The following is a 51,055-nucleotide window of genomic DNA, read 5'->3' as shown; positions in this document are numbered from 1 at the left end:
CATGCGGATGACTCCCCGACACATCGTGGAAACCTGGATCGAGCGCTTCAACGCAGGCGATGCTGCTGGCCTGGCGGAGCTGTATCACCCCGACGCGATCAATCACCAGGTCACCCAGGACCCGATCAAGGGCCGCGATGCGATCCGTGCCACCTTCGAGCGTGAATTCAGCACTGCTGAAATGGTCTGCATTCCCGAAGTCATCCATGAGGCCGGCAATGTCGCTGCGCTGGAATGGCGCGACCCTCTTGGCCTGCGTGGATGCGGCTTCTTCACGGTTGACGGAGGATTGATCACGTTCCAGCGCGGCTACTGGGACAAACTCTCGTTCCTGAAGATGCACGGTCTTCCGATCGAGTGAGCCGCAAGGCCGGGCGGCATCCGTGCCGCCTTGGTCGTGGCCTGATGGGCTACAGCCTGGCCAGCGCCTGCACCGTGGCCTGCGTCAGCGGCTGGGGCAGAGCATCCACGGCAAACCAGCCCAGCCCGGTCTGCACGCCCGGCTCCTGGATGGAAGCCTCGGCACCCGCAAGTGCCCGTGCCTCGTAGATGGGCGCGACCCAGTGCTGCACAAGCGCCGGCTCGAAATGATCGGCCACGCACAGCAGGCGCAGCAGCTGCACTTCCAAGGCGGTCTCCTCGCGGACTTCGCGGACCACGGCAGCCTCCACCGTTTCCATCCAGTCGACTTTGCCGCCGGGCAGGCCCCAATGCCCGCGCTCCGGATCGCGTCCGCGCTGGATCAGCAGGATGCGGCCGTCGGCATCACGGACGACGGCGCCGCATCCAACGCGGGGAATCTGTAGTTCAGTCATGGCGGTGAATGAAGAAGGGACGGTTTTCATTCTTGCATGCACGCCGCACCGGGCGAACTCGCGCTAGGCTGGGCACCTGTGCATCAACAACCTCGCGGGTGTGTCGCATGGTCATCCGGCAACTTGGTGCTGACGACGCCGACAGTCTCTGGCAGGCGCGGTTGCAGGCGCTTCGCGAGTCGCCCGCTGCGTTCCTGTCCACGCTGGCCGAGGCGCAGAATGAGACAGCAGACGTGATGCGCGCCCAGCTTGCTGATCCCGGCACGCGCTATTTCGGCGCTTTCATCGACGGCAAGCTTGCGGGCTTCCTGCGCTACGTACGCCCGATGCGGATGGCGCGACGGCATACGGCGGAAGTGCACAGTGTCCACGTGGGCACCGGCCACCGTGGCCAGGGTATCGCCCGCCAGCTTCTTCTTGCTGCGTTTGCATCTGCGCGCGCCGAGGGCATTGAATCGCTCACCCTCACGGTGCTGGAGGACAATGCTGCTGCGCGCGGGCTGTATGAATCGCTGGGTTTCAGCGTACTCGGCAGGGAGCCGCGCGCAGTCAAGCGCGAGGGCATCTACACGGATATCGTCTCGTACTGGATCACATTGCACTGACAGTGAAACGTTACTGCGAGCCCGGTCATGTTTCCGTGGCACGATGGGCCTGGACACACATTCATTCGACGAAGATAGGGCAATGCGCGTTCAGGTATGCCGCTGGCAAAGCGTAGCGCCGCAACACCGTCAGCAGGCGGTGGATCTGCTCCGCCAGGCTTTCCCGGACATGCAGGGCGAGGGCTACGCCATCCCGGGGCCGGTCGCTCTGGTCCTGGCGATGGGAGGTGATCACGTTGTCGCACATCTCGCGCTGTACGAACGCAACGTACTGCTGGACGGCGAGCCGGAACGCATGGGCTTGATTGGCGGCGTGGTGGTGCGTGCCGACGTTCGCCGGCAGGGCGTTGCCTCGCGGTTGATTGAAGCGGCCCATGCAGAGCTGCGCCGGCACCGTATCGATTTCGCCGTGCTGTTCGCCCTGGATCATCGGCACTATGCCTCTGTGGGCTATGTGCCGATGCAGAACGAGACCTGCTTCATTGAAGACGGCCACGTACGCAGGTTCGTCTACCGCGGCGGCATGGTGGCCACGCTGGGAGCGCGCCGCTGGGCCACGGTCTTGCTCGATCTGCAGGGCGAAACGGTCTGAACGGCGCCAGCGTGCAGTCACCACCAAACCACCGTATCGTGGCGGTTGTCCAATGAACCAGGGAGCGGTGCAGGATGAAGGGGAAGGTAGTGATGGCGATGCTGCTGCTGGGGTGTTTCCCGCTGGCATCGGCCCAGGTCTACAAGTGCAAGGGCGCTTCCGGTGAAACGGTATACAGCCAGAATCCCTGTGCTGCCGGCGCTGAACCCATGAAGCTGCGTTCCAGCCGTTCCTCCACGGAAACGGCGGGGGAGGCATCGAACCGCGCGGCGGTGTACCAGAACACCGAACTGGCCGACGCCGGTATCGCCGAGCGCAACTGCGTGCAGGGCGAGCGCTCGCGCATCTACGGTCCGCTGGAGTCGCGCAGCCAGCAGATCGGTCGGCAGATCGCCGAGTTGAACCGGCAGATGGCCGCGTCGAGCAACAATCTGGCCGGCGCAACCCGTGACTCGGGCATCCGCACGCAGATTGCCAGCCTGCAGCAATCGTTGAGTGCCGAGCGGATGGCGGCGGATACACAGATGGCGAGTGCGCGCGAACAGTGCGCCTCGACCCGGCGTGAACGCGAGCGCTCGGTGCGCGACAAGTTCAGCAACGTACCCGCGGGTACGCCATGAGTCGTTCCCGCTAGGCGGGAAGGCGCATGGGTGTCTCCGCACGGAAGTTGCGCCCAACCGGCGCGCTCACGCCCAGGTAGTGCCGGAACAGGTAGATCAGCGGTTTCCAGCGCGCCACATCGATGTGCTGGGTGCCGCCCACAGTGATGTCTTCGTGCGCATGCACGCAGCGGATGCGGCCTTCGACGATCACGAAGCCCTGGCCATCATCCTCGCCGGGTGGATGCATCGCCATGACGGTGGCCTCCACCTGCAGCGGGCACTCGGCAATGGCCATCGGAGCAACATGCGTCGACACGGCGGCAGTGAATCCGCCCAGTGCGAACTTGTCGCGCACGTGCACGTAGCCCATCGCCTGCTTGGCGGTCGGCACCGGGTTACAGCCGGTTGCCCGCGCGATCGCCTCGACCTGTGCGGCCTGCGCGGATGAGGGGAAGTTCAGCACGCACTCGCTGCGCAGCTGCAGGTTGCGATAGCCCTGGCCCTGCGTACCGAGACCCAGCACTACCCGGTTGCCCAGCGCCCAGAACGAAGAAAGCGGGCTGATGTTGCTGCTGCCGTCGTCATTCAACGTGGTCATCAGCAGCACGGGCGTGCCTGGGTACAGGACCGAAGGGGTGATGCGGCGGCGATGGATCGAAGCGGTCTTCACGGCAGGTCTCGCGGTTGCGGGCGAGCACTGTGCCGCGCAGTCGGCTGCTGACGCTTCGGCCTGCATCGAACTGTTGGCAGATGACGGCATGCCACAATGGGGCATGGTCCACACCTCCGGTTCCCTTGTCAGTGTCGGTGCCCTGGTCGGGGACCAGGCGCGTGCCGCCATGCTGCTGCAGTTGATGGATGGACGGGCCTACACCGCGATGGAGCTGGCGCGCGTGGCCGGGGTAACGCCGCAGACGGCGAGCACGCACCTGCGCAGGCTGGTCGAGGGCGACCTGCTGGTGGCGGTGGCGCAGGGGCGTCATCGCTACCACCGGCTGGCATCGAGCGAGGTGGCAGAGATGCTCGAAGGCATCCTGCGCGTGGCCGACCGTACCCCTTCGTGTACCGCTGCGGCCACGCGCAGCATGCCTGCACTGCGCGAGGCGCGTTCCTGCTATCGGCACCTGGCCGGCGTGCACGCGGTCGCCATCACCGATCGCCTGCTGCAGGCGGGGCATGTACTGCCATGCGAAGGGCATTGGCAGATCAGCGCTGGAGGCGCCGCATTCCTTGCCGGACTGGGCCTGCCGTTGCGCGAGCTCCTGCAGCAGCCGGTGGCGGCCAACCCGGCGCGCTACTGCCGTGGCTGCCTGGACTGCACCGAACGGCGGCCACACCTGGCAGGGCTGGTCGGTGAGGCGATGCTGGATAGTTTCGTGAACAACGATTGGCTGCGGCGCGTCGAGGGCCGGCGCGAACTACGGCTGACGCCACCCGGGCGCGAGGCGTTGTGGCGGCTCTTCAACCTGGCGACCTGAGCGGCGCGGCCAGTCTCAGTCACCCGCGACATGGCAAGGCGTTATGGTCGAGTTCCACGTCTCAGGGAGCTGCAATGGCGAGCAAGGACATCACGGGTCGCTTCGGGCACGGAGCGAATCGGAAATGAGCAAAATCATGGCAGATGTGCGTTGGCTGACCTTTCGGTTGAAGAACGGGCAATCCATCGGGCCGGAGCGGCTGAAGGACGGATGGGTGATAGCCTCGGAAACCGCCCGCTGCGAGGTCCGCCGCGAACATATCGAGGGATCGGGCCTGGTGTATGCCCTGTATGCGCCGGCCAACCTGGCCTCACCGCGGCGCGCGGAAATGCGCATGCGCGAATTCCTGATGAGCTCGGGCTACACCTTCACGATGGGCACGCTGGGCGGCTGATCCCCGCCTGCCGCGGCCACGGGCGCACGGCCAAGACCTGGCCGAGCGCGCCGATCTGACCGCGCGCATCGAACGGCACTGTGCTGGTCGGCCGACACCCGGGTGGCCAAACGGCACCGACATGTCGAAGCCCAGCCACTCGCCTTCGGGCATGCCGAACAGGTGCGCGGTCAGATCGAGGGGAGGCGGCACATGCTGCGCGGGTCCCTGCACCGTAAGCGTTACCAGCGTGGCGGACGCGTTTCGCTACGCGATGGACTCAGCGTTGCACTGTCTTCAAGGCATCGACAACCTGTGCTTCAGAGAAGCCACAATGTCCTTCGCCCACCGATGGCAGTACCCGTGGCGCTGGCCGCGCACCTGCGTGTGCGGCCAACTGCGGATACACCGTCTGCATGTGCGGCACGATGGTCGGGTCGTTGTGGTTGAACTGGATCACCAGCGGGCGCTGCAGTGCGCCGGTCAGCGCCAGCGTCGCGCGCACCCTGGCCTGCGCGGCAGGTACAGCATCGATGCGCCGCACCCCGGCGTTGAATGCGGCGTCATCGCCGAAGCCGCTGTAGACCATGCCCCTGTTGCCGACCGGCATGCCACCGCTGCGTGTGGCCAGCTCGTGCAGGACCAGGGCGTGCAGGCTGATCGTGCCGGCCACTTCATCGGGGGAAACCTGCAGCCGCTGCGCCAGCAACGCGGCATGCGCCGGGTCGCGTTGCAGCGCGGTGACGATGCCCTGGTAAAGCTCGCTCTGGGGCAGCATGGCTGCTTCGCGCGACGCCAACCCGGTGACCGGCAGCCCCTCAGCTTTGGGGAAGAAATAATCGAACGCGACCAGTGTGGTCAGCAGGTCGGCCGCGATCTGTTCGCCACTGAGATTGGCGCCGCACAGCGACACACCACCGGCATAGTGCTGCGGGAAACGCTCGAGGCTGCCAATGGTTACGGCACCACCCATCGAGAAGCCCAGCATCCAGGTGTGTCGCACGCGCTTGAGTTCACCCAGGGCATGCTGTCGCAGGTGTTCCATGTCGGTGATCGCCTCGGCCACCGCCCAGCCTTGGCTGGAATACGCGCTCTGCGCGACGGCGTAGCCCGCGCCCAGCAGTGCTGCGGTGCTGTCACCGGCGGCCATCGGCGTGGTGCGTGGCACGCCCACGGGCTCATAGCCATGGGCCAGCATCACCAGGTCGCCGTTCCAGTCTGCCGGTACATCCAGCCGCCAGGGGGCGCCCTGCAGCTCGCCGCTGAGCGTGCGTGGTGCCGTGGTTGGTGCTGCCAGCGATGCCGTCGAAGCATGCAGCAGGCCAAGGGCGAGGGCACATCGAAGCAAGGGGCGCATCGTGGTCATTCCATGCGGGAATGGCGCAGAGCATAGATGCCAGCGGAATGTTGCGCGCGCTGCACTGCCGCAGGGGATTGCGGGCCGAACAGGCGGCGCTCTACGCTGGCGACATGGTCCCGCACGTCACCGCGTTGATTATCCGCATTCCCCACGGGAAGGCGGGGTAGCGCGCGGTCGTCACGGCCCTGCAACCCGCCCGGGAAGGCGGATTGCATGCAGCGCTCTCCCGGGAACTGGAATCCACCGAGGAGATCGCAGATGCAACACCCTTCATCCGCCGATGGCGGCGCAACCCTGCACCTGCTGTGCGGCAAGATCGGCGCAGGAAAATCGACGTTGTCGCAACAGCTGGCGGCCAAGCCTCGCCACGTATTGATCAGCGAAGATGCCTGGTTGGCCACGCTGCACCCGGGCGAAATCCACTCCGTCGCCGATTATCTGCAGCGCGCAGCCACGCTGCGCAGCGTGCTGACCGATCATCTGCGTACGCTGCTGCGGGCCGGCGTCTCGGTGGTGCTCGATTTCCCCTTCAACACGCCCGCCACCCGCGGGTGGGCACGTGAGGTGTTCTCGCCAGTGGGCGCCGCGCATCAACTGCACTTCCTCGATATCGCCGACGAGGTCTGCAAGGCGCGGCTGCGTGCACGCAATGCATGCGGCGAGCATCCCTTCCAGGCCAGCGATGAGGAATTCAAGCAGATCACCCGCCACTTCGTTGCACCGGCCGCAGAAGAGGGTTTCATGGTGATGCGCTACACCGAGGCAGGCCCGGCATAGCGCGGTCGGCTCAGTCGCCGAATGCCGGCTTGCCTTCGGTGGCGGTGCGCACGAGCGTCCTGCGGAAGGTCTCGACCAGGGGGCGCAGGTTGATGCGGTGCCAGGCCGCCCACAGCGGTGTGCGGTAGCTGAACCACGGCAGCTCGCGCAGCACCACGCCGTCCGGCGCCTGGTGATCCAGGCTCTGCTGGACGGTGGTCAGGCCCAGGCCGGCGGCAACCAGGCCAAGCGCGGCCAGTGGCTCGGTCGCTTCCATGGCGATGGTCGGGGTGAACCCGGCTTTCGCACACGCGGCGATGAAGGTGTCGTGGCGCAGTGCGTTTTCCCTGTGCATCACGCCGATCCACTGCTGGCTGGCCAGATCCGCGGGCGTGATGAGTTCTGCGCTGGCCAGTGCGTGCGCTGCCGGCACGGCCAGCAGCATTGGGTCGTTCAGCACCTGCGTGGCCTCCAGGTCCGGATCGTCGAACGCCGGTGGTTCGCAGACCAGGGCGATGTCCAGGCTGCGTTGTCGCAGGCCTTCCAGCTGCACGTCCGACTGCTGGTTGTAGAGCGCGATATGCACCGCCGGGCGATCGCCGCGCAGTTCGCGCAGGGCGGTGGGCAATACGCCGGAGTGCATCGCGTACTCCAGATAGCCGATGCACAGGCCGCCTTCGTCGCCGCGGCCGAGCCGGCGTGCCAGCGATTCCAGCCGGTTGGCATGGGTCAGCAGGGCCCGCGCCTCGGCCAGGAAGGTACGGCCATCGGCGGTCAGCCGGATGCGCTGCTGCGAGCGTTCGAACAGCTGCAGTTCCAGCCGTTCCTCCAGCTGGGCGATCTGCCGGCTGAGCGGGGATTGGGAGATGTGAAGGCGCTCGGCAGCGCGGCCGACGTGTTCATCTTCGGCGACGGCCACGAAGTAGCGCAGTTGGCGGAGGTCGAGCATAAGACCTTGTAGGACTCAAGATAATTAAATTATGTCTTGGACAGTCTTATCGGGCAAGCCTAGCCTGTGCCTCAACTTTAACAACCTCCCCAAGGGGGAATCCATGAGCATCAACACGCTGCTGGCTGGCAAGACCCTCGGCTTCGGTACCGCGCCGCTGGGCAACATGTTCCGTGACATCCCGGAAGCCGAGGCCCAGGCCACGGTGGACGCGGCCTGGGAACAGGGCACCCGCTACTTCGATACCGCCCCGTTCTATGGCGCAGGCCTGGCCGAGATCCGCCTTGGCGACGCGCTGGCCAAGCGCAACCGCGATGACTTCGTGCTCAGCACCAAGGTCGGCCGCCTGATCCTGGACGAAGTGGAAGACACCAGCGCCCGCGACCTTGGCGAGAAGGGCGGCCTGTTCGTCGCCGGCCGCCCCAACAAGCTGGTCAACGACTACTCGGCCGATGCCACCCTGCGTTCGATCGACGACAGCCTCAAGCGCCTGAAGACCGATCGCCTGGATATCGTCTGGGTGCACGACATCGCACAGGACTTCTATGGCGATGAGTGGCTGTCGTACTTCGAGACCGCACGCCGCGGTGCCTTCAAGGTGCTGACCCGCCTGCGCGAGGAGGGCGTGATCAAGGCCTGGGGCCTGGGCGTCAACCGTGTCGAGCCGATCGAGCTGACCCTGGACCTGGACGAAGCCCGTCCGGATGGCTTCCTGCTGGCAGGCCGCTACTCGCTGCTCGACCACGAGCGTGCGCTGCAGCGGGTGATGCCCAAGGCGGCCGAGCGCAACACCGGCATCGTGGTCGGCGGTCCGTACAGCTCCGGCGTGCTGGCCGGTGGCAGCCACTTCGAGTACCAGAAGGCGTCGCCGGAGATCCTGGCCAAGGTCGAGCGCATCAAGGCCATCGCGGCCGAGTACGGCATCAGCATCAAGGCGGCCGCGTTGCAGTTCTCGCTGGCCAACCCGGCAGTGGCTGCGGTGATCCCGGGCGCCAGCCGTCCCGAGCGCATCGCCGAAGACTACGCCGCACTGAAGGAAATCATCCCGGCCGGGTTCTGGCAGGCGCTGCGCGCCCAGGGCCTGGTCGCGGCCAACGCCCCGCTGCCGATTGACAACATCTGAGTCCCGAAGGAGACATTCCCATGGCAACTGCTTCTGTATCCATCACCGTGCCGACCCCGGCCGACCAGGTCTGGAACCTCATCGGCGGCTTCGATTCATTGCCCGACTGGCTTCCGTACATTCCCCAGAGCACGCTCAGCGAAGGCGGTCGCGTGCGCCATCTGGCCAATCCCGATGGCGATGCCATCGTCGAGCGCCTGGAAGCCTTCGACCAGGCCGATCGCAGCTACACCTACTCGATCCTGCAGGCCCCGTTCCCGGTCAGCGGCTATCGATCCACCCTGCGTGTGGTCGAGCAGGGCGACGGTTCGCGGATCGACTGGTCCGGTGAGTTCACTCCGGTGGGCGTCAGCAACGAAGAAGCGTCCGCGCTGTTCGAGGGCATCTATCGCGATGGCCTGAAGGCCCTGGAAACCACGCTGGCCGGGTGAATGCCCGTGTGGCGTTGACCGCATGCAGGCGCCCCGGCCGGTCCGGGGCGTCTGCGTGTCAGGGTGCGGGCGTCGGTGCACCGCAGGCGACGCGATGCATGGGAAAGTCCATTGCCTGCTTCGGATTGTCCTGCGCGATCTCGATGCGCGCATGTGCGCGCTGGTCGTCGAGGCGCCGGTAGTGGATACGTTGTGGGAAGTCGTTGGCAGGATTCTCGAAGACCGCCTCGTTGGCATCGACCCGGGTGGCGTTGAAGTCCGTGGCGTTCTGGCCAGAGGGCAGGGCAGTCAGCACCAGGCGCCCATCATCGTGCTGGCGCAGTTGCATGAACTCGAAGCCGACGGTTCGCCCGTCGCGCAGGCTGCGGCTGCTGCCGAACAGGGTGTTTCCAGCCAGGCTGGTCCATTGCTCGCCGGCACCGGGTGGCTGCCCATCAAGCTGCCAGCAACCGGCCAGCCAGGCCAGGTGTTCGATCTTCGAGGGTGAGGCGGATAGCGCGTGCGGGGCCGCGAGCAGCAGCGGCAACAGGGCCAGGGCGATGCGGAGTGACATCGGTGCCTCCATGCGCGGGAATGTGCGGCCTGTATAGCGCCCGCCAGATCATGCGGCCAGTGCCGTCCTTTCCAGTGCCGATTCCGATACGATCTGTCACATTGAGCTTGTCTCGCTTGACCCGGAGTCCCGTCATGGTCGACCGTCTCGCCATTCTGCTTGAACGCTTCGCGGTCACCGCCTCGGTGTTCCATGCCGGTGCGCTGTGCGGCATCAACACGCTGGAGGGTGAGGATGAAGCCGGGCAGCTGCACCTGGTGCGACGTGGCCCGCTGCAGGTCAGTCATGCCCAGCAGACCGTACAGGTGGATGTGCCCAGCCTGCTGCTGTATCCGCGGCCGATGCCGCACCGCTTCAGTACCGACCCACAGCAGGGCGCCGACATGGCCTGCGCGAACCTGCATTTCGAAGGCGGCCGGCTCAATCCGATCAGCGCCGCGTTGCCGGATTTCATCTGCCTGCCGCTGGCTGGGCTGTATGGCGGCAACGCAGCGCTGGAGTTGTTGTTCGAAGAAGCGTTCGAGCAGCGTTGCGGGCGCGCGGCGATGGTCAACCGCCTGTTCGAGGTGGTGATGATCCAGGTGCTGCGCCAGCTGATGGAAGGTGGCGAAATGCGCGGCGGTCTGTTCGCTGGGCTTGGCCACCCGCGATTGCGGCTGGCGCTGGTGGCGATGCACGAAGCCCCGGCGCAGGGGTGGACGCTGGAGGATCTGGCCGAGGTGGCCGGCATGTCACGCAGCGTGTTCGCCGCCAGCTTCCGCGAAGCGATGGGGACCACCCCGGGCCAGTACCTGCAAGGCTGGCGGGTCGGGTTGGCACAGCAGGCGCTGCGCCAGGGCCGGCCGCTGAAGCGGATTGCCGACGAGGTGGGCTATGGCAGCGAGGCGGCACTCTCGCGCGCGTTCAAGGCGCACACGGGGCAGTCACCACGCGAATGGCGCGGACAGGCGCGTGCTGGCGCGGCCTGAGCCTCAGCCCAGCACCAGCCGGGCCAGCTTCATGCCACCGAACAGGCCGGCCAGGCCCAGCGCCACCGAGCCACCGGCATACAGCGCGGCCAGTCCGTGCTGCCCGCGCTGCAGCAGCAGGCCGATCTCCAGCGCATAGGTAGAGAACGTGGTGTAGCCACCAAGGATGCCGGTGGCGAGCAACAGGCGAAGCTGCGGCGAGGCACCATTGCGCATCGCGAAGACCTCGACCACCACGCCCATCAGCAGGGCGCCACTGATGTTGATCAGGAAGGTCGACCACGGCCAGGGGCTGCCGACGGCCACTCGGGCGCCGATCAGGTTGCAGGCGTGGCGCAGGCAGGCACCGATGCCGCCGCCGACGAAGACCAGGAAATAGTTGTTCAATGCTTGCATGGCGTGCCTCGAATGCGGGTTCGCAGGGTCAATGGCGAACGCCGAGGGCAGGCAAGACCTGCCGTCGACGAACACCGGGTTCGTCCTGGCAGGAGCCATCAGCCTTCTCAGGCGGTTATCGGGGGAGCCCCATCCCCATCGCGGTCCATGCTACCAGCGGCGGTGCATTCACGTCATCGAGGTGGTCAGCACGCGGGCCACCTTGCTGCGGCTGAAGCCATCCATCAGCAGTTCGAATGCGAGCAGGTCCAGCGCCGCGTGGCGGCGGTGGTCGATCTCCAGGCCATTCTCGGCCACCAGGTGACTGACCAGCTCATAGGCGTCCTGCCAGACGTCAAGGTGGGCCTGACTGGGAATGTAGGCGTTACCCGGCTCCCCGACGCCGCGCCCGTTCACTCCATACAGCAGCTCGCGTGCGTCCAGCTTGGCCGCATCGGCGATGCGGAACAGCTGCTCGGCTTTCACATGGGACGCACTGACATGGTCGTTGAGCCAGTTGCTGATGGTTGCCGTGGTGGATTTGGCGGCGCGGGCCAGATCGGCCGGGCGGGGGTGCCCGGCTTTCTTCATGGCGGCGGCGAGTCGTTGGCCGAGAGTATTCATCTATGCAAGCCAGCTTAACGCGTGGAATGCGAAGAATCCTTGCCGCAAGAATAAGTCTGGTTAACAAAAGGGCAGACCATGACCGAATTCTGGAACAAGCGGCAGGTGCGTGCGCGGCTGGGGTTCCAGACCGATGCGGAGCTGGCGCGCTTCTTCGGCATCAGCCGTTCCGCGGTATCGCAATGGCCGAAAGACTTCCCGATCCCCGCTCTGCGGCAGTACATCCTGCATCAGCGCTACCCGAACCTGTTCCCCGCAACGGGCGCCGCCGAAGTTGAATCCGCCTGAATTACGCCGCCTTTTGTCGCATTTAGCGTGCTAAGCGCATTCTGTTAAGTACACTTAGCAAAATAGGAAAAACTGATCGTTCTGGCAGTACCTATTGTCGAGGCCTACCGGCTGTCGGACAGATGGCTGGGGCGCGTTGTCGGCTTCACCCCATCCGGGAGGGGCGGGGTCCCGTATGTGGTTTCGTGAACGATTAATAATTTCAATCGTGAAAGTCGCTGCATGTAATTGACCTGTCGTGAAATCTGTGACTAATTTGGATCAACCGGGCGTGAAGCCTGGGAGTCTTTCAGTAGCACGCAAGTGAGTCGGTAGACCGTCAACGATGCAGAACAAGTCCAACGGAGGTCGTATGGAATACGGCATGCATGGCTTGGCTGAACGGGTACGCCGCGAACTGGAAGCCAGCTATCACAAACACGGATGCGGTCCGGCGTTCTGGGATACCTACCAGCAGGTGCTGGACCGGCTCGTCCCGCAGGGGACCGAGCGTACCGAGTTCACCAACGAAATGGCGCTGATCATCGAGCAGCTGGGCATTGTCCGACGCGCGCAGCTGGTACCACCGCACGCCGACGGGCCGCGTTGATTCAGAGCAGGCGCCAGGCGCCGCAGGCAAGCAGCGCCAGCAGCGCCAGCAGCAAAGACAGCAGGGCCAGGGTCCGGGGTCGCCACCAGCGCTTCGGTTGCCCGGCCATCGCCTGCGGACTGCAGTAGCGCACCAGCCCCGGACCGAACCCGGCCCGGTGCTGTTGCCGTGCGCAGGCTTCCAGACAGGCGCCGCAGGCCAGGCAGTCTGCCTGCGGCCCTTGGCGGATGTCCAACTGCATCGGGCAGGCGCTGATGCAGGCCGCGCAATCGGTGCAGTCGCCAAGACGGTCGGCGCTGAAGGTCGGCATTGGTCCGGCCAGCAGCGGATGCGCGGCGCGGAACACGTAGTCCTGTGCAGTAGTCGGGTCGAGCAGGCCGCGGCCACGGCCCAGCACGCCGCCCAGGCCAGATGGGCGAGGTCCGCGTGGCTCGCCGCGGCGGGCGTCGTACAGCATGCGCGGCGTATGTGGATCGGTCAGCAGCGGCTGCATGCGTGCGAACGGGCACAGCGAACGGCAGACCTGCTCGCGCAGGAAGCCGGCGTTTGCCCAGGTGGCGGCGGCATAGAACAGCACCCAGAACGTTTCCCAGCCGCTCCAGCCGGCACGCGGCGCTGCGATCACCAGCTCGGCGATCGGGCTGAACAGGCCCACGAAGGTGATGCCAGTCCACAGCGAGAGCAGCCCCCAGGCCAGCTGTGTGGCCGCGCGCGCAACGCGTGCCGGAAGCGTGCGGGCCATGCCGTCGGCGATCCAGTCGAAGGCACGGCGCCACAGTGTCTGCGGGCAGGCGTGGCCGCACCAGATGCGCCCGGCGAGGTGGGTGAGCAGTGCCAGCCCCACCGCGAGCACCGCCAGCAGGCCGACCAGCACCCCGATGTCTCCCGGCCACAGCGTCCAGCCGAACAGATCGAAGCGGCGGGCGTTGATATCCAGCAGCAAGGCCTGGCGGCCATCCCAGCGCAGCCATGGCAATGCGTAGAACAGCACCAGCAAGGCGGCGCTGAGCGTGCCGCGCCAGTGCCGTGGTCTCGGTGTGCAGGTCGTACTCATCCCAGCGGCAACTCGTCGTCGTCACCGCTGGGCATCGGTCGCTGCAGGTACCAGGTGATCGCGCTGGACAGCGCCGTCACCGTCCAGAACATGAAGAAGCCGGCCGTGTAGCCCATTTCACGGCTGATCTGCGTGCCCGGGAAACTGATGGCCTGCAACCGCAGCGGGTCGACGAAGGCGAAGAACACCACGCTGGCCAGGCCGGCAGCGATGAAGCTGGGCCAGAGGATCGCGCCCCATTGCTGGATCAACTGCTGGCGACGGTTGGGAGAGGGTCTGTTCATGCTGTCCCGGATCGAAAAGTGGGCGGCGCGTATACTCGCCTGGGTTGGCGCGGCATCCGCAGGGCATGCTTCCTGCAAGCGTGCCAGCCTAGGTGCAGCGGACTGCGCCGACATTGATCTGGATCAACGGTGGTGCCGGCCGGCTGCGGCACACTGCCGGCACGCTTTGGGTACCCCGATGAACGCAACGCCGCCTGTCCTTCCTGTCGCCTCGCCCGAGCTGTGCACCGAGCAGGAAGTGACCCGCCTGGTGCACGACTTCTACGCCCGCGTGCGCGGGGAGGAGCGATTGGGGCCGGTGTTCGAGGCCCACGTCCACGACTGGCCGGAGCATCTGGCCCAGCTGGTCGACTTCTGGTCGGCGATGCTGCGCGGCACCCGGCGCTTCAAGGGTTCGCCGATGTCCAAGCACATGGCCATCGAGCTGGACAAGGATCTGTTCGACCGCTGGCTGGTGCTGTTCCGGATCACCACCGCCGAATGCGACAACCCGCCGATGCAGGAGCTGGCCAACGACGTGGCTGCGCGCATCGGTGACACCTTCTGGAAGCGCTACCAGATGCTGCGATGGCCGCAGGTCGGCCTGCCGGTGCTGGGGATGCCCGCCAAGGATTGATCTGGGTCAAGGCGGCGCAGGCCGCCCGGCGCGATGCTGGCGCCATGGACACGTTCTCTCCCGCCGCTGGTGGCCTGGCCTGGACCTTCGACCCCGACCTTCTGCGCCGGCACGACCGGCCGGGCCCGCGCTACACCTCGTACCCGACCGCGCCGCATTTCCATGATGGGTTCGACGCGCCGGCGCTGCGCCAGGCGATCGCCGACAGCAACCAGCTGGCCCGCGCGCTGTCGCTGTACGTGCATGTGCCGTTCTGTTCCAGCCCGTGCTTCTACTGCGGCTGCAACCGGGTGATCACCCGCGATCGCGGCCGTGGCCACAGCTATGTGTCGCGCGTGCTGGCCGAGGCCGATCTGCTGGCACCACAGTTCGAGGACGGTCGCGAGGTCATCCAGCTGCATCTGGGCGGTGGTACGCCGAACTTCCTCGATGCCGAGGCGATGACCACACTGGTGGAAGGGTTGCGCCGGCGCTTCGATTTCAGCGATTCACCGCAGCGCGATTTCTCGATCGAACTCGATCCACGCTTCATCGACACCCGTGACGTCGCCATGCTGGCGCGCCTGGGCTTCAACCGGGCCAGCCTGGGCGTGCAGGATTTCGACCCGCAGGTGCAGGAATCGATCAACCGCATACAGGGCGTGCAGCAGACACTGGACATCCTGCGCGCCTGCCGCGACAGCGGCATGCGTTCGGTCAACGTCGACCTGATCTACGGCCTGCCCGGGCAGAGCCTGGAAGGATTCGGCCGCACCCTCGAACGGGTGCTGGCGCTGCGCCCGGACCGCCTGGCGGTGTATGGCTACGCGCACCTGCCGCATCTGTTCCGGGCACAGAAGCAGATCGACGAAAGCCGGTTGCCGTCGCCGGAAGACAAGCTGGCGCTGCTGGGCCTGGCGGTGGAGAAGCTCTCCGCGGCTGGCTACCAGTACATCGGCATGGATCATTTCGCATTGCCGGAAGAGGATCTGTCACGCGCGCAGCGTGCCGGCCAGCTGCATCGCAACTTCATGGGTTACACCACCCACGCCGATACCGATCTGCTCGGCCTGGGTGTAAGTGCGATCAGCCATATCGGCGCCACCTACAGCCAGAATCCACGTGACCTGGCGTCCTGGGAGGACGCGGTGGACCAGGGGCAGTTGCCGGTCTGGCGCGGTGTCGCGCTGAGTGCCGACGACCAGCTGCGCGCGGAGCTGATCCAGCAGCTGATGTGCCAGGGCGAGGTGGATGGTGCGGTGCTGGGGCAGCGCCACGGCGTGGATTTCCAGCAGTACTTCGCCGAGGACCTGCGTTCGGTACAGCGGCTGCAGGAAGATGGCCTGGCCGAATACCGCGATGGCGTGGTGCGTGCGAGCGAGCCCGGGCGACCGTTGCTGCGGTTGCTGGCAATGTGCTTCGACCCGTATCTGCGTGCCGCACATGAGCAGCCACGTTACTCGCGGGCGATCTGAAAGCGGGATGTGCTGCGTGCGTGTGGTGCCCGGAGCCGGAATCGAACCGGCATGGGGTTGCCCCCGGCGGATTTTAAGTCCGATGCGTCTACCAGTTTCGCCATCCGGGCCTGCAGCGCGGCGCCGATTGTAGCCTACCCGTGTCGCTGCAGCCGGATTGCGCGGGAGCGACGTGCTTAACTGTTATCCCTGTTCATGTCATAGTCCCAGCCACCGTTCCCAGGGGGGGAGCCACCCGATGTCGCTGCACGCGATTGCCTATGCCAGTGAGGCCCGCGCCGATCTGCGGACAACCGATCTTGATCGCCTGCTGGCCGACGCCACGGCATTCAATCGTGTAGCCGGTGTCACCGGTGTCCTGATGTTCGACGGCAGCCGCTTCCTGCAGTATCTGGAAGGCCCCGAAGATGGCATCGATTCGGTGTTCCAGCGCATCTTCAATGCACGCAGCCACGCGCAGATGAGGCTGTTGTGCCGCGCGCCGGTGGTGCAGCGTGCGTTCCCGCGCTGGTCGATGGGGACGCGGCGGATCGATGCGGACCTGCTGACCCAGATCGTTGACGCGGCGTGGCCGGGTTTCCTGCTTGGCAGCGGTGGTTTCGAGCGCCTGCTGCAGGCCTGGACCGGTGCCGACGGCGAGCTGGAACCCGCCGCGGTCGCGCTGGGTTCCTGAGCCCGCCTTGGCGGCGGGGTATCGGGGCCGGTAGGCTGTAGCCTTTCTGGTGCGGGTTTCCCGGAGTGGTACAGCGAATGAGTGGGTTGGCCCAAGCCATGGCGGCACGCATCCGGTTTCACCCGGCGCACGGGATATGCCGATGAGCGTGCCCGTTGCGGCGGCGGTGACGCCGCGTTTCGCCGTGATCGGCCTGGGTTACGTCGGCCTGCCATTGGCGGTGGCGTTTGGCCGGCACTGGCCGACACTGGGCTTTGACATCGATGCCGGCCGCATCGCGGAGCTGCGCGGTGGCCGCGATCACACGCTGGAGATGGAGGCCGACGAGCTGGCCGAAGCCACGCATCTGCAGTACGGCAGCGATCCTTCGCTGCTCGATGCCTGCAACGTCTATATCGTCACCGTGCCGACCCCGATCGATGCATACGAGCAGCCCGACCTGGAGCCCCTGCGTTCGGCGACACGGCTGATTGCCAGTCATCTTCGCGCCGGCGATCTGGTGATCTACGAGTCCACGGTGTACCCCGGCACCACCGAGGAAGTGTGCGTGCCGCTGCTGGAACAGGGTTCGGGCCTGGGCTTCAACGAAGACTTCTATTGCGGCTACAGCCCGGAACGGGTCAGTCCCGGTGACCGCCAGCGGCGCCTGGCCGACATCCGCAAGATCACGTCTGGTTCGACCCCGGAAGTCGCTGCGGTGATCGATGGTCTCTACCAGCGCATCATCGACGCCGGTACGTTCCCGGCGCCGTCGATGCGCGTGGCCGAAGCAGCCAAGGTGGTCGAGAACATCCAGCGCGACGTCAACATCGCGCTGGTCAACGAGCTGGCGCTGATCTTCGACCGGCTCGGCATTGATACCCAGGACGTACTGGACGCCGCCGGCAGCAAGTGGAATTTCCTGCCGTTCCGGCCAGGCCTGGTTGGCGGTCACTGCATCGGCGTCGATCCGTACTATCTGCTGCACAAGTCCGAAAGCGTGGGCTACCACCCGGACCTGATCCACACCGCGCGGCAGGTCAACAACCGCGTCGGCGAGCACGTGGCGGCGCGCGTGCTGGCGATGCTGGCCGAGCGTGGCCGTGCACCGGCGGAGGCACGCATCCTGGTGCTGGGCGTGACCTTCAAGGAGGATTGCCCCGACCTGCGCAACAGCCGCGCGCTGGAACTGGCCCAGCGCCTGCGCGATGCGGGTGCGCAGGTGGAGGTGAGCGACCCGTGGGTCGGCCCGGCGGCATTGACCGGCGAGGGCCTGGATTGGCTGGCCGAACCCGGGGCAGGGCGCTATGACGCGGTGGTGCTGGCGGTGGCCCACGCCCGTTTCAAGGCAATGGATGAAGACGCAATCCGGGCGCTGCTGGCGCCAGGCGGCCTGGTCTACGACGTCAAATCGGCCTGGCCGCGCAACGTGGTTGACGATCGTTTGTAAGCCTTGGCAGCGAGCGGCGCGGTAGACTCGGGAACAGTTGCAACCGAGGAAAGCCATGCACCGGTACATCGTCTACCTGCTCGCCATCCTGATGTTCCCGATATGCCTGTGGCTGGCCACGATCTGGCCGGCCTGGTACTGGGGCGTCGGCCTGACTGCCGCGATGGTGGCATTGGGGACCTGGGACCTGCTGCAGAAACGCAGCACGCTGCGCCGCAACTATCCGGTGATGGCGCACTTCCGCTACGGGCTGGAATCGATCGGCCCGGAGATCCGCCAGTACTTCGTGCAGAGTGACCTGGAGGATGTGCCGTTCTCGCGCCAGCAACGTGCACTGATCTACCAGCGCGCCAAGAACGAGATGGACACGGTGCCGTTCGGTACCCTGCGCAGCACCTATGCGGTGGACTACGAGTGGATCAACCATTCGCTGGCGCCAACCGCCATCGCCAAGCATGACTTCCGCGTGTTGATCGGCCCGAACTGTGCCAAGCCCTATTCGGCCAGCGTGTTCAACATCTCGGCGATGAGCTTCGGTTCACTGTCGGCCAATGCCATCCGCGCACTGAACGAAGGCGCGCGGCGTGGTGGTTTCTACCACGACACCGGCGAAGGCTCGATCTCGCCCTATCACCGTGAGATGGGCGGCGATCTGGTCTGGGAGATCGGCTCGGGCTACTTCGGTTGCCGCGACGAGAAGGGTGGTTTCAGCGAGGAACGCTTCGTTGCCAATGCCACCCATGAACAGGTCAGGATGATCGAGATCAAGCTGTCGCAGGGTGCCAAGCCGGGTCATGGCGGCGTGCTGCCAGCGCCGAAGGTGACTGCCGAGATCTCGGTGACCCGGGGCGTGCCGATGGGCGTGGACTGCGTGTCGCCGTCGCGTCACTCGGCGTTCTCGACACCGGTCGAGCTGCTGCAGTTCGTCGCCCGCCTGCGCGAGCTGTCCGGGGGCAAGCCGGTCGGTTTCAAGCTGGCGATCGGCCACCCGTGGGAGTGGTTCGGCATTGCCAAGGCGATGCAGGAAACCGGGTTGCTGCCGGATTTCATCGTGGTGGATGGTGCCGAAGGGGGCACCGGCGCGGCGCCGGCCGAGTTCGTCGATCATGTCGGCGTGCCGATGCACGAAGCGCTGCTGCTGGTGCACAACACCCTGGTCGGCCTCGATCTGCGCGAGCGCATCCGCATCGGTGCAGCCGGCAAGATCACCAGTGCGTTCGACATCGCGCGCACCATCGCGCTGGGTGCCGACTGGTGCAATGCCGGCCGCGGCTTCATGTTCGCGCTGGGCTGCATCCAGTCGTTGAGCTGCCATACCGACAAGTGCCCCACCGGCATCGCGACCCAGGACCCGGCGCGCTGGAAGCATCTGGATGCACCGGACAAGGCCACCCGTGTGTACAGCTACCACGAGCACACGCTGCATGCCTTGAAGGAACTGCTGTGTGCCGCGGGCCTGAACGACCCGGCGGAACTGGGTCCGGAGCATATCCTGCGTCGGGTTTCGCCTGTTGAGATCCGTTCGCTGGCCTCGCTGTACCGCTACCTGGAACCGGGCGAGCTGCTGCACAAGGTGCCGGACCACGCCGTGTTCCATGCGTTCTGGGCCGATGCGCGCAGCGATTCCTTCCAGCCGCCGCCGAAGATCCAGGCGCTGCGGGCCAGCAAGTCGCGATAACGTGTTGCTGTAGAACCGAGCCCATGCTCGGCTGCTTCTCTCATCGCGATGTTGGAACGAAGAACCGTCGAGCATGGCTCGACGCTGCAAGGAGATGCCATGCGGTTCCGGATCGGCACCACGGATGACGTGGCCACGCTGTGGGCGTTGCGCACGCGTTGCGTGCGCGAGACCTGCAGCAGCCATTATCCGCCCGAAGTGATTGCGCCCTGGTCGGCCTCGCCGCCGCCGTCGCAGTACGCGCGGTTGCTGGGGCAGGGCGGCTGCGTGGTGGCCGAGGATGGGCGGGGTGGCCTTCTTGGCTTCGGTGTGTTCGATGCCGATGCCAATGAAGTCGACGCGTTGTTCGTTGATCCTGATCGTGGCGGCCAGGGAATTGGCCAGGCGCTGATGCAGCGCCTGCTGGCAATGGCCGATCGTGAGCGCGAGGTGGTGCTGTCGGCCTCGCTCAACGCGGTGCCGTTCTACCAACGGCAGGGATTCATCAGCGTGCGCGAAGAGGTCTACCCGCATCCCAGCGGCGTGGCGCTGGCTTCGGTGAGCATGCGCAGGCCATGGTGAGCGCCCGGGGACTGTAAGGCAGTCGAGGATGGCTCGACTCTACAATGCAGGCGTCACCGCCCGGCCAGCCACCTGATCACGCCCTCGGCGGCGCGCAGGCCACTGGCGTAGCACGCGGTCAACAGGTAGCCACCTGTTGGCGCCTCCCAGTCCAGCATCTCGCCGGCGCAGAACACGCCGGGCACGGCCCGCAGCATCAGGCCATCATCCAGCGCATCCAGGCGCACGCCACCGGCGGTGCTGATCACCTCGGCCATCGGCCGGGGACGCAGCAGGCGCAGCGGCAGGCGCTTGAGCGTAGCCGCCACGGCAGGCAGGTCGTTGCCGGCTTCCTTACCCAGAATCTCGAACACCAGTGCGGCCTTCACCGCATCAAGGCCCGCCTGGCGACGCAGGTGCTCGCCGAAGCTGCGGCCCTTGCGCGGGCGTGACAGATCGGCCAGCAGGCGCGCTTCGTCGCGGCCCGGCACCAGATCCAGCCACAGCATCGCGTGGCCATCGCGGTTGATGGTCTCGCGCAGGTCCGCCGCCAACGCATAGATCAGGCTGCCTTCGATGCCGTACTCGCTGGCCACGCATTCGCCCTGCAGCGACTGTGGCTGTCCGGCCAGGTCGATCCAGTGCGCGACCACCGGCTTCAACGGTGCACCGGCATTGCGCTGGGCGAAGAACGGGGTCCAGTCCACGTCGAAGCCGCAGTTGGCTGACTGCAGTGGCGTGATGTCCACGCCACGGGCCTGCAGCGGGGCAACCCAGGCGCCGTCGCTGCCCAGCTGCGGCCAGCTGCCGCCGCCCATCGCCAACACGGTGGCATCGGCGTGGACATCGATCTCGCCGGCTTCGGTGGCGAAGCGCAGCGCGCCGTCGTTGCTCCAGCCGATCCAACGGTGGTTGGCATGCAGGCGCACGCCCTGTTCCTTCAGCCGGCGCACCCAGCCACGCAGCAGCGGCGCGGCCTTGCGGTCGACCGGGAACACGCGGCCGGAGCTGCCCACATAGGTCTCCACGCCAAAACCGCCGGCCCAGTCGCGCAATGCCTGCGCATCGAAGCCATCCAGCCAGCGGCCCACGGTCGTGGACTGCTCGCGGTAGCGGCTGTCGAACAGCGGACGCGGATCGGAATGGGTGAGGTTGAGCCCGCCCTTGCCGGCGATCAGGAACTTGCGGCCGGGCGAACCTTTGGCCTCGTACAGGTCCACCTCCAGACCGGCGGCGCGCAGGCGCTCGGCGGCGAACAGGCCGGCCGGGCCGCCGCCGATGACGGCGACCCGCGGAAGCGGTGCGGCATTACGGTTTGACATCGAGCAGCTCGACATCGAACACCAGCGACGAGCCGGCCGGAATCGGGCCAACCCGGTGGTCGCCGTAGCCGTAATCCGGCGGGATCATCAGGGTGCGCTTGCCGCCGACCTTCATGCCGGCCACGCCCTCATCCCAGCCGCGGATGACCTGGCCGGCGCCGAGTGCGAAGGTGAACGGTTCGCCGTGCTTGAAGGAGCTGTCGAAGGTCTTGCCGTGCTTGGTTTCGGTGCGGTTGTCGTAGATCCAGCCGGTGTAGTGCACGGTGACCTTGCTGCCGGCAACGGCTTCGGTGCCGGTGCCGGGCACGGTATCGATGCGCTCGAAGGTGGTCAGGGTGCCGCCGGGCGGTGGGCCGGACGGTTCGGTTGTGCAGCCAGCGGCGGCGAGGGACAGCAGCAGGGGAAGCAGCAGGCGGCGCATCGGGCGTCTCCGGAAGGGCGCAGGGCGAGGGCGGCAAGGGTAGCGCATCGGCGCCGGGTATCATGGGGGCATGGCAAAACTCCTGCTCAATCTGCGCAATGTCGGCGACGACGAATATGCCGATGTCTGCACGCTGCTCGACCAGCACGACATCGCCTGGTATCGCACCGAACCCAGCCCCTGGGGCATCTCCAATGGTGGCCTGTGGCTGCGCGAGGACGCTGATCATCCACGAGCGAAGGCGCTGATGGCGGAATACCAGGCCGAACGCGGGCCGCGCATCCGTGCCGAGCGTGAGCAGGCATTGCGTGATGGCACGGCGGAGACCTTCGGCAGCCTGTTCCGGCGGCGGCCGGTCTACGTGGTGCTGGTGCTGCTGGGGATGGCCGGTGCGGCGGCGCTGGTGCTGCTGCCGTTCGTGCTGTTGCGGGGGTAATGGGGCTTCTGGCCGGGTTGCACCCGGCACCCGCAGACGCAACGGCAACAGCAACGTCAAAAGCCGGGCTTCAGTGGGAGGGCGGGGCGGTGTGGACAGGCGGGGGACGGCAAAAGCTGCTCCTGCGTGCCTCGTAGAGCGCCATCCATGGCGCTCTGCGCCCCCGCCTGCCCACACCGCCCCACCCATGACAGATTCCGGTTGTTTGCCGGGCTTGGGGTCGGGTCCCTCTGCCGTGCAGAGGGCTCTGACCCCTGAATCTGCCCGGAGGGGCGGGAGGCGCTAAAATGCCAGGATGATCGCCAATACCGCTGCCTATCATTTCGCCGTCATCGACGCTCCCCAGGCCCTGTGCGACCAGTTGCTGGCGCGTGCCGAGGCGGCGCAGTTGCGGGGCACGATCCTGGTGGCGGGCGAGGGGCTGAACCTGTTCCTGGCGGGTGCGCCGGAGGCGGTCGAGGGTTTCTACGCGGCGCTGCGTTCTGACGTGCGGTTTGCCGATATGCGGGTCAAAACCAGCTTCAGTGAACATCAGCCGTTCGCGCGGCTGAAGGCCAAGGTGAAGGACGAGATCATCAGCTTCCGCCGTGACGACGGTCAGCCGCTGGACTATCCGCGCGCGCCGGCGGTCGATCCGGCCACGGTGCAACGCTGGTTGCGGCAGGGGCATGACGACGCCGGCAAGCCGGTGGTGATGCTCGATACCCGCAACCTGCAGGAAGTGGAGTACGGCACCTTCAAGGATGCGCTGGTGCTGCCGATTCACAAGTTCACCGACCTGCCCGAGGCGCTGGCGCCGCACCGCGAGGCGCTGAAAGACAGCACCGTGGTCAGTTTCTGCACCGGCGGCATCCGCTGCGAGAAGGCGGCGCTGTGGATGGTCAACGACGGCATGGACAACGTGCTGCAGCTGGACGGTGGCATCCTCGGCTACTTCGAGGAGGTGGGCGGCGAAGGCTACGAAGGCCGCTGCTTCGTGTTCGATGAGCGCGTGGCGCTGGATGCCGAGCTGAAGCCGATGGTCGACCAGCCGCTGCCGGAGCCGCGCCCCAGCGCGTTCTGACGCTTCCGCGGTAGAGCCGGCCGCTGGCCGGCTGCGAAGCCATCTACCTGTATGCCGGCCAGCGGCCGGCACTACCAATCGCGCTTGGCGCGGACCAGGGCACCCCGGATCGGCCCGGTCAGCCCTGAACCCGCCACACGGGAATCAGCATCCCGCCACCGTCACTGGCCGCGGCGCCTGGCCGACCCCATGCATGGGGGATCCTGTGACGGAAAAACGCCTGATGATCCCGTTGTCGATCCTTGACCTGGCCCCGGTCTGCGAGGGCAGTGACACCACCGCCGCTTTCGCCAACATGCTGGAACTGGCCCAGCACGCCGATGCGCTGGGCTACCGCCGCTACTGGCTGGCCGAACACCACAACATGCCGGGCATTGCCAGCGCGGCCACCGCCGTGCTGATCGGCCACGTGGCGGGTGGCACAAAGCGCATCCGCGTTGGTGCCGGCGGCATCATGCTGCCCAACCATGCCCCGCTGCAGGTGGCCGAGCAGTTCGGCACGCTGGCTTCGCTGTATCCGGACCGCATCGACCTCGGCCTGGGCCGTGCACCCGGTACCGACCAGCCGACCGCGCGTGCGCTGCGCCGCTACTTCGACAGCGCCGACCAGTTCCCGCAGGACGTGCGCGAGCTGCTGCATTACTTCGAGCCGGTACAACCCGGACAGGCGGTGCAGGCGGTTCCGGGTGGCGGCCTGCGGGTGCCGACCTGGATCCTCGGTTCGAGCCTGTTCGGTGCGCGCATGGCCGCCTCGATGGGCCTGCCGTATGCGTTCGCCTCGCACTTCGCACCCGACGCGATGGATGAAGCCGTTGCTGTATACCGGCGCGAGTTCCGCCCCTCGGCCACGCTGAAGCAGCCGCACGCGATGCTGGCCCTGAACGTCGTTGCCAGCGACAGCGAAACCGAATCGCGGCGCCTGTTCACCAGCCAGCAGCAGAGTTTCGTGAACCTGCGTCGCGGCCGACCGGGCAAGATTCCGGCACCGATCGACGACATCGAGTCCTTCTGGGAGCCGCACGAAAAACCGGGCGTGGAGCGGGCGCTGGCCTGCACCGTGCTGGGCGATCCGCAGCAGGTGGCGGAGGGCATCGCCGCGTTCGTCGAACGGCACAAGCCCGACGAGCTGATGCTCACCGCCAACCTGTACGACCACCGCGCGCGCCTGCGCTCGTTCGAACTGACCATGCAGGCCTGGCACGCCCGCCACGCGGGCTGAACAATTGCGTCACGGCCCATTGCGGCCGAACCGCGTCTGATGGGGGCTCATATCGAAGGAGCCCCCACATGGCCGACACCCGTGCCGAACACATCGCCCAGCTGGCCGAACTGATCAAGGACGTGGAGGTGGCGATGTTCACCACCACCGGCGTCGATGGCCGCCTCTACAGCCGGCCGTTGGCCACCCAGCAGGTCGCCTTCGACGGTGACCTGTGGTTCGTGATCACCGGCGACAGCCCCAAGGTGGCCGAGATCGCGCTCGACCCGCGGGTCAACGTGGCGTATGCCTCGCCCTCGAAGAACACCTATGTGTCGGTGGCGGGGCGGGCACGCGTGGTCGATGATCGCGCGAAGATCGAGGAGCTGTGGTCACCGGCGATGAAGCTGTTCTTCCCCGGTGGCAAGGATGACCCCAACCTTCGCCTGATCCATGTGCGCGCCGACAGTGCCGAGTACTGGGACGGTCCGGGCACGCTGCTGGGCAAGGCGTTGACGTTCGTGCTGTCGGCGGTGCAGGACGAACCGGCGGCGCTGGCCGACAACGGTTTCATTGATCTTCGGTGATGACCGATGTCCGGTATTGGTAGTGCCGGCCGCTGGCCGGCAGCCCTGGAAACGTGGCAGCCGGCCAGCGCCCGGCTCTACCGGATTCCGGATCAGAACCAGCGCTGGAACAGCTCCACCGTATAACCCACCAGCTGCCCCGAACTGAAACCGAAGAACGCGATCGCTGCCACGGCGGCAATCCAGTTGAACAGCATCAGCGCGCCATCGCGTTCCAGCAGCGCCAGCGAGAACAGCAGCAGCTGGAAGCCGAACAGGAAATTGGTGAAGGGAATCGGCAACGACAGCAGCAGGCCCAGCAGCACCAGCAGCAGGCCGGTGAAGGCGTGCGCCATCAGCGGTGTCAGCAGTTGCGGCAGGCGGGGTTTCAGCATCTTGTCCAGGCGCCGCAGCGGGCGGTCGATGCGGTCCAGGAAACGATGCATGGTGCCGCGCTTCGGCCCGCGGCGGGCAATGAAGCCGGGCAGCCAGGGCCGGCGCAGGCAGAACAGCATCTGCAGGCCGATCAGGACCACCAGTGGGCCGCTGACCGCGCCGCCCATGCCCGGGATCGGGATGAACGACGGCAGGATCGCCACGAACAGGAACACGCCGAACGCGCTCTGCTGCAGGTTGCCGAGGATCTGGCCCAGCGGCATGTGCTCGGCGGGATCGCCAGAGGCGAACATCTCCAGCAGGGTACGGATGCCCTCGTTACGGTAGGCCGGGCGCTCGTCGCCCGGACCCTTGCCGGGCTCAGGCGGTGAGCTCATCGGCCTGCTCGTCTGACAACGTGCGCAGCAGCAGCTTGTCCACGCGCGCACCATCCAGGTCAACCACTTCGAAGCGCCAGCCCGCCCAGTCGAAGTACTCGCCTGCGTGCGGAATGCGGCCGAAGTAATGGATGCACATGCCGGCCAGCGTGTAGTAGTCGCCGTCCTCGGCGTCGGGCAGGTCGTTGCTGCCGATCAGTTCGCGCACGTCTTCGATCGGCAGCGAGCCGTCCACCAGCAGCGAGCCGTCTTCGCGGGTCACCACCAGCGCGTCCTCGTCGGCGTTCTCCACCGCCTGCAGGCGGCCGACCACCGCGCCCATCAGGTCGCTGATGGTCACCAGGCCCTGGATCTCGCCGTACTCGTCCACCACCAGTGCCATCGACTGCTGTTCCTCGCGGAAGATTTCCAGCAGCTTCATCGCGTGGGTCGATTCGGAGACGTACAGGGGTTCGCGCAGGGTCTGGAACAGCGCGTTGTCACCGCGCGCCATGCGCGTGGCCAGCGATTTCAGTTCGAGCACGCCGACCACGTCCATGTCGTTGTCGCGGTACACTGGGTACCGGGAGAACTCGTGTTCGGCCATGATTTCCAGGTTGCGCTCCAGCCCGGCCTGGGTATCCAGCCACGCGATGCGGTTGCGCGGGGTCATCAGGCTGTCGGCGGTGCGGTCGCCCAGGCGCATGACGCGGTTCATCATGTCGCGCTCGTGGGCATCGATCACGCCGGCCTCGTGGCTTTCGGCGACCAGCATGCGGATCTCTTCTTCGGTCACCGAGGCGACTTCATCCTTGCCCAGGCCGAACAGGCGCAGCACCAGCTGGGTGGTCCTGGACAGCAGCCAGACGAAGGGCAGGGCGAGCTTGGCCAGCCAGCTCATCGGCATCGCGACCAGGCCCGCAATGGCCTCCGAACGGGTCAGCGCCAGGCGCTTGGGCACCAGTTCGCCGAAGATCAGCGTAATGAAGGTGATCAGGCTGACCGCCAGCGCGGTACCGATGTTGCCGGCATAGGCGAAGCCCGGCATCAGGCCCTGGATCCAGCCGGCGAAGGCTTCGCCCAGCGCTTCGCCGCCGAGGTAGCCGGTCAGCACGCCGATCACAGTGATGCCGATCTGCACGGTGGACAGGAAGCTCTCCGGCTTCTCGGACAGCTCCAGCGCCTTGGCCGCGCGCTTGGAGGTGGCGGCCATCTGCTTCAGGCGGCTCTTGCGCGAGGTCATGACCGACATCTCGGACATGGCGAAGAAGCCGTTCAGCAGAACAAGCGCGAAGACAATCAGGATCATTTCAAACACGGGCGTCGTCCCCGGTTGGTGGCAGGGAGGGCGGGTGCTTGCGATGGCGGCAGGCGCTCAGGAACGGGGTCCGGCGCGGCGCTGGGGGATAAGGGTCGTCGTCCATAGGATGCGCCCGAAGGCGCGCTGGCATCTTAGCAAAGGGGCGTGGCAGGGTGGCAACCGCCTGTTCAGGTTCGGGGTTCCAAGCCCCGGAAAGGGGGCGGGGATACCCGAGATGGTCATCTAGCCGTCATAATTCCGTCTGGTGCCGTCCTTCCCGCGACGGCTGACAGGTTTCTCAATGTTCTCTCTGCAGACCATTTTCGGTTCCGGCAAACAGTTCTACACCCTGCTCGATGAGGCCGCCGTCGCGGCCTCCGACGCCGCCAAGGCGCTGCATTCCATGCTGCGCGAGGCCGACCGCCAGCCCGCGCTGGACGCCTTCAAGCTGGCCCGCCTGCGCGAGCGCGCGGCCTCGGACAAGATCAGCCAGGCGCTGGTGGACAGCTTCATGACCCCGATCGAGCGCGAAGACATCGAAGCGCTGGGCTCGGCCCTGTACAAGATCCCCAAGCAGATCGAGAAGTTCGCCGATCGCTATTCGCTGGCCACGACCCACCTGGAGCACATCGACTTCGCGCCGCGCGCGGCGATGCTGGAACAGGCCGCCGGCGTGGTGGTGGAGATGGTGGCCGACCTGCGCCACATGAACCTGGACCGGATGACCGCGCTGAACGAGAAGCTGCGCTCGCTGGAAAACGAGGCCGACCGCCTGATGCTCGAGCTGTACCGCGACATCTATTCCGGCCGCCTGGACAACCTGCAGATGTTCCTGCTGAAGGAATTCTTCGAGATCCTGGAAAAGGCCATCGACCGTTGCCGCGAGGCCGGCGTGGTTGCGTATCAGATCGTGTTGAAGAACAGCTGACGGACGCCGCCGCATGTTGACCCTTGTCCTGGTGGTGATCCTGGCCGCACTCGTCTTCGAGTTCATCAACGGCTTCCACGACACCGCCAATTCCATTGCCACCGTGGTCGCGACCAAGGTGCTCTCGCCCGGCTGGGCGGTGATGCTGGCCGCCTTCATGAACCTCATCGGTGCGCTGACCGGCACCGCGGTGGCGCTGACCATCGCTTCGGGCCTGCTCAACACCAACGTGGTCGAGGTCACCCCGCAGGTGATCCTGTGCGCGCTGCTGGGCGGCATCATCTGGAACCTGATCACCTGGTGGAAGGGCCTGCCGTCCTCGTCCTCGCATGCGCTGATCGGTGGCCTCTGCGGCGCCGGCCTGGCGGCCGCCCACAACAACTGGGACGCGCTGATCTGGTCCGAGCGCCTGGGCAGCTGGGCGCAGAACAAGGGCCTGCTGTGGAAGGTGTTCGTGCCGATGATCACCTCGCCGATCGCCGGTTTCCTGCTCGGCATCGTGGTGATGGTGCTGCTGTGGGGCCTGATCGCCGGCCTGGCCAGGATCGGTGGCGCCATCGGTCGCCTGGCCCGCCCGCGCATCGTCAATGCCTTCTTCGGCAAGGCCCAGATCGCCTCGGCGGCCTACATGGGCTTCGCCCACGGCCACAATGATGCGCAGAAGACCATGGGCATCATCGCCATGACCCTGATCGGTGCCGAGGCCACCGGCGCACTGGATGACCTGCCGTCCTGGCTGGCCTTCATGCACCCGGACGCGCACGCCGGTGACGGCATCGCGATGTGGATCGTGCTGACCTGTGCGGTAGTGATGGCTGCCGGTACCGCCTCGGGCGGCTGGAAGATCATCAAGACCCTGGGCCACAAGATGGTCAAGCTGCACCCGATCCACGGCTTCGCCGCGGAGACCAGCTCGGCCACCATCCTGACCCTGGCCGCCCACTTCGGCATGCCGGTCTCGACCACGCACAGCATCTCCACCGCGATCATGGGCGTCGGCTTCGCCAAGAACCCGCGCTCGCTGAAGTTCGGCGTGATCGAACGCATCGTCTGGGCCTGGATCCTGACCATCCCGGCAGCCGGCGGCTGTGCGTACCTGATCCTGAAGCTGTTCGAGCTGTTCGGCTGGACCTGATCGCCACGCCAGGGTTGCAAACGAAAAAGCCCGCCGGTATCCGGCGGGCTTTTTTCATGGGCAAAGAATTTTCCGCACACATCGTGTCGACCAAGGTCGACACCTACCAGAGCAGAAGCAGGGATCCGATCCCGTGCCGACCAACGGTCGGCACCCACCAACAGCAGCAGGAACCTGTCAGCGGCGGGGTGGGGTGGATATGCAGGACCGTTGGCGCCATGGATGGCGCCATCGAGCCCCCATGGACGGGTTTACGGCGTGTCCTGCATATCCACCCCACCTTGCCAGCCCCCAGGAAGCCCGCTTTTGCAGTGGCAGTGGCCGTGGCAGTCAGCGGGTGCCGGGCCGCAGGCCCGGCCGAACCCCTCAATTACGCTGGAACAGCGCCTGCACATCCTTGCGGAACGCCGCCTGGCTGTCCGTCCGGCTGTAGAACATGTGCCCGCCCGGATAGCTCCGCACCTGCACCCGGTCCGGGTTGCTGCCCATCGCCGGCATCTGGTCCACCGTCAGGATCGAGCCCATGAACGGGCACGACAGGTCGTTCCAGCCATGCACGATCAGCACCTGCAGATGCGGATCGATCGCCACCGCCTGGCGCAGCTGGGTCACCGCACCCTGGCGCAGCTCGCCGTTGCGGTCCCACATACGATTCACGTCGTAGTTCAGCGCCTGGTAGCGTGCATCCACCTTCCAGCCAACCACGCGCGTCACGAAGTCGACCATCGCCGTGGTGGTTGGCGCGATGATGCTGTCCAGCAGCGGATCATTGGCGCGCTGCTCCGGGTCATTCGGGAATGGATCGAACGCGGTCACATTGGAGTCGTAGCGGCTGCCCAGCGTGCCCTTGTCGCGGAATACTTCGCGCAGGTAGGCCTGGGTTTCAAGACGGCCACCGGCACGGCGCACGAACTGCGGGTCAAGCCCGGTCAGCTCGGTCACCCGGCGCAGCATCGCCTCGGTGGCCTGCGGATCGCTGCGGCCCTTCATCAACGCGGTGGCGTAATCGCCACGGGTGTACTCCACCACCTCGCGCATTGCCGCGTCGGTGAGCCTGCCCTGGCGCTCCAGGTGCGCCGCGGCGATCGACGGCAGCGTCTGCATCCATGCCATCGGCGAGACGTCGGCGTTGTCTTCCAGCGTCGGGCTCAGGTACGGCGAGACCAGTACCAGGCCGTTCATCGCCACGCCCAGCCGGGTCTGCAGGAAATGGGTGATGCGCGGGCCGCGATAGCCGCCGTAGCTCTCGCCGGTCAGGTACTTGCGTGACGCCATGCGCTGGTTGCGCAGCAGCCAGTCGTAGATCGAGCGCGACAGGTACTCGATGTCGGCGCCGGGGTTGTACAGCTGCTTCTTCGCCTCGTCATCGCCGATGCGCGCGCGGCTGAAACCGGTGCCGACCGGGTCGATGAATACCAGGTCGGTGAAATCCAGCCAGGTGCCCGGGTTGTCATGCAGGGTCGCGGGCGCCGAGGCGCTGTCGCCTTCCGAACCGAAGGTGACCACCTTGGGCCCGATCGCGCCCATGTTGAGGTACACCGACGAGGCACCAGGGCCGCCATTGAGCGCGAACGTCACCGGCCGGTCCTTGCCCGGCATCGTGTACGCAGTGAACACCACATCGGCGATGACCTTGCCCTTCTCATCGCGCACCGGCAGGGTGCCGACGGTGGCGGTGTAGTCCAGGGTGCGGCCGGCCAGGCGCATGCTCTGGCGCGCCGACGCATCGGCGGGCAGCGCAGGCGCGTCGGTCCTGTCGTCTTTCGAATCGGGCTTGGTGTCAGCGGCGGGCGCGGCCAGCACGCTGGTGGGGGCGATGAGCAGGCCGACGCAGAGCGCGGCAGTGTGCAGCAGGGACTTCATGGCACCGGATCGGCAGCGGAAGGGGGTTCCGATGCTAGGCCGGTGGAGTGCCATGCCGTATGTGTCCAAAGGCATGGCCACGTTCTGCAGCGGCTTGCGGCCAGATTGGATCAAACGGGCAGGGTGGCTGCCGCTTCGTCGTTGGCCAGCAGGCCATAGACGGCCGAGTCCGAAAGCTCGCCCTGGATGCGCCAGCGCTGGCGCAGCACCCCCTCGCGGTGGAAGCCGAGGCGGTCAAGCACATGTGCCGAGGGTACGTTGCGTGGATCGATCTCGGCTTCGATGCGGTGCAGGTGCAGGGTGTGGAACAGATAGCCCAGCATCTGCTGCAGGGCCTCATGCATGTAGCCCTGGCCCTGGCGGTCGGGCGCCAGCAGATAGCCGATCTCGGCCCGCATGGCCTCACGATCAATGGCGAATGCGACGCAGACGCCCAGCAGTGGGCCGTTGGGTGATTCGCGCAAGGCCAGCTTCAACTGGGTGCCGATCGCGTGCGCGGCAAGGTCGTCGTCGATCTGTTCGCGGGCTTCGGCCGGTCGTGTCCAGGCCGGATGGTTCCACCAGCGCATCACGTCCGGATTGGATTGCAGCGCGAACAGCGCGGCCGCGTCGTCACGGCGGATCGGGCTCAGCACCAACCGCGCGCTGTGCAGCGGCAGGGCGGGAAACAGCAGCGAGTGGCTGGCCAATACGATGGTCCACACGGGTGGACGCGCATTATGCCGCCGCCGGGTTTGCCGATGGCGGCGTAATGCCAAGGGCGCATGAGCCGGTAATGGCGGCCGCTGGCCGGCAGTCGAGGTTGCCGGCCAGCGGCCGGCACTACCGGGCAACCGGGTCAGAGCCCTTTGCCAGGCAAAGGGATCCGACCCCGTGCCGGGATCAGACCTCCAGCGAGGCCAGATCGCCCTTGCTCTCCAGCCAGCCCTTGCGGTCGGAGGCGCGCTTCTTGGCCAGCAGCATGTCCATCAGCGAGCTTGTCTGCTCGCGATCGTCCACGGTCAGCTGCACCAGGCGGCGCGTATCCGGGTGGATGGTCGATTCGCGCAGCTGCGGCGGATTCATCTCGCCCAGGCCCTTGAAGCGGGTGACGTTGATGGCGCCCTTGATCTTCTCGCGTTCGATCTTGTCCAGCATCGAGCGCTTTTCTTCCTCGTCCAGGGCGTAGAACACCTGCTTGCCCACGTCGATGCGGAACAGCGGCGGCATCGCCACGAACACGTGGCCGGCATCGACCAGCGCCGGGAAGTGCTTCAGGAACAGTGCGGTCAGCAGCGTTGCGATGTGCAGGCCGTCGGAGTCCGCGTCGGCCAGGATGATGACCTTGCCGTAACGCAGGCCGCTGATGTCGTCCTTGCCGGGGTCGCAGCCGATGGCGATGGCCAGGTTGTGTACTTCCTCCGAGGCCAGCACGCTGTTGGATGAGACTTCCCAGGTGTTCAGGATCTTGCCGCGCAACGGCATGATGGCCTGGAAGTCCTTGTCGCGGGCCTGCTTGGCGCTGCCCCCTGCCGAGTCGCCTTCCACCAGGAACAGCTCGGTACGCGACAGGTCCTGGCTGATGCAGTCGGCCAGCTTGCCGGGCAGGGCCGGGCCCTGGGTGACCTTCTTGCGGACGACCAGCTTCTCGGTCTTCAGGCGTGCGCTGGCGCGCTCGATGGCGATCTGCGCGATCTTTTCGCCCAGCTCCACGTTCTGGTTCAACAGCAGGCTGAAGGCATCGTGGGCCGCGCCTTCAACGAAACCGGCCGCCTGGCGCGAGGACAGGCGTTCCTTGGTCTGGCCACTGAACTGCGGGTCGGTCATCTTCAGCGAGAGCACGAACGACACGCGGTCCCACACGTCTTCCGGGGCCAGCTTGACGCCGCGCGGCAGCAGGTTGCGGAAGTCGCAGAACTCGCGCAGCGCCTCGGTCAGGCCGGTACGCAGGCCGTTGACGTGGGTGCCGTGCTGGGCGGTGGGAATCAGGTTGACGTAGCTTTCCTGCACCAGCTCGCCTTCCGGCAGCCAGGCCACGGCCCAGTCCACCACCTCGGTGTCCTTCTTCAGGTTGCCGACGAACAGGTCGGCCGGCAGCGATTCGCGTTCGCCCAGTTCCAGCTTCAGGTAATCGCGCAGGCCGTCCTCGTAGTACCAGGTGTCGACTTCACCGGTGGCCTCATCGGTCAGCTTGACCGTCAGGCCCGGGCACAGCACGGCCTTGGCGCGCAGCAGGTGCTTCAGCGCGCGCACCGCGAACTTGGGCGTGTCGAAGTATTTCGGGTCAGGCCAGAAGCGCACGCGGGTGCCGGTGTTCTTCTTGCCGACGCTGCCGACCACTTCCAGCGGCGTGGCGCGGTCGCCGTTGCGGAAGGTGATGCGGTGCTCGGCACCTTCGCGCTTGATGTGCACTTCCACCAGGGTCGACAGCGCATTGACCACGCTGACGCCGACGCCGTGCAGACCGCCGGAGAAGGTGTAATTGTTGTTGCTGAACTTGCCGCCCGCATGCAGGCGGGTGAGGATCAGCTCGACACCCGGGATCTTCTCTTCCGGGTGGATGTCCACCGGCATGCCGCGGCCGTCATCGCTGACCTCCACGCTGCCATCCTTGTACAGGGTGATCTCGATCGAGCGGGCGTGGCCGGCGAGGGCCTCGTCCACCGAGTTGTCGATCACTTCCTGCGCCAGGTGGTTCGGGCGCGCGGTGTCGGTATACATGCCGGGACGGCGCTTGACCGGGTCAAGGCCGGACAGGACTTCAATATCGGCGGCGTTATAGCGGGCGTTCATCTGTCTTCGAAAGCTTGGAGCGACGGGCAAGTGTGGGGTCTGGCACGGGATTTTGCACGCCTGCGGTTCAGTCTCGGCGACGCAGAGGGGGTAAAATGGCAGCCGCTGGAATCTGAATGCCGGCGACCCCCGTTGGGTCGAAACATCCAAGCCATACCGCGAGGAGGACCTCATGAAGAAGTTGCTGACCATTGCGATCCTGGCCGCTGCCGCCGTTGCAGTGCCGCTGGTGGTGGCGCAGAACGCCGGCCAGCCGGCCCCGCAACAGGGTGGCCAGGCCGACAAGGCGCAGGCCGAAGCCGATGCCAAGGCCAAGCGCCGCGCCCAGGCCAATGCCGAAATGAAGGCGCAGGGCCAGCCGGCCCCGCAGCAGGAAGAGGAAGAAGAGGCGCGGAAGAAGAAGTAATTCTTCCGCCCTCCGAAGCCCTTGCCGCAAGGGATTCGCCCCCCGACGCCCCGCCCAGCGGGGCGTTTCTTTTGGGTGACGGCCGCAACTGCCCCTTGGGTTGGCGGCCATCAATCTGTAAACTATGGCTTTCCGGGAGTAAGTGCGTGTCCACCCTTTGCGAATGGGCTGGCACGGCCATGCGTGGTCGCCAGCAATGCGGGTCGCAGGTGACGGTCGATTTGACCGGCACGGCCGCCCCGACCTCGCAGGGTGGTCCCCGTCCGGCGCCTGCCGCCGCACGGCCCAGCACCTCCCTCGCTGCCCCAGCGAACCGGAAAACCCCCTTCAAGCTCCATGCCCGCCCTCCGGGTGCGCGTGGTGCTGCCGTTTTCCATTTCCAGACAGGATGCTTGCAGCCATGACTCCCTTGATTTTCGTAACCGGCGGCGTGGTGTCCTCGCTCGGCAAAGGCATTGCCGCTGCGTCACTGGCCGCCATTCTCGAAGCCCGTGGCCTGAAGGTCACGATGATGAAGCTCGACCCGTACATCAACGTCGACCCGGGCACCATGAGCCCGTTCCAGCACGGTGAGGTCTACGTCACCGACGACGGCGCCGAGACCGACCTCGACCTGGGCCACTACGAGCGCTTCGTGCGCACCCGCCTGAGCCGCAAGAACTCGGTCACCACCGGCCGCATCTACGAGAACGTGATCCGCAAGGAGCGCCGTGGCGACTATCTGGGCGCGACCGTGCAGGTCATCCCGCACATCACCGACGAGATCCGCCGCTGCATCGATGAAGCCACCGAAGGTTACGACGTGGCGCTGGTCGAGATCGGCGGTACTGTCGGCGACATCGAGTCGCTGCCGTTCCTGGAAGCGATCCGCCAGGTGCGCACCGAGCGTGGCCCGGAGAAGGCGCTGTTCATGCACCTTACCCTGGTGCCGTACATCGGCGCCGCCGGCGAGCTGAAGACCAAGCCGACCCAGCATTCGGTGAAGGAGCTGCGCTCGATCGGCATCCAGCCGGACGTGCTGCTGTGCCGCTCCGAGCAGGCGGTGCCGGATTCGGAGCGCCGCAAGATCGCCCAGTTCACCAACGTCTCCGAGCGCGCGGTGATCAGCGTGCCGGACGTGGACGTGCTGTACCGCATTCCGTCGGGCCTGCACGCGCAGGGCCTGGACGAGATCGTGGTCAACCAGCTGAAGCTGGCCGATAAGGCCGGCCCGGTCGACCTGTCGATGTGGGAAGACGCGGTCGACGCGACCCTGCATCCGCTGGACGAAGTGACCATCGCCGTGGTTGGCAAGTACGTCGATCACCAGGATGCCTACAAGTCGGTCGGCGAAGCCCTCAAGCACGGTGGCCTGCGCCAGCGCACCAAGGTCAACCTGAAGTGGCTGGAAGCACAGGACCTGGAAGGCACCGACATGGCCGCACTGGCCGATGTCGACGGCATCCTGGTGCCGGGTGGTTTCGGTGACCGTGGTTTCGAAGGCAAGGTGCTGACCTCGAAGTTCGCCCGCGAGCAGCAGGTGCCGTACTTCGGCATCTGCTACGGCATGCAGGCGGCCGTGGTCGACTACGCGCGCAACGTGGTCGGCCTGGAAGGTGCCAACAGCACCGAGAACGACCGCCAGTCGCCGAACCCGGTGATCGGCCTGATCACCGAATGGCGCACCGCGACCGGTGACGTGGAAAAGCGCGACGACAAGAGCGACCTCGGCGGCACCATGCGCCTGGGTCTGCAGGAACAGCGCCTGAAGCCGGGCACGCTGGCCCGCGAGCTGTATGGCAAGGACGTCGTCGCCGAGCGTCACCGCCACCGTTACGAGTTCAACAACCGTTACCGCACCCAGCTGGAAGATGCCGGCCTGGTGATCGCCGGCAAGTCGATGGACGACACCCTGGTGGAAGTGGTCGAACTGCCGCGCGACGCGCACCCGTGGTTCCTGGCCTGCCAGGCGCACCCGGAATTCCTGTCCACGCCGCGTGACGGCCATCCGCTGTTCATCGGTTTCATCCGCGCCGCACGCGAGCGCAAGGCCGGCGGCAAGCTGCTTTCCGAAGCGCGCGCCTGACTTGTGAATGGGGGCTTCGGCCCCCATCCTGCATGCTTCAACCCCCAGCGCACCGGCCCGGCCGGTGCTGCGGACAACAAGGAAACGCCATGAAACTGTGTGGATTCGAGGTCGGGCTGGACCAGCCCCTGTTCCTGATCGCCGGCCCCTGCGTGATCGAGTCGATGCAGCTGCAGCTCGATACCGCCGGCAAGTTGAAGGAAGTCACCGACAAGCTCGGCGTCAACTTCATCTTCAAGTCCAGCTTCGACAAGGCCAACCGTACTTCGGGCACCGCGTTCCGTGGCCCGGGCATGGAAGAGGGCCTGAAGGTCCTGGCCGAGGTCAGGAAGCAGATCGGCGTGCCGGTGCTGACCGACGTCCACGAATACACCCCGATGGACGAAGTGGCCTCGGTGGTGGACGTGCTGCAGACCCCGGCGTTCCTGGTCCGCCAGACCGACTTCATCCGCAAGGTGTGCTCGGCCGGCAAGCCGGTCAACATCAAGAAGGGCCAGTTCCTGGCGCCGTGGGACATGAAGCCGGTCGTGGAGAAGGCCAAGGCCACCGGCAACGAGCAGATCATGGTCTGCGAACGTGGTGCCAGCTTCGGCTACAACAACCTGGTCAGCGACATGCGTTCGCTGGCGGTGATGCGCGACACCGGTTGCCCGGTGGTGTTCGACGCCACCCATTCGGTGCAGCTGCCGGGCGGGCAGGGCACCAGTTCCGGTGGCCAGCGCGAGCACGTGCCGGTGCTGGCCCGTGCCGCCGTGGCGGTGGGCATCTCCGGCCTGTTCGCCGAGACCCATCCGGATCCGTCCAAGGCGCTGTCCGATGGCCCCAATGCGTGGCCGCTGGACCAGATGGAAGCACTGCTTGAGACCTTGATGGAACTCGACGCAGTGACCAAGAAGCACGGCTTCTCGCGCTTCGCGTGAGTCGTGACCCGTGGCTGGCGCTGGAAACCCAGCGCCGCCGCCGGCACTGGGAACAGTGGCCGTGGGGCCTGATCGCACTGGGCCTGGCCGTGCTGTTCACCGTGGGCATGTTCGGGCTGGTGCTGATCGGTGCCGCGTCCGTGCGGCCGCCGGGTGATGGCAGCAGCGCACTCGATCTGCGCGCGTACTTCATTGCGCTGCTGGTGGCAGAGCTGCTCGGTGCAGTGGGATGCGTCGCTGCTGCTGCGCAGGCCTGGAGGCTGAATCGCGGCAAGGTGGCCGCCGGCCTGGCGATCATCCTGCTCTCGCTCTGGCTCGGCGCCCTGTTCTACGGAGTGCTTTGATGAATGCGACCACATCGGCGCGAGGCTGGCCCTGGGGCCTGATCGCCCTGGGGCTGTCCGTGTTGACCTGGATCGCCCTGGTGGTGGGCGTACTGGCCTTCACCGCCGGTTTCCGGCCGCCGGGGGACGGGAACAACGGCGTGCAGGCCACGCAGTGGTGGTTGCTGGGCGCACTGGTCACGATGGTGCTGTCCTTCCTGGGCAGCCCGGTGGCGATGGTGCTGGCCTGGCGACGGCGGCGTGGCCCCATCCTGGCGGCGCTTGCTGGTGCATTGCTGGTGATGCTGGTGTCGATGGTCCTGATCGTGATCGGGTCCAGCTGGGGCTGAAGCCGCCCACGCAATTTGGCAAGTGGCGGGCAGCCGGGGATAATCACGCGGCATTCGTTTTGTCGCCCCCTCTCCAGACAGGTAACCGGTCCGACCATGAGCACGATCCGCAGCATCCACGCCCGTGAAATCCTCGACAGTCGTGGCAACCCCACGCTGGAAGCCGAAGTCATCCTGGAGGACGGTTCGTTCGGTCGTGCCGCGGTTCCCTCCGGCGCCTCGACCGGCACCAAGGAAGCGGTCGAGCTGCGTGACGGCGACAAGACCCGTTACCTGGGCAAGGGCGTGCGCAAGGCCGTCGACAACGTCAACACCACGATTGCCGCCGCGCTGAAGGGCTTTGAGGCCACCGACCAGGCCGGCCTCGACCGTCGCCTGATCGATCTCGACGGCACCGAGAACAAGGGCCGCCTGGGCGCCAACGCACTGCTGGGTGTTTCGATGGCCGCTGCGCACGCCGCCGCCGCATCGAACAAGCAGGCGCTGTGGCAGTACCTGGCCGCCAGGACCGGCGTGACCCCGTCGCTGCCGGTGCCGATGATGAACATCATCAACGGCGGCGCGCACGCCGACAACAACGTCGACTTCCAGGAATTCATGGTGTTGCCGGTCGGCTTCACCTCGTTCTCCGAAGCGCTGCGTGCCGGTACCGAAATCTTCCATTCGCTGAAGTCGGTGCTGAAGGGCCACGGCCTGAGCACGGCGGTCGGCGACGAAGGCGGCTTTGCTCCGGACTTCCGCAGCAACGTCGAAGCGCTGGACACCATCCTTGAAGCGATCGGCAAGGCCGGCTACACCGCCGGTGAAGACGTGCTGCTGGGCCTGGACGTCGCCTCCAGCGAATTCTTCGAGAACGGCAAGTACAACCTGGTCGGCGAGAACAAGCGCCTGACCTCCGAGCAGTTCGTCGACTTCCTCGCCGACTGGGCCGCGCAGTACCCGATCATCACGATCGAAGACGGCCTGGCCGAGAACGACTGGGCTGGCTGGAAGCTGCTGACCGATCGCATCGGCAAGAAGGTGCAGCTGGTCGGTGACGACCTGTTCGTGACCAACCCGAAGATCTTCCAGGAAGGCATCGACTCGGGCACCGCCAACGCGATCCTGATCAAGGTCAACCAGATCGGCACCCTGAGCGAAACCCTGGAAGCGATCGCCATGGCCGACCGCGCCGGTTATGCCGCGGTGGTCTCGCACCGTTCGGGCGAAACCGAAGACACCACCATCGCCGACATCGCAGTGGCTACCACCGCCACCCAGATCAAGACCGGTTCGCTGTGCCGCAGCGATCGCGTGGCCAAGTACAACCAGCTGCTGCGCATCGAGGAAGCCCTCGGCGCCGGCGCGCGTTACGCCGGTCGTGACGCGTTCGTTTCGCTGAAGCGCTGAGCCGATGCGCGACTGGCGCTGGATGCTGCTGGTGCTGGCCCTGCTGCTGGGCTGGCTGCAGTACCGCTTCTGGTTCGGTCCGGGCAATTCGGGCGAAGTGATGATGCTCGAAGCCCAGGTCGCCAACCAGGAGCGGGACAATGAGGGTCTGCAGCAGCGCAACGACGCGCTCGCTGCCGAAGTGAAGGACCTCAAGGAAGGCCAGTCCGCCATCGAGGAGCGCGCACGCAGCGAGCTGGGCATGATCAAGCCCGGCGAGAAGTTCTATCGTGTGGTCGAGGATGCGCCGGTCCACCCGGCGCAGCCTGCGGCAGGTGTCAGTGCGCAGGTTGGCGACCACCCGGCGGACGTGCCATGAGTGCGGCCATCTGGGTCGTGGTTCCGGCTGCGGGCCGTGGCACCCGCTTCGGCGCGCCGTTGCCCAAGCAATACCTGCAGGCAGGGGGACAGATCCTGCTTGCCCATACCCTGGACGCCCTGCTGGCGCACCCGGCCGTGGCCGGGGCGATGGTGGTGATCGGCCAGGACGACGCCGACTGGCCCGGCTGGAACGAGTGGGCGGGCAAGCCGGTGCTGACCTGCATCGGTGGCGCGACCCGTGCCGCTTCGGTGCTGGCTGGCCTGCAGGCGCTGCCGGAGACGGTGCGCGCTGATGAGTTCGTACTGGTCCACGATGCCGCGCGGCCGAACCTGTCGCCGGCCGATCTCGGCCGCCTGCTTGAAGTCGGTCGTACCGACCCGGTGGGGGCGATCCTGGCCGCACCGGTACGTGACACGCTCAAGCGTGCAGGCGACGACGGTGGCATCGATGGCACCGAGCCGCGTGAGCGCCTCTGGCGTGCACTGACCCCGCAGCTGTTCCGCCGCCATCAGCTCAGCCGCGCGCTGTCCGACGCCGCTGCCGCCGGTGTTGAAGTCACCGACGAGGCGATGGCCATGGAGCGCCAGGGCCAGCGCCCGCTGCTGGTGGAAGGCAGCGAGGACAACTTCAAGGTCACCACCCCGGCCGATCTGGACCGGTTCGAATTCGTACTTTCCCGCCGCGCCGGCTGACCGCCCGCGTGGCCCTGCTGCAAGGGTTGCATCCATGAGCACCGCACCGTTCCCGCCCGTCCGCATCGGCCAGGGCTACGACGTCCATGCCTTCGGCGAAGGCGATCACATCATGCTTGGCGGCGTGAACGTTCCACACAGCTGTGGCGTGCTTGCGCACAGCGATGGCGACGTGATCCTGCACGCCTTGTGCGATGCGATGCTCGGTGCGCTTGCGCTGGGCGACATCGGCCAGCATTTCCCACCCAGTGACGACCGCTGGAAGGGCGCCGACAGCAGCGACTTCGTGCGTCATTGCGACAGCCTGCTGCGCGAGCGCGGCTGGCGCGTCGGCAACACCGACATCACCGTGATCTGCGAGCGGCCGAAGGTTGGCCCGCATGCGCTGGCGATGCGTGAGCGCATCGGCGGCCTGCTGCAGTTGCCGCTGGATGCGGTCAGCGTCAAGGCCACCACCTCGGAAAAGCTGGGCTTCACCGGCCGTGGTGAAGGCATTGCCGCACAGGCGGTCGTGTTGCTGGTGGCGGCATGATTCCGCTGCCGTTGGCATTTGGTGCGCCGTTGTTGACGGCGCGCATCCGCACCACGCCAGACGATTTCCAGGTTGACGAGCTGCCGGCCTTCGAGGCCACCGGCGAAGGCGAGCACCTGTTGCTGCACATCCGAAAGCGCGGTGCCAACACCGTGCATGTGGCCAAGGTGCTGGCCAAGTGGGCGGGCCTGCCGGAAATGGCGGTGAGTTACGCCGGCATGAAAGACCGCCACGCGGTCACCACCCAGCGTTTCAGCGTGCACCTGCCCAAGCGCATTGCGCCGGACTTGGCCGAGCTGGCCAGTGACGAGATCGAAGTGCTCGAAGCGACCTGGCACAACCGCAAGCTGCAGCGTGGCGCACTGGCCGGCAACCGCTTCAAGCTGGTCCTGCGCGAGGTGCAGGGCGATGCCGCAGCGATCAGCGAACGCCTGCAGCAGATTGCCGGGCGCGGCCTGCCGAACTGGTTTGGCGAGCAGCGCTTTGGCCGCGACGGCGGCAACGTGCCGGCGGCACTGGCGATGTTCGGTGGCCGCCGCATGCGCAAGGACCAGCGTTCACTGCTGCTGTCTGCCGCCCGATCGGCGCTGTTCAACCGCGTGCTGGCTGCGCGCGTGGAGCAGGGCAACTGGGATCAGCCACTGGACGGCGAGGTGTGGATGCTGGACGGCAGCCGCAGCGTGTTCGGCCCGGAGCCGTACACCGACGTGCTGGCCGAGCGCCTCGCGCGGTTCGACATCCATCCCAGCGCACCGCTGTGGGGCGAAGGCGAGCTGCGCAGCACCGAAGCGGCACGCGAGCTGGAGCTGGCCGCGCTCGACGACGAGGAATCGAAGGCACTGCGGGCCGGCCTGGAAGACGCGCGCCTGAAGCAGGAGCGCCGCGCGCTGCGCCTGCGCCCCGCGTTGTTGCAGCACCAGTGGCTGGGCGATGACGTGCTGGAGCTATCGTTCGCGCTGCCGCCGGGCTGCTACGCCACCGCCGTGCTGCACGAGCTCGGCCCGGTCGAAGACGCCTCGCAGGCCTGAGCAGGGCGCGCGGTAGAGTCGACTGTCAGTCGACTTGCGCGCGCAGCGCGGGGTATTCGCTTGCCGCTGGAAGAGCAGTCGACTGACAGTCGACTCTACCTGGACTCATGGCGTCCCCTTTTTTCAGCGCCGCGCCAGCAGCACCAGCACCGCGCCGGTGCCGCCTTGCCCGGTCGGCGCCGAATGGAATGCCAGTACGTCGTTGCGCAGCCGCAGCAGGCGGTCGACCAGGTTCTTCAGTACCGGTGCACCGCCGTCGGACTGCAATCCCTTGCCGTGGATGATGCGCACGCAGCCATACTCGTGTGCATGCGCTTCCAGCAGGAACTGGCGCAGCAGCGTCTCCGCCTGCGCGGCGGTGGCGCCATGCAGGTCCAGTTCGTCCTGCACCGAATACTGGCCACGCTTGAGGCGCTGGAACAGGCGAGGTGGCAGGTTGTCGCGGCGATAGCTGGCCACGTCGCCGGCTTCCAGTGGCGTGCTGTCGCGCAGCAGCCGGGCGAACTCGCCGGCGGCTTCGGCCTCGTCACGTTCGGCCATGCGCGCGCGCGGCTTCGGCCGGGGCGCAGCCGGTGCCGGCTCGGCATCCTTGCGCAGCGGCGTCACTTCGCCGATGGCCGCGCGGAACAACGCGGCCGGATCTTCGTCTTCAGGGTGCGACATGCGCACAGGGTAAACCGCTGGCGCAGGTCTGCCTATGACGGTTCGATGTCGGCCGTGACCGCCGGCAGGGTAGGACCGGCGGCTCGCATGCGGCACAATAGACGATGCCCTTGCAGGGTCGACGGCTTCCGCAGGGGAGTACGACGGTCCCGCCCACACTGCACGGTGATGGAATCGAATTCTTGGAAAATCAAGCGGTTAAATCGAAGATGCGAATCCTGGTCAGTAACGACGATGGCGTCGACGCCGCAGGCATCCGGATGCTTGCTTCGGTGCTGCGTGAGGCCGGTCACGAAGTCACGGTGGTCGCGCCCGACCGCGATCGCTCCGGCGCCAGCAATTCGCTGACCCTGGACCTGCCGATCCGCCTCAAGCGCATCGACCATTACACCGTCTCGGTGGCCGGTACCCCGACCGACTGCGTGCACCTGGCGCTGACCGGGCTGCTCGAGTTCGAACCCGACATTGTCGTGTCCGGCATCAACAACGCCGCCAATCTCGGCGATGACGTGATCTATTCCGGCACCGTCTCGGCGGCGATGGAAGGTCGCTTCCTCGGCCTGCCGGCGGTGGCGGTCTCGCTGGTTACCCGCAACCACGATCCGAAACACTTCGAGACCGCCGCGCGCGCTGCGGTGGAGATCGTCGCCCGGCTCAAGGCCGATCCGTTGCCGGCTGACACCATCCTCAACGTCAACGTGCCGGACCTGCCGTGGAACGAGGTCAAGGGCTTCGAGGTCACCCGCCTGGGCAACCGCCATCGTGCAGAAGGCTGCATCGCGCAGAAGGACCCACGCGGCAACGAGGTGTACTGGATCGGCCCGGCCGGTCGTGAGCAGGACTCCGGCCCCGGCACCGACTTCCACGCGGTGCGCACCGGGCATATCTCGATCACCCCGATCCAGGTCGACCTGACCCGCTACCAGGCACTGGAGAAAGTGGCCAGCTGGGTCGGCGGCCTCAGCGCCGCGCTGGACCAGCCGGCATGAGTCCACGCCTGCGCCTGCAACCGGAAGCCGTCGGCATCGGCATGACCTCGCAGCGTGTGCGCGACCGCCTGGTCGATCGCCTGCGCGAGGCTGGCATCGTCGACGAGTCGACCTTGAATGCGATCCGGGTGGTGCCACGTCATCTGTTCATCGACGAAGCGCTTGCGTCACGCGCCTACGAAGACACCGCCCTGCCGATCGGCCACGGCCAGACCATCTCGCAGCCCTGGGTGGTGGCGCGCATGACCGAAGCCGTGCTGCAGGTCTCGCCGAAGAAAGTGCTGGAAGTCGGTACCGGCTCCGGCTACCAGGCCGCCGTGCTCGGCGCGCTGGGCCTGGAGATCTACACCGTCGAACGCATCGGCGACCTGCTGCGACAGGCGCGCAAGCGCTTCCGTGCGCTGGGCATGAATATCCGCACCAAGCATGATGATGGCCGCGCGGGCTGGGCCGAGCACGGCCCGTTCGATGCCATCGTCGTCACCGCCGCGGCGCCTGCACTGGTCGATGAACTGGTCGGGCAGCTGGCCGAGGGCGGCCGCCTGGTGGCGCCGGTCGGCGGGCCGGGTGGGCAGTCGCTGGTGCAGCTGGACCGCAGGGCTGACGGCAGCATCGAACAACGCGTGCTTGCGCCGGTCACCTTCGTGCCGCTGCTGTCCGGCATGCTCGACTAATCCACGGAGCAGGGTTGCATGAAGATTTTCGGGCCGCTGTACGAGCGGGCGATGAAGTGGGCGGCGCACGAACGCGCGCCGACCTACCTGACGGTGTTGAGCTTCTTCGAGGCGATCATCTTTCCGGTGATGCCGGAAGTGATGCTGGCGCCGATGTGCGTGGCCCAGCCGAAACGCGGCTGGTGGTTCGCCACCCTCAGCCTGGCCGGCTCGATGGTCGGCGCGCTGATTGGCTATGCATTGGGTCATTACGCCTTCGAAGCGATCAAGCCGTTGTTCGAAGCACTGGGCATGCTGCCGGCCATCGAGCAGGGCATCACCACCGTGCAGGCCAAGATGGCCGAGTCGCCGTGGGCGGTGTTCACCTTCCTGGTGCTGGGCGGCTTCATGCCCATCCCGATGAAGGTCTTCACGTGGGCATCGGGTATCGTCGGCGTGCCGATGCCGCAGTACCTGTTGAGCATGCTGATCGGTCGCGGCAAGCGCGTGTTCGTGCTGGCTGCGGTCATCCGTATCGGTGGTGCGCGTGCTGAAGCGGCACTGCGTCGCTGGATTGAACCGCTGGGCTGGATCGCCACCGCGTTGGTGGTGGTGCTGATCGCCTGGCTTGTATGGAGGTCGAAGTTCGCATGAATCCTGATCGTCTGAGCAAGGGAGTGCGCATCGGCGCGCTGGCGTTGCTGGTTTCCACCCTGGCCGCCTGCGGCACCGCAACCGTGGTTCGTCCTGGTGGTGGCAGCACCGGTGGCGGTGTGACCACGCCGAAGACCTCGGTGCCCAAGCCCGGGCAGACCGTGGTGGTGCGCAAGGGCGATACCATCTATGCGCTGGCCCGCATCCATGACATCACCCCGGCCGACCTGATTGCCTGGAACAGCCTGGACAACCCCTCGACCATCCATCCCGGGCAGGTGATCCGACTGTATCCGGCCGGTGCCAGCGGCGGCCGCGCGCCGACCACGGTGGTCACCCCGCCGCGCTCGGGTGGCAGCAGCGGCGGCAGCACCACATCGGCCCCGGCCCCGGCGCCGGTGGGTCCGGTGAAGAGCAACATCGCCTGGCGCTGGCCGGCCGATGGCGCGATCGTCGGCCGCTACGTGGCCGGTGACGCGACCAAGCAGGGCGTGGACATCGCCGGAACCAGCGGCCAGCCGGTCAAGGCCACCGCCAACGGTGTGGTGGTGTACTCCGGCGCCGGCCTGGTTGGCTACGGCGAGCTGATCATCATCAAGCACAGCGACCAGTGGCTGTCGGCCTATGGCCACAACCGCAAGCGCCTGGTGAATGAAGGGCAGAGCGTGAAGGCCGGTGAGCAGATCGCCGAGATGGGCCGCACCGGTGCGAACCGCGACATGGTCCACTTCGAGATCCGCTACAACGGCAAGCCGGTGGACCCGCAGCAATACCTGCCGGCACGCTGATCGTTGATTCGCCATCTGGGCGGATCCCCGGCCCGGCGCAGCGCGCCGGGCGTTCGCCGACGGTGCGGCCCATGGGCCGCAAACACCGCCGGCTCACCCGCTACAACGGCAAGCCGGTGGACCCGCAGCAGTACCTGCCGGCACGCTGATCGTCGATTCGCCATCTGGGCGGATCCCCGGCCCGGCGCAGCGCGCCGGGCGTTCGCCGACGGTGCGGCCCATGGGCCGCAAACGCCCTCGGCTCACCCGCTGTAACGGCAAGCCGGTGGACCCGCAGCAGTACCTGCCGGCGCGTTGAGTCCGTGGGGTCGGGTGGCGCCGGGCAATGCTCAGCGTTCCCGACCTGTAGCGTCGAGCCATGCTCGACTCGCTGTACGCTGGCTGCCGTGGGTGGCCATTTGCGACCATGAGTGGCGCATCTCAAGCTTCCCGGCAAGCCAGGGAAGCGGCATGCTTCAACGGAACCCGCCCCCCCCAATCCGGTGCCGCATGTCTCGCCCAACAGCCCTTTTCGTGCTGCTCATCGCGCCATTGGCGGCCGCCGCCAGCAGCGATCCACGTGACGTGGTCACCCGCCTCTACGACGTCATCCAGGCGCCGACGTCGAACGAAACGGCCATTTCCCCGCTGCTGGGTGAGGCCCTCCGCTCAGCCATCGCTGCGCAGCGTGCATATGAACAGGCCTGCACCGCACTGGCGGCGCCCGATGAAAAGCCGCACATGCTGGACCAGAGCCCGTATCTGCTGGCGCCGGATCGACCGGAAACGATATCCGTGGGAATGCCCGGATCGAGCGGTGACGCCACCTGGATCCATGTCGACATGGCCGTGGGCGACTACCGCTGGACCGACCGGGTCCTGCTGCAGCGGCAGGACCGGGACTGGAAGGTCATGGATATCCGCTGGGGGCAGGGCGGCAACCTGATTGGCCGGCTCAAGGCGTTCTCGGCATTCCGCTGCACACCTTCGGGCAGCTAGCCGGGAGCCACCCGGCGACTCGACCTCAGCCTTCCAGAATGAAGGCGGCGGCGACCTTGCGGCCTTCGCCGGCCAGGATGTTGAAGGTGCGCGCGGCGGCTGGATTGTTCATCACTTCCAGGCCGATGCCGCGTGACAGACAGGCGGCCATCACCACCGCCGGCGGGAACACCTGACGGTCACCCGTGCCGAGCACGATCAGCGCCGGATTCAGCGCCAGGATCGGCTCCAGGTCAGCCACATGCAGCGCAGTGGCGCTCACCACCGGCCATTGCGTGACCAGCTGGTCCGGGGTCAGGAAGAAACTGCTGCCCAGCGCCTGGTCATTCACCTTGGCCGAGCGGCCATCGGCGGCACGGAGGCTATAGGCGTAATCCGGCGGTTCGTGGTTCAGCTGCATGGCAGTAGGGCGATCAGCCGCGCGGCAGCACGATCTGGCGCTGTTCCTTGCTCGGGCGGTACAGCACGGCGACGTGGCCGATGCGCTGCACCAGCGCGCTTTCGGTGGCTTCGACGATCTCGCCGATCATCACGTCACGGGCGTCGCGGTCTTCAGCAGCGACCTTCACCTTGACCAGCTCGTGGCGCTCCAGCACTTCGTTCAGCTCAGCGATGAAGGCCGGGGTCACACCCTTGCCGCCGGTCTGCAGCAGGGCCTTCAGGTCGTGGGCTTGGCCGCGCAGGAAACGGGTCTGGGAGGCGGTCAGGGCGATGGACATGCAGGAAAACACGGTTGAATGGGGCGATCAGGGTATCATGAGGACCCCATCAGCCCCTATTTTCAATGGCTACCCGCAGCAAAAGCAGCCAGCGCTGGCTCAAGGAACACTTCTCCGACCCCTTCGTGAAGAAGGCCCAGGCCGAAGGCATGCGCTCGCGCGCCGCCTACAAGCTCGAAGAGCTGCTGGAACGTGACCGGTTGCTGAAGCCGCACATGGTGGTCGTCGACCTCGGTGCCGCCCCGGGCGGCTGGTCTCAGCAGGTGCGGAGACAGATCGGCGACACCGGTCGCGTGCTGGCGCTGGACATCCTGGACATGCCGCCGCTGGCCGGCGTGGAGTTCCTTCATGGTGACTTCAGGGAAGAAGCCGTCCTATCGCAGTTTGAAGCCATGCTCGGGGATCAGCCGGTAGACCTTGTGCTGTCGGACATGGCCCCCAATAAGAGTGGTGTAGGCGCGGTCGACCAGCCGCGGATGATGCACCTGGCGGAGCTGGCCCTGGATTTTGCCGACAACCACCTGAAGACCGGTGGGGCGTTCCTGATCAAGCTGTTCCAGGGTGAGGGCTTTGACGACTACGTGCGCGACATGCGCCGCCGGTACGACAAGGTCTCCATCCGCAAGCCGGAAGCGTCGCGCAAGCGCTCTCCCGAGGTGTATGCCTTGGGTCAGGGAAAACGCGCCCACATGAAGTAAGCTCGCAACGTACGCAAGTTCGACCCCAACGCAACGCCAGCACTGAGAGGAACACCGGAGCCAATGAGGATGAACGACTTGACCAAGAACCTCCTGCTATGGGTGGTCGTCGCCGTCGTGCTGATGGTGGTCTTCCAGAGCTTCTCGCCGAAGTCCTCCGGGGCCGGCGCGCAGGGCGCGTCCTACTCGCAGTTCCTGGACCAGGTGGACAGCGGCAACGTGCAGAAGGTCGCCTTTGGCGGCGACATGCGTGGCGGCACCAGCCAGCTGACCTACACCACCCGCGGTGGGCAGTCGTCCACCATCACCGCGCCGTTCGATCGTGACCTGATCAACGTGCTGCGTACCAAGAACGTGGAGATCGTGCAGGAGGAGCCGTCCAGCGGCATTTCCCTCGGCGCGATCCTGATGAATTTCCTGCCGGTCATCCTGATCATCGGCTTCTGGTTGTTCATCATGCGCCAGATGCAGGGCGGTGGCGGCGGTGCCAAGGGCGCGATGTCCTTCGGCAAGTCGCGCGCCAAGCTGCAGGGCGAAGACCAGATCAAGGTCACCTTCGCCGACGTCGCCGGCTGCGACGAGGCCAAGGAAGAAGTGGGCGAACTGGTCGACTTCCTGCGCGACCCGTCCAAGTTCACCAAGCTGGGCGGCAAGATTCCGCGCGGCGTGCTGATGGTGGGCCCGCCGGGTACCGGCAAGACGCTTCTGGCCAAGGCCATCGCCGGCGAAGCCAAGGTGCCGTTCTTCTCGATCTCCGGTTCGGACTTCGTGGAAATGTTCGTCGGCGTCGGCGCCAGCCGCGTGCGTGACATGTTCGAGCAGGCCAAGAAGCACGCGCCGTGCATCATCTTCATCGACGAAATCGACGCCGTCGGCCGCCACCGTGGCGCCGGCCTGGGCGGCGGTCACGACGAGCGCGAGCAGACCCTGAACCAGCTGCTGGTCGAGATGGACGGTTTCGAGGGTGGCGAAGGCGTGATCGTGATCGCCGCGACCAACCGTCCGGACGTGCTGGACCCGGCGCTGCTGCGCCCGGGCCGTTTCGACCGCCAGGTCGTGGTCGGCCTGCCGGACGTGAAGGGCCGCGAGCACATCCTCAAGGTCCACATGCGCAAGCTGCCGCTGGCTGACGACGTCGAGCCGATGGTGATCGCGCGTGGTACCCCGGGCTTCTCCGGTGCGGACCTGGCCAACCTCTGCAACGAGGCGGCCCTGTTCGCCGCGCGCGGCAACGAGAAGGAAGTCCGCATGGACCACTTCGACCGTGCACGCGACAAGATCCTGATGGGTGCCGAGCGCCGCTCGATGGCCATGAGCGAGGACGAGAAGACCCTGACCGCGTACCACGAGGCCGGCCACGCCATCGTCGGCCGCCTGGTGCCCGAGCACGACCCGGTCTACAAGGTCACCATCATTCCGCGCGGCCGCGCGCTGGGTGTGACCATGTACCTGCCGGAAGGCGACAAGTACTCGATGAACCGCGTGGCGATCCAGTCGCAGCTGTGCTCGCTGTACGGCGGCCGCGTCGCTGAAGAGCTGATCTTCGGCGAGGACAAGGTCACCACCGGCGCCTCCAACGACATCGAGCGTGCCACCAAGATGGCCCGCAACATGGTCACCAAGTGGGGCCTGTCCGAGCAGCTCGGCCCGATCGCCTATGGCGAAGAGGACGACGAGGTGTTCCTGGGCCGTTCGGTCACCCAGCACAAGAGCGTGTCCAACGACACGGCGCGCCGGATCGACGAGGAAGTGCGCAACATCCTCGACAAGGCCTACGCCCGCACGACCCAGCTGCTGACCGAGAACATCGACAAGCTGCACGCGATGTCGCAGCTGCTGCTGCAGTACGAGACCATCGACGCGCCGCAGATCGACGCGATCATGGAAGGCCGCGATCCGCCGCCGCCGGCGGGCTGGAGCAAGTCGAACAAGGATGGCGGCAACGACAAGGGCGGCGACGCCCGTCCGCTGCCGCCGATCGCAGGCCCGGCCGAATCGCACTGACGGCCCGCTGCAGGTGACACCAGACGAGGCCGGGGCAACCCGGCTTCGTCGTTTCCGGGCCACTGGCCCATCCCGAAGAACCGATCTGACGCTGGAGCCCGCATGTCCGCCCCGAAGCCCGAACCGATTTCCCACACTGCCGAAATGGTGATCGCCACCGTGGTCGGCGTGGGTGTGGGCCTGGGGGCCGACAACCTGCTGCTGGGCTGCGTGGTGGGTATCGGGGTCGGCATCGTGCTGAGCATCGCCAAGACCCTGTACGTGGACCGCAAGCGCCGCCGCCGTTGAGGGGGTGTCGGGAGGGCTTCGCCCTGCACCCGCGGTAGTGCCGGCCGCTGGCCGGCAACCTCAACAGCAACAGCAACAGCAACAGCAACAGCGACAGCAACAGCGACAGCAACAGCAACAGCGACAGCAACAGCAACAGCGACAGCGGCATTCCGTGGTTTGGCGGGGCGGTGTGGGTTGGCAGGACACGCCGTAAACCCGTCCCTGGGGGCTCGATGGCGCCATCCATGGCGCCAACGGTCCTGCCAACCCACACCGCCCCACCTCTGACAGATTCCTGCGGCTGTTGGTAGGTGTCGACCTTGGTCGACACGGTAGATCCACGCCATGCGTGGATGCATTTCGATTCCAACTCGAAATATTCGATTCCGATGGAGATTCATCCACGCATGGCGTGGATCTACTGCAGATCGCGGAGATCTGTCGAAGGCGGGGTGGGTCCGGTTGCGGGGGCGTGAGCCGCATGGATGCGGCGACCGAGCCTTATCTGATGAAAATCTGTCAGCGTAGGTGTCGAGAGCCGGCGTGGGCCGCCGTACGAGCCTGGATCTCGACGATCGCCATGTAGCTTGGCGCCCACGCCGGAATCT

61 protein-coding genes, 1 tRNA gene and 1 riboswitch are annotated in these 51,055 nt (G+C 66.5%); of the genes, 42 read left to right on the top strand and 20 right to left on the bottom strand.

The window, feature by feature from the left end:
- The first annotated feature begins 7 nt into the window (after positions 1–7).
- The gene (locus AC5P9F_RS00310) at positions 8–361 is read left to right on the top strand and encodes a nuclear transport factor 2 family protein (RefSeq protein WP_005408904.1); all 354 of its coding nucleotides are present in this window, start codon (positions 8–10) and stop codon (positions 359–361) included.
- A gap of 49 nt (positions 362–410) precedes the next feature.
- Here AC5P9F_RS00310 and AC5P9F_RS00305 read toward each other — a convergent pair whose 3' ends face one another.
- Positions 411–815 carry an NUDIX hydrolase gene (locus AC5P9F_RS00305; protein WP_012479703.1) on the bottom strand — a complete coding sequence of 135 codons (405 nt, stop codon included), beginning with the start codon at positions 813–815 and terminating at the stop codon, positions 411–413.
- 107 nt (positions 816–922) lie between these two features.
- Between AC5P9F_RS00305 and AC5P9F_RS00300 the strand changes: the two genes are divergently transcribed.
- From AC5P9F_RS00300 to AC5P9F_RS00290, 3 genes are all read left to right on the top strand, one after another.
- Positions 923–1,420: a GNAT family N-acetyltransferase gene (locus AC5P9F_RS00300; RefSeq protein ID WP_012479704.1), complete on the top strand. Its 498-nt coding sequence runs from the start codon at positions 923–925 to the stop codon at positions 1,418–1,420.
- An 82-nt stretch (positions 1,421–1,502) separates the two neighbouring features.
- Positions 1,503–2,012 (top strand): GNAT family N-acetyltransferase, encoded by a 510-nt coding sequence (locus AC5P9F_RS00295; RefSeq protein WP_308680378.1) that lies wholly within the window; start codon positions 1,503–1,505, stop codon positions 2,010–2,012.
- A gap of 74 nt (positions 2,013–2,086) precedes the next feature.
- Positions 2,087–2,632, top strand: coding sequence for a DUF4124 domain-containing protein (locus AC5P9F_RS00290; protein WP_012479706.1), 546 nt, complete (start codon positions 2,087–2,089; stop codon positions 2,630–2,632).
- A 10-nt stretch (positions 2,633–2,642) separates the two neighbouring features.
- On the opposite strand, the gene AC5P9F_RS00285 is transcribed toward AC5P9F_RS00290, so the two are convergent.
- A complete protein-coding gene (locus AC5P9F_RS00285) occupies positions 2,643–3,284 on the bottom strand; it encodes a flavin reductase family protein (protein ID WP_099497500.1) in 642 nt (213 codons plus the stop codon).
- Between the two features lie 103 nt (positions 3,285–3,387).
- Here AC5P9F_RS00285 and AC5P9F_RS00280 point away from each other — a divergent pair, with 103 nt between their 5' ends.
- On the top strand, positions 3,388–4,092 hold the full coding sequence (locus AC5P9F_RS00280; RefSeq protein WP_059033950.1) for an ArsR/SmtB family transcription factor: 705 nt from the start codon (positions 3,388–3,390) through the stop codon (positions 4,090–4,092).
- Between the two features lie 124 nt (positions 4,093–4,216).
- The gene (locus AC5P9F_RS00275) at positions 4,217–4,486 is read left to right on the top strand and encodes a hypothetical protein (RefSeq protein WP_005408911.1); all 270 of its coding nucleotides are present in this window, start codon (positions 4,217–4,219) and stop codon (positions 4,484–4,486) included.
- A gap of 259 nt (positions 4,487–4,745) precedes the next feature.
- On the opposite strand, the gene AC5P9F_RS00270 is transcribed toward AC5P9F_RS00275, so the two are convergent.
- Positions 4,746–5,822: an alpha/beta hydrolase family protein gene (locus AC5P9F_RS00270; protein WP_099497499.1), complete on the bottom strand. Its 1,077-nt coding sequence runs from the start codon at positions 5,820–5,822 to the stop codon at positions 4,746–4,748.
- 261 nt (positions 5,823–6,083) lie between these two features.
- Here AC5P9F_RS00270 and AC5P9F_RS00265 point away from each other — a divergent pair, with 261 nt between their 5' ends.
- Positions 6,084–6,602, top strand: coding sequence for a P-loop nucleotide/nucleoside kinase family protein (locus tag AC5P9F_RS00265; RefSeq protein WP_049459687.1), 519 nt, complete (start codon positions 6,084–6,086; stop codon positions 6,600–6,602).
- Positions 6,603–6,612: 10 nt separating this feature from the next.
- Here AC5P9F_RS00265 and AC5P9F_RS00260 read toward each other — a convergent pair whose 3' ends face one another.
- Entirely contained in the window at positions 6,613–7,530 is a 918-nt protein-coding gene (locus tag AC5P9F_RS00260) for a LysR family transcriptional regulator (protein WP_049459686.1), read from the bottom strand.
- 103 nt (positions 7,531–7,633) lie between these two features.
- Here AC5P9F_RS00260 and AC5P9F_RS00255 point away from each other — a divergent pair, with 103 nt between their 5' ends.
- Positions 7,634–8,653 (top strand): aldo/keto reductase, encoded by a 1,020-nt coding sequence (locus AC5P9F_RS00255; RefSeq protein ID WP_049449138.1) that lies wholly within the window; start codon positions 7,634–7,636, stop codon positions 8,651–8,653.
- A 20-nt stretch (positions 8,654–8,673) separates the two neighbouring features.
- On the top strand, positions 8,674–9,084 hold the full coding sequence (locus tag AC5P9F_RS00250; RefSeq protein WP_005408917.1) for an SRPBCC family protein: 411 nt from the start codon (positions 8,674–8,676) through the stop codon (positions 9,082–9,084).
- Between the two features lie 58 nt (positions 9,085–9,142).
- Here the strand turns inward: AC5P9F_RS00250 and AC5P9F_RS00245 are convergent, their stop codons facing one another.
- Complete coding sequence (locus tag AC5P9F_RS00245; protein ID WP_043034343.1) at positions 9,143–9,637, bottom strand: DUF6265 family protein; 495 nt, start codon at positions 9,635–9,637, stop codon at positions 9,143–9,145.
- Positions 9,638–9,771: 134 nt separating this feature from the next.
- On the opposite strand from AC5P9F_RS00245, the gene AC5P9F_RS00240 reads away from it, so the two are divergent.
- Entirely contained in the window at positions 9,772–10,605 is an 834-nt protein-coding gene (locus tag AC5P9F_RS00240) for an AraC family transcriptional regulator (RefSeq protein WP_005408919.1), read from the top strand.
- A 3-nt stretch (positions 10,606–10,608) separates the two neighbouring features.
- Here the strand turns inward: AC5P9F_RS00240 and crcB are convergent, their stop codons facing one another.
- Together crcB and AC5P9F_RS00230 are read right to left on the bottom strand one after the other, a co-directional pair.
- A complete protein-coding gene (crcB, locus tag AC5P9F_RS00235; protein WP_005412844.1) occupies positions 10,609–11,001 on the bottom strand; it encodes a fluoride efflux transporter CrcB in 393 nt (130 codons plus the stop codon).
- Positions 11,002–11,083: 82 nt separating this feature from the next.
- Positions 11,084–11,147, bottom strand: a riboswitch (Fluoride riboswitch).
- Positions 11,148–11,169: 22 nt separating this feature from the next.
- Positions 11,170–11,571, bottom strand: a complete 402-nt coding sequence (locus AC5P9F_RS00230; RefSeq protein ID WP_005408921.1) for a transcriptional regulator — start codon at positions 11,569–11,571, stop codon at positions 11,170–11,172.
- A gap of 111 nt (positions 11,572–11,682) precedes the next feature.
- On the opposite strand from AC5P9F_RS00230, the gene AC5P9F_RS00225 reads away from it, so the two are divergent.
- Together AC5P9F_RS00225 and AC5P9F_RS00220 are read left to right on the top strand one after the other, a co-directional pair.
- Entirely contained in the window at positions 11,683–11,892 is a 210-nt protein-coding gene (locus AC5P9F_RS00225; protein ID WP_076739969.1) for a helix-turn-helix domain-containing protein, read from the top strand.
- A gap of 352 nt (positions 11,893–12,244) precedes the next feature.
- Positions 12,245–12,481 carry a hypothetical protein gene (locus tag AC5P9F_RS00220; RefSeq protein ID WP_005408923.1) on the top strand — a complete coding sequence of 79 codons (237 nt, stop codon included), beginning with the start codon at positions 12,245–12,247 and terminating at the stop codon, positions 12,479–12,481.
- Position 12,482: 1 nt separating this feature from the next.
- Here AC5P9F_RS00220 and AC5P9F_RS00215 read toward each other — a convergent pair whose 3' ends face one another.
- Positions 12,483–13,535 (bottom strand): 4Fe-4S dicluster domain-containing protein, encoded by a 1,053-nt coding sequence (locus AC5P9F_RS00215; protein ID WP_495231875.1) that lies wholly within the window; start codon positions 13,533–13,535, stop codon positions 12,483–12,485.
- On the bottom strand, positions 13,532–13,819 hold the full coding sequence (locus AC5P9F_RS00210) for a hypothetical protein (RefSeq protein WP_005408925.1): 288 nt from the start codon (positions 13,817–13,819) through the stop codon (positions 13,532–13,534). The genes AC5P9F_RS00215 and AC5P9F_RS00210 overlap by 4 nt, the downstream gene beginning before the upstream one ends.
- A gap of 178 nt (positions 13,820–13,997) precedes the next feature.
- On the opposite strand from AC5P9F_RS00210, the gene AC5P9F_RS00205 reads away from it, so the two are divergent.
- Both AC5P9F_RS00205 and hemN read left to right on the top strand, forming a co-directional pair.
- Positions 13,998–14,435: a group III truncated hemoglobin gene (locus AC5P9F_RS00205; protein ID WP_049396364.1), complete on the top strand. Its 438-nt coding sequence runs from the start codon at positions 13,998–14,000 to the stop codon at positions 14,433–14,435.
- A 44-nt stretch (positions 14,436–14,479) separates the two neighbouring features.
- Entirely contained in the window at positions 14,480–15,889 is a 1,410-nt protein-coding gene (hemN, locus tag AC5P9F_RS00200; RefSeq protein WP_043034401.1) for an oxygen-independent coproporphyrinogen III oxidase, read from the top strand.
- Between the two features lie 23 nt (positions 15,890–15,912).
- Here hemN and AC5P9F_RS00195 read toward each other — a convergent pair.
- Positions 15,913–15,999: transfer RNA gene (locus tag AC5P9F_RS00195), tRNA-Leu, on the bottom strand.
- Between the two features lie 128 nt (positions 16,000–16,127).
- Here AC5P9F_RS00195 and AC5P9F_RS00190 point away from each other — a divergent pair.
- From AC5P9F_RS00190 to AC5P9F_RS00175, 4 genes are all read left to right on the top strand, one after another.
- Positions 16,128–16,562, top strand: coding sequence for a BLUF domain-containing protein (locus tag AC5P9F_RS00190; protein ID WP_005408981.1), 435 nt, complete (start codon positions 16,128–16,130; stop codon positions 16,560–16,562).
- 142 nt (positions 16,563–16,704) lie between these two features.
- Positions 16,705–17,991, top strand: coding sequence for a nucleotide sugar dehydrogenase (locus tag AC5P9F_RS00185; RefSeq protein WP_005408982.1), 1,287 nt, complete (start codon positions 16,705–16,707; stop codon positions 17,989–17,991).
- Between the two features lie 55 nt (positions 17,992–18,046).
- A complete protein-coding gene (locus tag AC5P9F_RS00180; RefSeq protein WP_043034340.1) occupies positions 18,047–19,669 on the top strand; it encodes an FMN-binding glutamate synthase family protein in 1,623 nt (540 codons plus the stop codon).
- A gap of 99 nt (positions 19,670–19,768) precedes the next feature.
- A complete protein-coding gene (locus tag AC5P9F_RS00175; protein WP_049459682.1) occupies positions 19,769–20,230 on the top strand; it encodes a GNAT family N-acetyltransferase in 462 nt (153 codons plus the stop codon).
- A gap of 53 nt (positions 20,231–20,283) precedes the next feature.
- Here AC5P9F_RS00175 and AC5P9F_RS00170 read toward each other — a convergent pair whose 3' ends face one another.
- Together AC5P9F_RS00170 and AC5P9F_RS00165 are read right to left on the bottom strand one after the other, a co-directional pair.
- A complete protein-coding gene (locus AC5P9F_RS00170; RefSeq protein WP_049459681.1) occupies positions 20,284–21,531 on the bottom strand; it encodes a TIGR03862 family flavoprotein in 1,248 nt (415 codons plus the stop codon).
- Complete coding sequence (locus AC5P9F_RS00165; protein ID WP_099497498.1) at positions 21,518–21,952, bottom strand: FKBP-type peptidyl-prolyl cis-trans isomerase; 435 nt, start codon at positions 21,950–21,952, stop codon at positions 21,518–21,520. The genes AC5P9F_RS00170 and AC5P9F_RS00165 overlap by 14 nt, the downstream gene beginning before the upstream one ends.
- A 70-nt stretch (positions 21,953–22,022) precedes the next feature.
- Between AC5P9F_RS00165 and AC5P9F_RS00160 the strand changes: the two genes are divergently transcribed.
- The 4 genes from AC5P9F_RS00160 to AC5P9F_RS00145 all read left to right on the top strand — a co-directional run bounded on the left by AC5P9F_RS00160 (position 22,023) and on the right by AC5P9F_RS00145 (position 25,236).
- Positions 22,023–22,388 carry a DUF6164 family protein gene (locus AC5P9F_RS00160; RefSeq protein WP_005412913.1) on the top strand — a complete coding sequence of 122 codons (366 nt, stop codon included), beginning with the start codon at positions 22,023–22,025 and terminating at the stop codon, positions 22,386–22,388.
- Between the two features lie 295 nt (positions 22,389–22,683).
- The gene (locus AC5P9F_RS00155; RefSeq protein WP_005408988.1) at positions 22,684–23,451 is read left to right on the top strand and encodes a sulfurtransferase; all 768 of its coding nucleotides are present in this window, start codon (positions 22,684–22,686) and stop codon (positions 23,449–23,451) included.
- Positions 23,452–23,674: 223 nt separating this feature from the next.
- Positions 23,675–24,670 (top strand): LLM class flavin-dependent oxidoreductase, encoded by a 996-nt coding sequence (locus tag AC5P9F_RS00150; RefSeq protein ID WP_043034337.1) that lies wholly within the window; start codon positions 23,675–23,677, stop codon positions 24,668–24,670.
- Between the two features lie 68 nt (positions 24,671–24,738).
- A complete protein-coding gene (locus AC5P9F_RS00145) occupies positions 24,739–25,236 on the top strand; it encodes a pyridoxamine 5'-phosphate oxidase family protein (protein ID WP_005412916.1) in 498 nt (165 codons plus the stop codon).
- 92 nt (positions 25,237–25,328) lie between these two features.
- Here the strand turns inward: AC5P9F_RS00145 and AC5P9F_RS00140 are convergent, their stop codons facing one another.
- Together AC5P9F_RS00140 and AC5P9F_RS00135 are read right to left on the bottom strand one after the other, a co-directional pair.
- The gene (locus tag AC5P9F_RS00140) at positions 25,329–25,988 is read right to left on the bottom strand and encodes an exopolysaccharide biosynthesis protein (RefSeq protein WP_049449166.1); all 660 of its coding nucleotides are present in this window, start codon (positions 25,986–25,988) and stop codon (positions 25,329–25,331) included.
- Positions 25,972–27,276: a hemolysin family protein gene (locus AC5P9F_RS00135; protein WP_032966609.1), complete on the bottom strand. Its 1,305-nt coding sequence runs from the start codon at positions 27,274–27,276 to the stop codon at positions 25,972–25,974. The genes AC5P9F_RS00140 and AC5P9F_RS00135 overlap by 17 nt, the downstream gene beginning before the upstream one ends.
- A 292-nt stretch (positions 27,277–27,568) precedes the next feature.
- Between AC5P9F_RS00135 and AC5P9F_RS00130 the strand changes: the two genes are divergently transcribed.
- Together AC5P9F_RS00130 and AC5P9F_RS00125 are read left to right on the top strand one after the other, a co-directional pair.
- Complete coding sequence (locus AC5P9F_RS00130; RefSeq protein ID WP_004152833.1) at positions 27,569–28,195, top strand: DUF47 domain-containing protein; 627 nt, start codon at positions 27,569–27,571, stop codon at positions 28,193–28,195.
- A gap of 13 nt (positions 28,196–28,208) precedes the next feature.
- Entirely contained in the window at positions 28,209–29,330 is a 1,122-nt protein-coding gene (locus AC5P9F_RS00125) for an inorganic phosphate transporter (RefSeq protein ID WP_005408993.1), read from the top strand.
- A gap of 366 nt (positions 29,331–29,696) precedes the next feature.
- Here AC5P9F_RS00125 and AC5P9F_RS00120 read toward each other — a convergent pair whose 3' ends face one another.
- From AC5P9F_RS00120 to parE, 3 genes are all read right to left on the bottom strand, one after another.
- Complete coding sequence (locus tag AC5P9F_RS00120) at positions 29,697–31,193, bottom strand: S10 family peptidase (protein ID WP_005412919.1); 1,497 nt, start codon at positions 31,191–31,193, stop codon at positions 29,697–29,699.
- Positions 31,194–31,303: 110 nt separating this feature from the next.
- On the bottom strand, positions 31,304–31,882 hold the full coding sequence (locus AC5P9F_RS00115) for a GNAT family N-acetyltransferase (RefSeq protein WP_012479721.1): 579 nt from the start codon (positions 31,880–31,882) through the stop codon (positions 31,304–31,306).
- A gap of 193 nt (positions 31,883–32,075) precedes the next feature.
- Entirely contained in the window at positions 32,076–33,965 is a 1,890-nt protein-coding gene (gene parE / locus AC5P9F_RS00110; RefSeq protein ID WP_005408996.1) for a DNA topoisomerase IV subunit B, read from the bottom strand.
- 172 nt (positions 33,966–34,137) lie between these two features.
- Between parE and AC5P9F_RS00105 the strand changes: the two genes are divergently transcribed.
- The 10 genes from AC5P9F_RS00105 (at position 34,138) to truD (ending at position 42,031) form a co-directional block, all read left to right on the top strand.
- Positions 34,138–34,371, top strand: coding sequence for a hypothetical protein (locus tag AC5P9F_RS00105; protein WP_005408997.1), 234 nt, complete (start codon positions 34,138–34,140; stop codon positions 34,369–34,371).
- A gap of 400 nt (positions 34,372–34,771) precedes the next feature.
- Positions 34,772–36,436: a CTP synthase gene (pyrG, locus tag AC5P9F_RS00100; protein WP_005408998.1), complete on the top strand. Its 1,665-nt coding sequence runs from the start codon at positions 34,772–34,774 to the stop codon at positions 36,434–36,436.
- Between the two features lie 89 nt (positions 36,437–36,525).
- Positions 36,526–37,356 carry a 3-deoxy-8-phosphooctulonate synthase gene (kdsA, locus tag AC5P9F_RS00095; protein WP_005408999.1) on the top strand — a complete coding sequence of 277 codons (831 nt, stop codon included), beginning with the start codon at positions 36,526–36,528 and terminating at the stop codon, positions 37,354–37,356.
- A complete protein-coding gene (locus AC5P9F_RS00090; RefSeq protein ID WP_099498097.1) occupies positions 37,353–37,700 on the top strand; it encodes a hypothetical protein in 348 nt (115 codons plus the stop codon). The genes kdsA and AC5P9F_RS00090 overlap by 4 nt, the downstream gene beginning before the upstream one ends.
- Positions 37,700–38,029 carry a hypothetical protein gene (locus AC5P9F_RS00085; protein ID WP_005409001.1) on the top strand — a complete coding sequence of 110 codons (330 nt, stop codon included), beginning with the start codon at positions 37,700–37,702 and terminating at the stop codon, positions 38,027–38,029. The genes AC5P9F_RS00090 and AC5P9F_RS00085 overlap by 1 nt, the downstream gene beginning before the upstream one ends.
- A gap of 96 nt (positions 38,030–38,125) precedes the next feature.
- Entirely contained in the window at positions 38,126–39,418 is a 1,293-nt protein-coding gene (gene eno, locus AC5P9F_RS00080; protein WP_005409002.1) for a phosphopyruvate hydratase, read from the top strand.
- A 4-nt stretch (positions 39,419–39,422) separates the two neighbouring features.
- The gene (ftsB, locus tag AC5P9F_RS00075) at positions 39,423–39,776 is read left to right on the top strand and encodes a cell division protein FtsB (RefSeq protein ID WP_005412924.1); all 354 of its coding nucleotides are present in this window, start codon (positions 39,423–39,425) and stop codon (positions 39,774–39,776) included.
- Positions 39,773–40,471 carry a 2-C-methyl-D-erythritol 4-phosphate cytidylyltransferase gene (ispD, locus tag AC5P9F_RS00070; RefSeq protein WP_005409004.1) on the top strand — a complete coding sequence of 233 codons (699 nt, stop codon included), beginning with the start codon at positions 39,773–39,775 and terminating at the stop codon, positions 40,469–40,471. Before ftsB ends, ispD begins: the two co-directional genes overlap by 4 nt.
- A 34-nt stretch (positions 40,472–40,505) precedes the next feature.
- Positions 40,506–41,003: a 2-C-methyl-D-erythritol 2,4-cyclodiphosphate synthase gene (gene ispF / locus AC5P9F_RS00065; RefSeq protein ID WP_005409005.1), complete on the top strand. Its 498-nt coding sequence runs from the start codon at positions 40,506–40,508 to the stop codon at positions 41,001–41,003.
- Positions 41,000–42,031, top strand: coding sequence for a tRNA pseudouridine(13) synthase TruD (gene truD, locus AC5P9F_RS00060; RefSeq protein WP_005409006.1), 1,032 nt, complete (start codon positions 41,000–41,002; stop codon positions 42,029–42,031). Before ispF ends, truD begins: the two co-directional genes overlap by 4 nt.
- Before the next feature lie 123 nt (positions 42,032–42,154).
- Here truD and AC5P9F_RS00055 read toward each other — a convergent pair whose 3' ends face one another.
- Positions 42,155–42,694 carry a Smr/MutS family protein gene (locus tag AC5P9F_RS00055; RefSeq protein ID WP_005409007.1) on the bottom strand — a complete coding sequence of 180 codons (540 nt, stop codon included), beginning with the start codon at positions 42,692–42,694 and terminating at the stop codon, positions 42,155–42,157.
- Positions 42,695–42,903: 209 nt separating this feature from the next.
- Here AC5P9F_RS00055 and surE point away from each other — a divergent pair, with 209 nt between their 5' ends.
- The 5 genes from surE to AC5P9F_RS00030 all read left to right on the top strand — a co-directional run bounded on the left by surE (position 42,904) and on the right by AC5P9F_RS00030 (position 46,756).
- Entirely contained in the window at positions 42,904–43,683 is a 780-nt protein-coding gene (gene surE, locus AC5P9F_RS00050; RefSeq protein WP_005409008.1) for a 5'/3'-nucleotidase SurE, read from the top strand.
- A complete protein-coding gene (locus AC5P9F_RS00045) occupies positions 43,680–44,357 on the top strand; it encodes a protein-L-isoaspartate(D-aspartate) O-methyltransferase (RefSeq protein WP_005409009.1) in 678 nt (225 codons plus the stop codon). The genes surE and AC5P9F_RS00045 overlap by 4 nt, the downstream gene beginning before the upstream one ends.
- A gap of 18 nt (positions 44,358–44,375) precedes the next feature.
- Positions 44,376–44,990 carry a YqaA family protein gene (locus tag AC5P9F_RS00040; RefSeq protein WP_005409010.1) on the top strand — a complete coding sequence of 205 codons (615 nt, stop codon included), beginning with the start codon at positions 44,376–44,378 and terminating at the stop codon, positions 44,988–44,990.
- Positions 44,987–45,778: a peptidoglycan DD-metalloendopeptidase family protein gene (locus AC5P9F_RS00035; RefSeq protein WP_005409011.1), complete on the top strand. Its 792-nt coding sequence runs from the start codon at positions 44,987–44,989 to the stop codon at positions 45,776–45,778. Before AC5P9F_RS00040 ends, AC5P9F_RS00035 begins: the two co-directional genes overlap by 4 nt.
- A gap of 489 nt (positions 45,779–46,267) precedes the next feature.
- Positions 46,268–46,756, top strand: coding sequence for a YqhG/Tai3 family protein (locus AC5P9F_RS00030; RefSeq protein ID WP_043034329.1), 489 nt, complete (start codon positions 46,268–46,270; stop codon positions 46,754–46,756).
- A 25-nt stretch (positions 46,757–46,781) separates the two neighbouring features.
- Here the strand turns inward: AC5P9F_RS00030 and AC5P9F_RS00025 are convergent, their stop codons facing one another.
- Positions 46,782–47,156, bottom strand: a complete 375-nt coding sequence (locus AC5P9F_RS00025; protein WP_024956345.1) for an Mth938-like domain-containing protein — start codon at positions 47,154–47,156, stop codon at positions 46,782–46,784.
- Between the two features lie 13 nt (positions 47,157–47,169).
- On the bottom strand, positions 47,170–47,475 hold the full coding sequence (yhbY, locus tag AC5P9F_RS00020; protein ID WP_004152868.1) for a ribosome assembly RNA-binding protein YhbY: 306 nt from the start codon (positions 47,473–47,475) through the stop codon (positions 47,170–47,172).
- Between the two features lie 65 nt (positions 47,476–47,540).
- Here yhbY and rlmE point away from each other — a divergent pair, with 65 nt between their 5' ends.
- The 3 genes from rlmE (at position 47,541) to AC5P9F_RS00005 (ending at position 50,465) form a co-directional block, all read left to right on the top strand.
- Positions 47,541–48,173: a 23S rRNA (uridine(2552)-2'-O)-methyltransferase RlmE gene (gene rlmE / locus AC5P9F_RS00015; protein ID WP_005409014.1), complete on the top strand. Its 633-nt coding sequence runs from the start codon at positions 47,541–47,543 to the stop codon at positions 48,171–48,173.
- Between the two features lie 69 nt (positions 48,174–48,242).
- Positions 48,243–50,177 (top strand): ATP-dependent zinc metalloprotease FtsH, encoded by a 1,935-nt coding sequence (gene ftsH / locus AC5P9F_RS00010; protein WP_005409015.1) that lies wholly within the window; start codon positions 48,243–48,245, stop codon positions 50,175–50,177.
- Between the two features lie 102 nt (positions 50,178–50,279).
- Entirely contained in the window at positions 50,280–50,465 is a 186-nt protein-coding gene (locus AC5P9F_RS00005; protein WP_005409016.1) for a hypothetical protein, read from the top strand.
- Positions 50,466–51,055 lie beyond the last annotated feature (590 nt).

Source organism: Stenotrophomonas sp. YJH_SMC_4 (genome assembly GCF_059371575.1).
Note: the sequence above shows the minus strand (reverse complement) of the source record. Positions and strands in the feature narration are given on the sequence as shown.

Excerpts from the sequence above, each read along its gene's own strand:
- AC5P9F_RS00310 (WP_005408904.1), top strand. The coding sequence starts at position 8 with ATGACTCCCCGACACATCGTGGAAACCTGGATCGAGCGCTTCAACGCA.
- AC5P9F_RS00305 (WP_012479703.1), bottom strand. The coding sequence starts at position 815 with ATGACTGAACTACAGATTCCCCGCGTTGGATGCGGCGCCGTCGTCCGT.
- AC5P9F_RS00300 (WP_012479704.1), top strand. The coding sequence starts at position 923 with ATGGTCATCCGGCAACTTGGTGCTGACGACGCCGACAGTCTCTGGCAG.
- AC5P9F_RS00295 (WP_308680378.1), top strand. The coding sequence starts at position 1,503 with ATGCGCGTTCAGGTATGCCGCTGGCAAAGCGTAGCGCCGCAACACCGT.
- AC5P9F_RS00290 (WP_012479706.1), top strand. The coding sequence starts at position 2,087 with ATGAAGGGGAAGGTAGTGATGGCGATGCTGCTGCTGGGGTGTTTCCCG.
- AC5P9F_RS00280 (WP_059033950.1), top strand. The coding sequence starts at position 3,388 with ATGGTCCACACCTCCGGTTCCCTTGTCAGTGTCGGTGCCCTGGTCGGG.
- AC5P9F_RS00275 (WP_005408911.1), top strand. The coding sequence starts at position 4,217 with ATGAGCAAAATCATGGCAGATGTGCGTTGGCTGACCTTTCGGTTGAAG.
- AC5P9F_RS00270 (WP_099497499.1), bottom strand. The coding sequence starts at position 5,822 with ATGCGCCCCTTGCTTCGATGTGCCCTCGCCCTTGGCCTGCTGCATGCT.
- AC5P9F_RS00265 (WP_049459687.1), top strand. The coding sequence starts at position 6,084 with ATGCAACACCCTTCATCCGCCGATGGCGGCGCAACCCTGCACCTGCTG.
- AC5P9F_RS00260 (WP_049459686.1), bottom strand. The coding sequence starts at position 7,530 with ATGCTCGACCTCCGCCAACTGCGCTACTTCGTGGCCGTCGCCGAAGAT.
- AC5P9F_RS00255 (WP_049449138.1), top strand. The coding sequence starts at position 7,634 with ATGAGCATCAACACGCTGCTGGCTGGCAAGACCCTCGGCTTCGGTACC.
- AC5P9F_RS00250 (WP_005408917.1), top strand. The coding sequence starts at position 8,674 with ATGGCAACTGCTTCTGTATCCATCACCGTGCCGACCCCGGCCGACCAG.
- AC5P9F_RS00245 (WP_043034343.1), bottom strand. The coding sequence starts at position 9,637 with ATGTCACTCCGCATCGCCCTGGCCCTGTTGCCGCTGCTGCTCGCGGCC.
- AC5P9F_RS00240 (WP_005408919.1), top strand. The coding sequence starts at position 9,772 with ATGGTCGACCGTCTCGCCATTCTGCTTGAACGCTTCGCGGTCACCGCC.
- crcB (WP_005412844.1), bottom strand. The coding sequence starts at position 11,001 with ATGCAAGCATTGAACAACTATTTCCTGGTCTTCGTCGGCGGCGGCATC.
- AC5P9F_RS00230 (WP_005408921.1), bottom strand. The coding sequence starts at position 11,571 with ATGAAGAAAGCCGGGCACCCCCGCCCGGCCGATCTGGCCCGCGCCGCC.
- AC5P9F_RS00225 (WP_076739969.1), top strand. The coding sequence starts at position 11,683 with ATGACCGAATTCTGGAACAAGCGGCAGGTGCGTGCGCGGCTGGGGTTC.
- AC5P9F_RS00220 (WP_005408923.1), top strand. The coding sequence starts at position 12,245 with ATGGAATACGGCATGCATGGCTTGGCTGAACGGGTACGCCGCGAACTG.
- AC5P9F_RS00215 (WP_495231875.1), bottom strand. The coding sequence starts at position 13,535 with ATGAGTACGACCTGCACACCGAGACCACGGCACTGGCGCGGCACGCTC.
- AC5P9F_RS00210 (WP_005408925.1), bottom strand. The coding sequence starts at position 13,819 with ATGAACAGACCCTCTCCCAACCGTCGCCAGCAGTTGATCCAGCAATGG.
- AC5P9F_RS00205 (WP_049396364.1), top strand. The coding sequence starts at position 13,998 with ATGAACGCAACGCCGCCTGTCCTTCCTGTCGCCTCGCCCGAGCTGTGC.
- hemN (WP_043034401.1), top strand. The coding sequence starts at position 14,480 with ATGGACACGTTCTCTCCCGCCGCTGGTGGCCTGGCCTGGACCTTCGAC.
- AC5P9F_RS00190 (WP_005408981.1), top strand. The coding sequence starts at position 16,128 with ATGTCGCTGCACGCGATTGCCTATGCCAGTGAGGCCCGCGCCGATCTG.
- AC5P9F_RS00185 (WP_005408982.1), top strand. The coding sequence starts at position 16,705 with ATGAGCGTGCCCGTTGCGGCGGCGGTGACGCCGCGTTTCGCCGTGATC.
- AC5P9F_RS00180 (WP_043034340.1), top strand. The coding sequence starts at position 18,047 with ATGCACCGGTACATCGTCTACCTGCTCGCCATCCTGATGTTCCCGATA.
- AC5P9F_RS00175 (WP_049459682.1), top strand. The coding sequence starts at position 19,769 with ATGCGGTTCCGGATCGGCACCACGGATGACGTGGCCACGCTGTGGGCG.
- AC5P9F_RS00170 (WP_049459681.1), bottom strand. The coding sequence starts at position 21,531 with ATGTCAAACCGTAATGCCGCACCGCTTCCGCGGGTCGCCGTCATCGGC.
- AC5P9F_RS00165 (WP_099497498.1), bottom strand. The coding sequence starts at position 21,952 with ATGCGCCGCCTGCTGCTTCCCCTGCTGCTGTCCCTCGCCGCCGCTGGC.
- AC5P9F_RS00160 (WP_005412913.1), top strand. The coding sequence starts at position 22,023 with ATGGCAAAACTCCTGCTCAATCTGCGCAATGTCGGCGACGACGAATAT.
- AC5P9F_RS00155 (WP_005408988.1), top strand. The coding sequence starts at position 22,684 with ATGATCGCCAATACCGCTGCCTATCATTTCGCCGTCATCGACGCTCCC.
- AC5P9F_RS00150 (WP_043034337.1), top strand. The coding sequence starts at position 23,675 with ATGATCCCGTTGTCGATCCTTGACCTGGCCCCGGTCTGCGAGGGCAGT.
- AC5P9F_RS00145 (WP_005412916.1), top strand. The coding sequence starts at position 24,739 with ATGGCCGACACCCGTGCCGAACACATCGCCCAGCTGGCCGAACTGATC.
- AC5P9F_RS00140 (WP_049449166.1), bottom strand. The coding sequence starts at position 25,988 with ATGAGCTCACCGCCTGAGCCCGGCAAGGGTCCGGGCGACGAGCGCCCG.
- AC5P9F_RS00135 (WP_032966609.1), bottom strand. The coding sequence starts at position 27,276 with ATGATCCTGATTGTCTTCGCGCTTGTTCTGCTGAACGGCTTCTTCGCC.
- AC5P9F_RS00130 (WP_004152833.1), top strand. The coding sequence starts at position 27,569 with ATGTTCTCTCTGCAGACCATTTTCGGTTCCGGCAAACAGTTCTACACC.
- AC5P9F_RS00125 (WP_005408993.1), top strand. The coding sequence starts at position 28,209 with ATGTTGACCCTTGTCCTGGTGGTGATCCTGGCCGCACTCGTCTTCGAG.
- AC5P9F_RS00120 (WP_005412919.1), bottom strand. The coding sequence starts at position 31,193 with ATGAAGTCCCTGCTGCACACTGCCGCGCTCTGCGTCGGCCTGCTCATC.
- parE (WP_005408996.1), bottom strand. The coding sequence starts at position 33,965 with ATGAACGCCCGCTATAACGCCGCCGATATTGAAGTCCTGTCCGGCCTT.
- AC5P9F_RS00105 (WP_005408997.1), top strand. The coding sequence starts at position 34,138 with ATGAAGAAGTTGCTGACCATTGCGATCCTGGCCGCTGCCGCCGTTGCA.
- pyrG (WP_005408998.1), top strand. The coding sequence starts at position 34,772 with ATGACTCCCTTGATTTTCGTAACCGGCGGCGTGGTGTCCTCGCTCGGC.
- kdsA (WP_005408999.1), top strand. The coding sequence starts at position 36,526 with ATGAAACTGTGTGGATTCGAGGTCGGGCTGGACCAGCCCCTGTTCCTG.
- AC5P9F_RS00085 (WP_005409001.1), top strand. The coding sequence starts at position 37,700 with ATGAATGCGACCACATCGGCGCGAGGCTGGCCCTGGGGCCTGATCGCC.
- eno (WP_005409002.1), top strand. The coding sequence starts at position 38,126 with ATGAGCACGATCCGCAGCATCCACGCCCGTGAAATCCTCGACAGTCGT.
- ftsB (WP_005412924.1), top strand. The coding sequence starts at position 39,423 with ATGCGCGACTGGCGCTGGATGCTGCTGGTGCTGGCCCTGCTGCTGGGC.
- ispD (WP_005409004.1), top strand. The coding sequence starts at position 39,773 with ATGAGTGCGGCCATCTGGGTCGTGGTTCCGGCTGCGGGCCGTGGCACC.
- ispF (WP_005409005.1), top strand. The coding sequence starts at position 40,506 with ATGAGCACCGCACCGTTCCCGCCCGTCCGCATCGGCCAGGGCTACGAC.
- truD (WP_005409006.1), top strand. The coding sequence starts at position 41,000 with ATGATTCCGCTGCCGTTGGCATTTGGTGCGCCGTTGTTGACGGCGCGC.
- AC5P9F_RS00055 (WP_005409007.1), bottom strand. The coding sequence starts at position 42,694 with ATGTCGCACCCTGAAGACGAAGATCCGGCCGCGTTGTTCCGCGCGGCC.
- surE (WP_005409008.1), top strand. The coding sequence starts at position 42,904 with ATGCGAATCCTGGTCAGTAACGACGATGGCGTCGACGCCGCAGGCATC.
- AC5P9F_RS00045 (WP_005409009.1), top strand. The coding sequence starts at position 43,680 with ATGAGTCCACGCCTGCGCCTGCAACCGGAAGCCGTCGGCATCGGCATG.
- AC5P9F_RS00040 (WP_005409010.1), top strand. The coding sequence starts at position 44,376 with ATGAAGATTTTCGGGCCGCTGTACGAGCGGGCGATGAAGTGGGCGGCG.
- AC5P9F_RS00035 (WP_005409011.1), top strand. The coding sequence starts at position 44,987 with ATGAATCCTGATCGTCTGAGCAAGGGAGTGCGCATCGGCGCGCTGGCG.
- AC5P9F_RS00030 (WP_043034329.1), top strand. The coding sequence starts at position 46,268 with ATGTCTCGCCCAACAGCCCTTTTCGTGCTGCTCATCGCGCCATTGGCG.
- AC5P9F_RS00025 (WP_024956345.1), bottom strand. The coding sequence starts at position 47,156 with ATGCAGCTGAACCACGAACCGCCGGATTACGCCTATAGCCTCCGTGCC.
- yhbY (WP_004152868.1), bottom strand. The coding sequence starts at position 47,475 with ATGTCCATCGCCCTGACCGCCTCCCAGACCCGTTTCCTGCGCGGCCAA.
- rlmE (WP_005409014.1), top strand. The coding sequence starts at position 47,541 with ATGGCTACCCGCAGCAAAAGCAGCCAGCGCTGGCTCAAGGAACACTTC.
- ftsH (WP_005409015.1), top strand. The coding sequence starts at position 48,243 with ATGAACGACTTGACCAAGAACCTCCTGCTATGGGTGGTCGTCGCCGTC.
- AC5P9F_RS00005 (WP_005409016.1), top strand. The coding sequence starts at position 50,280 with ATGTCCGCCCCGAAGCCCGAACCGATTTCCCACACTGCCGAAATGGTG.